Source organism: Kitasatospora sp. NPDC057223 (assembly GCF_042669755.1).
Lineage (GTDB): Bacteria > Actinomycetota > Actinomycetes > Streptomycetales > Streptomycetaceae > Kitasatospora.
Map to the genome: position 1 here is coordinate 1 of NZ_JBHUWW010000063.1, position 48,171 is coordinate 48,171.

41 protein-coding genes and 2 pseudogenes are annotated in these 48,171 nt (G+C 70.5%); 16 read left to right on the top strand and 27 right to left on the bottom strand.

The features are described from left to right. The 16 genes from ACFUK0_RS22025 to ACFUK0_RS22100 form a co-directional block, all read right to left on the bottom strand. A partial coding sequence (locus ACFUK0_RS22025; RefSeq protein ID WP_380252729.1) for a biotin carboxylase N-terminal domain-containing protein occupies nucleotides 1–413 on the bottom strand: 413 nt, incomplete at its 3' end. Between the two features lie 39 nt (nucleotides 414–452). Then, nucleotides 453–986, bottom strand: coding sequence for a flavin reductase family protein (locus tag ACFUK0_RS22030; protein WP_380252731.1), 534 nt, complete (start codon nucleotides 984–986; stop codon nucleotides 453–455). Between the two features lie 168 nt (nucleotides 987–1,154). After that, nucleotides 1,155–2,504 carry a cation:proton antiporter gene (locus tag ACFUK0_RS22035; RefSeq protein ID WP_380252733.1) on the bottom strand — a complete coding sequence of 450 codons (1,350 nt, stop codon included), beginning with the start codon at nucleotides 2,502–2,504 and terminating at the stop codon, nucleotides 1,155–1,157. 84 nt (nucleotides 2,505–2,588) lie between these two features. Beyond that, nucleotides 2,589–4,280 (bottom strand): NAD(P)/FAD-dependent oxidoreductase, encoded by a 1,692-nt coding sequence (locus ACFUK0_RS22040; RefSeq protein WP_380252735.1) that lies wholly within the window; start codon nucleotides 4,278–4,280, stop codon nucleotides 2,589–2,591. Nucleotides 4,281–4,931: 651 nt separating this feature from the next. Continuing rightward, on the bottom strand, nucleotides 4,932–5,849 hold the full coding sequence (locus tag ACFUK0_RS22045) for a MarR family winged helix-turn-helix transcriptional regulator (RefSeq protein WP_380252737.1): 918 nt from the start codon (nucleotides 5,847–5,849) through the stop codon (nucleotides 4,932–4,934). Between the two features lie 206 nt (nucleotides 5,850–6,055). After that, nucleotides 6,056–7,525, bottom strand: a complete 1,470-nt coding sequence (locus tag ACFUK0_RS22050) for an MFS transporter (RefSeq protein ID WP_380252739.1) — start codon at nucleotides 7,523–7,525, stop codon at nucleotides 6,056–6,058. A gap of 57 nt (nucleotides 7,526–7,582) precedes the next feature. Beyond that, the gene (locus tag ACFUK0_RS22055; protein WP_380252741.1) at nucleotides 7,583–8,242 is read right to left on the bottom strand and encodes a hemerythrin domain-containing protein; all 660 of its coding nucleotides are present in this window, start codon (nucleotides 8,240–8,242) and stop codon (nucleotides 7,583–7,585) included. 152 nt (nucleotides 8,243–8,394) lie between these two features. Then, complete coding sequence (locus tag ACFUK0_RS22060; protein WP_380252743.1) at nucleotides 8,395–8,970, bottom strand: NADPH-dependent FMN reductase; 576 nt, start codon at nucleotides 8,968–8,970, stop codon at nucleotides 8,395–8,397. Nucleotides 8,971–9,044: 74 nt separating this feature from the next. Further along, entirely contained in the window at nucleotides 9,045–9,461 is a 417-nt protein-coding gene (locus ACFUK0_RS22065; RefSeq protein WP_380252745.1) for a nitroreductase family deazaflavin-dependent oxidoreductase, read from the bottom strand. Nucleotides 9,462–9,573: 112 nt separating this feature from the next. Further along, the gene (locus tag ACFUK0_RS22070; RefSeq protein WP_380252747.1) at nucleotides 9,574–9,993 is read right to left on the bottom strand and encodes an ester cyclase; all 420 of its coding nucleotides are present in this window, start codon (nucleotides 9,991–9,993) and stop codon (nucleotides 9,574–9,576) included. Beyond that, the gene (locus tag ACFUK0_RS22075) at nucleotides 9,990–10,592 is read right to left on the bottom strand and encodes a nuclear transport factor 2 family protein (protein WP_380252749.1); all 603 of its coding nucleotides are present in this window, start codon (nucleotides 10,590–10,592) and stop codon (nucleotides 9,990–9,992) included. The genes ACFUK0_RS22070 and ACFUK0_RS22075 overlap by 4 nt, the downstream gene beginning before the upstream one ends. Before the next feature lie 4 nt (nucleotides 10,593–10,596). Then, nucleotides 10,597–10,995: a dehydrogenase gene (locus tag ACFUK0_RS22080; protein WP_380252751.1), complete on the bottom strand. Its 399-nt coding sequence runs from the start codon at nucleotides 10,993–10,995 to the stop codon at nucleotides 10,597–10,599. 654 nt (nucleotides 10,996–11,649) lie between these two features. Continuing rightward, nucleotides 11,650–13,590, bottom strand: coding sequence for a helix-turn-helix domain-containing protein (locus ACFUK0_RS22085; RefSeq protein WP_380252753.1), 1,941 nt, complete (start codon nucleotides 13,588–13,590; stop codon nucleotides 11,650–11,652). Between the two features lie 612 nt (nucleotides 13,591–14,202). Next, the gene (locus ACFUK0_RS22090; RefSeq protein WP_380252756.1) at nucleotides 14,203–15,270 is read right to left on the bottom strand and encodes an MASE1 domain-containing protein; all 1,068 of its coding nucleotides are present in this window, start codon (nucleotides 15,268–15,270) and stop codon (nucleotides 14,203–14,205) included. A gap of 55 nt (nucleotides 15,271–15,325) precedes the next feature. Next, nucleotides 15,326–16,195, bottom strand: a complete 870-nt coding sequence (locus ACFUK0_RS22095) for a PP2C family protein-serine/threonine phosphatase (protein ID WP_380252758.1) — start codon at nucleotides 16,193–16,195, stop codon at nucleotides 15,326–15,328. Between the two features lie 183 nt (nucleotides 16,196–16,378). Beyond that, the gene (locus ACFUK0_RS22100) at nucleotides 16,379–17,575 is read right to left on the bottom strand and encodes a trans-sulfuration enzyme family protein (RefSeq protein ID WP_380252760.1); all 1,197 of its coding nucleotides are present in this window, start codon (nucleotides 17,573–17,575) and stop codon (nucleotides 16,379–16,381) included. Between the two features lie 162 nt (nucleotides 17,576–17,737). On the opposite strand from ACFUK0_RS22100, the gene ACFUK0_RS22105 reads away from it, so the two are divergent. After that, a complete protein-coding gene (locus tag ACFUK0_RS22105) occupies nucleotides 17,738–18,628 on the top strand; it encodes an oxidoreductase (protein ID WP_380252762.1) in 891 nt (296 codons plus the stop codon). A gap of 6 nt (nucleotides 18,629–18,634) precedes the next feature. On the opposite strand, the gene ACFUK0_RS22110 is transcribed toward ACFUK0_RS22105, so the two are convergent. Next, nucleotides 18,635–19,735: a C4-dicarboxylate ABC transporter gene (locus ACFUK0_RS22110; RefSeq protein ID WP_380252764.1), complete on the bottom strand. Its 1,101-nt coding sequence runs from the start codon at nucleotides 19,733–19,735 to the stop codon at nucleotides 18,635–18,637. 70 nt (nucleotides 19,736–19,805) lie between these two features. Between ACFUK0_RS22110 and ACFUK0_RS22115 the strand changes: the two genes are divergently transcribed. Then, nucleotides 19,806–20,714 carry a LysR family transcriptional regulator gene (locus tag ACFUK0_RS22115; RefSeq protein WP_380252766.1) on the top strand — a complete coding sequence of 303 codons (909 nt, stop codon included), beginning with the start codon at nucleotides 19,806–19,808 and terminating at the stop codon, nucleotides 20,712–20,714. A 115-nt stretch (nucleotides 20,715–20,829) separates the two neighbouring features. Next, nucleotides 20,830–23,436: an ATP-dependent chaperone ClpB gene (gene clpB / locus ACFUK0_RS22120; RefSeq protein WP_380252768.1), complete on the top strand. Its 2,607-nt coding sequence runs from the start codon at nucleotides 20,830–20,832 to the stop codon at nucleotides 23,434–23,436. Nucleotides 23,437–23,491: 55 nt separating this feature from the next. Here clpB and ACFUK0_RS22125 read toward each other — a convergent pair whose 3' ends face one another. Both ACFUK0_RS22125 and ACFUK0_RS22130 read right to left on the bottom strand, forming a co-directional pair. Then, entirely contained in the window at nucleotides 23,492–24,382 is an 891-nt protein-coding gene (locus ACFUK0_RS22125) for a hypothetical protein (RefSeq protein ID WP_380252770.1), read from the bottom strand. Further along, nucleotides 24,379–24,663, bottom strand: coding sequence for a helix-turn-helix domain-containing protein (locus tag ACFUK0_RS22130; RefSeq protein WP_380252772.1), 285 nt, complete (start codon nucleotides 24,661–24,663; stop codon nucleotides 24,379–24,381). The genes ACFUK0_RS22125 and ACFUK0_RS22130 overlap by 4 nt, the downstream gene beginning before the upstream one ends. Nucleotides 24,664–24,939: 276 nt before the next feature. Here ACFUK0_RS22130 and ACFUK0_RS22135 point away from each other — a divergent pair, with 276 nt between their 5' ends. The 3 genes and pseudogenes from ACFUK0_RS22135 to ACFUK0_RS22145 form a co-directional block, all read left to right on the top strand. After that, complete coding sequence (locus ACFUK0_RS22135) at nucleotides 24,940–25,296, top strand: beta/gamma crystallin domain-containing protein (protein ID WP_380252774.1); 357 nt, start codon at nucleotides 24,940–24,942, stop codon at nucleotides 25,294–25,296. A gap of 168 nt (nucleotides 25,297–25,464) precedes the next feature. Continuing rightward, a complete protein-coding gene (locus ACFUK0_RS22140) occupies nucleotides 25,465–26,043 on the top strand; it encodes a YbjN domain-containing protein (protein WP_380252776.1) in 579 nt (192 codons plus the stop codon). Nucleotides 26,044–26,198: 155 nt separating this feature from the next. Next, nucleotides 26,199–26,954: pseudogene (locus ACFUK0_RS22145) on the top strand (aminotransferase class I/II-fold pyridoxal phosphate-dependent enzyme); the annotation flags it as partial. 114 nt (nucleotides 26,955–27,068) lie between these two features. Here the strand turns inward: ACFUK0_RS22145 and ACFUK0_RS22150 are convergent. From ACFUK0_RS22150 to ACFUK0_RS22160, 3 genes are all read right to left on the bottom strand, one after another. Next, a complete protein-coding gene (locus tag ACFUK0_RS22150; protein ID WP_380252778.1) occupies nucleotides 27,069–29,351 on the bottom strand; it encodes a hypothetical protein in 2,283 nt (760 codons plus the stop codon). Between the two features lie 117 nt (nucleotides 29,352–29,468). Then, nucleotides 29,469–30,206: a hypothetical protein gene (locus ACFUK0_RS22155; protein ID WP_380252780.1), complete on the bottom strand. Its 738-nt coding sequence runs from the start codon at nucleotides 30,204–30,206 to the stop codon at nucleotides 29,469–29,471. A gap of 186 nt (nucleotides 30,207–30,392) precedes the next feature. Beyond that, a complete protein-coding gene (locus ACFUK0_RS22160; RefSeq protein ID WP_380252782.1) occupies nucleotides 30,393–30,731 on the bottom strand; it encodes a hypothetical protein in 339 nt (112 codons plus the stop codon). A gap of 374 nt (nucleotides 30,732–31,105) precedes the next feature. Between ACFUK0_RS22160 and ACFUK0_RS22165 the strand changes: the two are divergent. From ACFUK0_RS22165 to ACFUK0_RS22185, 5 genes and pseudogenes are all read left to right on the top strand, one after another. Beyond that, nucleotides 31,106–31,834 (top strand): annotated as a pseudogene (locus ACFUK0_RS22165) (aminotransferase class I/II-fold pyridoxal phosphate-dependent enzyme); the annotation flags it as partial. A gap of 1,617 nt (nucleotides 31,835–33,451) precedes the next feature. Continuing rightward, nucleotides 33,452–35,575 (top strand): ATP-binding protein, encoded by a 2,124-nt coding sequence (locus ACFUK0_RS22170; protein WP_380252784.1) that lies wholly within the window; start codon nucleotides 33,452–33,454, stop codon nucleotides 35,573–35,575. Beyond that, the gene (locus tag ACFUK0_RS22175; RefSeq protein WP_380252785.1) at nucleotides 35,572–36,342 is read left to right on the top strand and encodes a hypothetical protein; all 771 of its coding nucleotides are present in this window, start codon (nucleotides 35,572–35,574) and stop codon (nucleotides 36,340–36,342) included. Before ACFUK0_RS22170 ends, ACFUK0_RS22175 begins: the two co-directional genes overlap by 4 nt. Further along, complete coding sequence (locus tag ACFUK0_RS22180; protein WP_380252787.1) at nucleotides 36,339–37,454, top strand: ComEC/Rec2 family competence protein; 1,116 nt, start codon at nucleotides 36,339–36,341, stop codon at nucleotides 37,452–37,454. Before ACFUK0_RS22175 ends, ACFUK0_RS22180 begins: the two co-directional genes overlap by 4 nt. Nucleotides 37,455–37,603: 149 nt before the next feature. After that, nucleotides 37,604–38,764 carry a pyridoxal phosphate-dependent aminotransferase gene (locus tag ACFUK0_RS22185; protein ID WP_380252789.1) on the top strand — a complete coding sequence of 387 codons (1,161 nt, stop codon included), beginning with the start codon at nucleotides 37,604–37,606 and terminating at the stop codon, nucleotides 38,762–38,764. Nucleotides 38,765–38,766: 2 nt separating this feature from the next. On the opposite strand, the gene ACFUK0_RS22190 is transcribed toward ACFUK0_RS22185, so the two are convergent. The 4 genes from ACFUK0_RS22190 to ACFUK0_RS22205 are packed head-to-tail and all read right to left on the bottom strand — an operon-like array spanning nucleotide 38,767 to nucleotide 41,459. Continuing rightward, on the bottom strand, nucleotides 38,767–39,471 hold the full coding sequence (locus ACFUK0_RS22190; protein ID WP_380252791.1) for a hypothetical protein: 705 nt from the start codon (nucleotides 39,469–39,471) through the stop codon (nucleotides 38,767–38,769). Between the two features lie 30 nt (nucleotides 39,472–39,501). After that, nucleotides 39,502–39,816, bottom strand: coding sequence for a hypothetical protein (locus ACFUK0_RS22195; protein WP_380252793.1), 315 nt, complete (start codon nucleotides 39,814–39,816; stop codon nucleotides 39,502–39,504). A gap of 45 nt (nucleotides 39,817–39,861) precedes the next feature. Further along, nucleotides 39,862–40,869: a hypothetical protein gene (locus tag ACFUK0_RS22200; RefSeq protein ID WP_380252795.1), complete on the bottom strand. Its 1,008-nt coding sequence runs from the start codon at nucleotides 40,867–40,869 to the stop codon at nucleotides 39,862–39,864. Then, the gene (locus tag ACFUK0_RS22205; RefSeq protein ID WP_380252797.1) at nucleotides 40,866–41,459 is read right to left on the bottom strand and encodes a hypothetical protein; all 594 of its coding nucleotides are present in this window, start codon (nucleotides 41,457–41,459) and stop codon (nucleotides 40,866–40,868) included. Before ACFUK0_RS22205 ends, ACFUK0_RS22200 begins: the two co-directional genes overlap by 4 nt. A gap of 459 nt (nucleotides 41,460–41,918) precedes the next feature. Between ACFUK0_RS22205 and ACFUK0_RS22210 the strand changes: the two genes are divergently transcribed. The 4 genes from ACFUK0_RS22210 to pyrE all read left to right on the top strand — a co-directional run bounded on the left by ACFUK0_RS22210 (nucleotide 41,919) and on the right by pyrE (nucleotide 45,917). Beyond that, entirely contained in the window at nucleotides 41,919–42,449 is a 531-nt protein-coding gene (locus ACFUK0_RS22210) for a DUF2617 family protein (protein ID WP_380252799.1), read from the top strand. 220 nt (nucleotides 42,450–42,669) lie between these two features. After that, entirely contained in the window at nucleotides 42,670–44,244 is a 1,575-nt protein-coding gene (locus tag ACFUK0_RS22215; RefSeq protein WP_380252809.1) for a polyamine aminopropyltransferase, read from the top strand. 79 nt (nucleotides 44,245–44,323) lie between these two features. Further along, nucleotides 44,324–45,319, top strand: coding sequence for a hypothetical protein (locus ACFUK0_RS22220; RefSeq protein ID WP_380252801.1), 996 nt, complete (start codon nucleotides 44,324–44,326; stop codon nucleotides 45,317–45,319). A 46-nt stretch (nucleotides 45,320–45,365) separates the two neighbouring features. Next, entirely contained in the window at nucleotides 45,366–45,917 is a 552-nt protein-coding gene (gene pyrE, locus ACFUK0_RS22225; protein WP_380252803.1) for an orotate phosphoribosyltransferase, read from the top strand. A gap of 120 nt (nucleotides 45,918–46,037) precedes the next feature. Here the strand turns inward: pyrE and ACFUK0_RS22230 are convergent, their stop codons facing one another. Then, complete coding sequence (locus ACFUK0_RS22230; protein WP_380252805.1) at nucleotides 46,038–46,769, bottom strand: DedA family protein; 732 nt, start codon at nucleotides 46,767–46,769, stop codon at nucleotides 46,038–46,040. 326 nt (nucleotides 46,770–47,095) lie between these two features. On the opposite strand from ACFUK0_RS22230, the gene fbaA reads away from it, so the two are divergent. Further along, the gene (gene fbaA / locus ACFUK0_RS22235; protein ID WP_380252807.1) at nucleotides 47,096–48,118 is read left to right on the top strand and encodes a class II fructose-bisphosphate aldolase; all 1,023 of its coding nucleotides are present in this window, start codon (nucleotides 47,096–47,098) and stop codon (nucleotides 48,116–48,118) included. The last annotated feature ends 53 nt before the right edge of the window (nucleotides 48,119–48,171 follow it).

The following is a 48,171-nucleotide window of genomic DNA, read 5'->3' on the forward strand; positions in this document are numbered from 1 at the left end:
GCGACGGGCTCGGGGGTGCCGGCGACCAGGGGGGCGCCGGCGCGTTGGGCGACGTGGCGGGCGGTGACCTTGTCGCCGAGGTCGCGGATGGCCTGCGGCGGGGGGCCGATCCAGGTCAGGCCGGCGTCGAGGACGGCCTGGGCGAAGTCGGCGTTCTCGGAGAGGAAGCCGTAGCCGGGGTGGACGGCGTCCGCGCCGGAGTCGGCGGCGGCCTTGAGGACCTTGGTGATGTCCAGGTAGCTGGTGCCGGGGGTGTCGCCGCCGAGCGCGTACGCCTCGTCGGCCGCGCGGACGTGCAGCGCATCCCGGTCGGGCTCGGCGTAGACGGCGACGCTGGCGATACCGGCATCCGAGCAGGCCCGGGCGACGCGGACGGCGATTTCTCCGCGATTGGCGATAAGCACCTTGCGCATCGGTTCTTCCTCAACTCCAAAGGACGGGACCAGGGTTGATCAGCGGACCGGCTGCCCGCCGGGGAGGGTGCCCAAGGTGCCCTCGAAGAAGATCAGCGGGTCCTGCCGCGGCTCCGGAATGCCGATCCCGACCACCTCGCCGAGGATGATGGTGTGGTCGCCGCCGGGGTACTCGTCGACCGTGCGGCAGGTCAGGTGCGCCAGCGCCTCACTGAGCACCGGCACGCCGTCCGCACCGCGGTGGTGGGCCACCCCGTCGAAGGCGGCGGCGCGCTTGCCGGCGAACGAGCGGGCCAGCGGCTCCTGCTGTGCGGCGAGGAAGTTGACGGCGAAGCCGCCGGTCTCGCGGAGCGACTCGTGCAGCCGGGACTGCTTGTGCAGACAGAACAGGACCAGCGGCGGATCCAGCGAGACGGAGGTGAAGGAGTTGACCGTGGTGCCGACCTCGCGGCCCTCGGTCCCGGTCGTTATCACGGTCACGCCGGTCACGAAGAGGCCGCAGACACGGCGTAGTTGACCTGGTTCTATCGGTTCGGTCGGGCGCTGGTGCGTCAGCGTGAGCGGCGAGGACATGTGGATCCCTTTCGTTGCCGTTGTCGATCGGGCGACCGGCCGGTGCTGGTGCTGGGCGGTGGATGGGACGGATGGCCACCGCCGGGCCCCGCGCAGACGACGGCGGGGCCCGGCGGTGGTGATGGGGAGGCCCGACCGGGTTGCTGGTCGGGGTTTCTGGCGGGGTTCTTACCGGGGGCCGTTGGCGACCGGCTCGCGCCGGCTGCCGGCGTCGCCCTGCAACTCCAGCACCCGGGTCTCGCGCAGGGCCTCCTCGGCCGTGTGCGCCACCCGGTTCATGGCGAAGCGGAGCAACGGCGGCGCCATCACGGAGGTGAGCACCGCGACCAGCACGATGATGGAGTACATCTCCACCGTCAGCAGGCCGAGGCGGACGCCGATCATGGCGATGATCACTTCGATCACGCCGCGGGCGTTCATCCCCGCGCCCAGCGCCAGCGACTCCCAGCGGTTCATGCCGCTGAGCCGGCCGCCGAGGAAGGCGCCCAGGAACTTCCCGACCACCGCGATGGCGAACACCGCCAGGCCCCACAGGGCGACCTTCGGGGTGGCCAGCGCGGTCAGGTCGATCCGCAGGCCCGCGGTGGCGAAGAACAGCGGGGCCAGCACGGTGCCGACCGTGGTGTTCAGCGGCTCCAGCTCCTTGGGGTCCGTCTCCCGGCACTGCGAGATGAGGATGCCGCAGAGGAACGCCCCGAAGACCGCCTCCAGCTGCATCGCCTGGCTGCCGGCCGCCGACAGGATGAGCAGCACGACCGCGGTGACCACGGGCAGGCCGCGCACCCCGGAGCGGGTGGCCGCGCGCATCGCGGCGCGGACGACGAGCCGGCCGACGGTCATCGCGAGGACGAGGACGATGGCCAGGCGGGCGAGCGCGGCCACCACCTCGCCGGAGTGCAGGCCGGTGGTGGCCATCGCGGTGATCAGCGAGACCAGCACCCAGCCGACCGCGTCGTCCACGGTGCCGGCGACCAGGATCATCTGGCCGATGTCCCGGTGGATGAGCTTCATGTCGGTCAGCGTCCTGGCGATCACCGGGATCGCGCTGACGCACATGGCGACGCCGATGTAGATGGCGAAGACCGTCGCGTCCGAGCCCGGGGCGCGCAGTTGGCCCGGCAGCTGGAAGCCGAGCCAGATGCCCAGGGCGAGCGGCAGGATCAGCCCGGCCGCGCTGACGCCGGCCGCCCGGCTGCCCTGCCTGCGGACCAGCTTGAGGTCGAGGTGCATGCCGGTGAGCCCGACCAGCAGGATCACGCCGAACTGCCCGATCGAGTCGAGCAGGTGCATCTGGGCCGTGGTGTGCGGGAAGAGCCAGCTGCCCAGGTCCGGGGCGACGTGGGCGAGCAGCGAGGGCCCGAGCAGGACCCCCGCCGACAGCTCGCCGACGATGGCCGGCATGCGCAGGCGCTGGGCCAGCTGGCCCAGCAGCAGCGCCGTCAGCAGCAGCAGGCCGACCTGGAGGAGCAGGACGAGCAACGAGTGCGCCGGGATCGGGGCAACCGTGGTGGTTACCATGACAGAGGAACTCCTTCACCCTGAGGGATTCGAGTGTTGGTCGGTTCCCGGGTGTCCCGGCCCGGCCGGACCCGGGAGAGCGGGTCAGAGCAGCTTCCGGACCTTCGACCCGGCCTTGAGGATGCCCTTCAGGAACTCCCGGCCGAGGTGGCGCATCTCCGGCGGGCCCTGGACCGAGGCCCAGTACATGAACCGCGCCATGGTGAAGGTGCTGGGCGAGACGAACCGGCGGTTCGGGTCCTTCCAGCCGAAGGTCGGGTTGACGATGTCGGAGTCCTGGACGTGCTTGAGGACGATGTCCGCGGCCTCGTCGCCGGTCAGCACGCCGGCCTCGAACTTCTCGCAGGTCTCGGCGGTCGCTTCGAGCAGGTTCTTGAACTTGTCGCTCTCCGGCCACCACAGGCCGGGGTACTTGGCGTCCTCCAGCTCCTTGAAGTGCTTGGGGTCGCCGTCCCGGACGTAGAGCAGCCGGGCCCGGGTCAGTCGCATCACGCCGGGGCTGATGAAGGCGCCCCAGACGCGGAACACCGCGTTCCACAGCTTGAAGTGCGAGAAGGCGTTGAAGGAGGCGTTGACGATCTCGTCGTTGTACTTCAGCAGGCCCTGCTCCAGCTCCTCGACGTAGGCGAAGCGCTCGGCGGAGAAGTCGCCGTCCTTGAGGGCGTCGAGCAGGCGCGAGGTGAGGGCGTCGACGACCTCGAAGGTGTTGGAGAGGCCGCGCGAGAACAGCGGGTCGATGAAGCCGGCCGCGTGCGACATCAGGCACCAGCGGTCACCGATGGTCTGCTTCGAGGAGTACTGCAGGCGGTCCGTCGAGACCCACTCGCGGACCCGGGTGGCGCCCTCGAACTGGCGCTTCACCGCCGGGTACTGGTCGAGGTAGTACTCGAACTCCTCGTCCGGCGTCATGCCGGGCTGCTTCGGGTAGAGCCGCTCGTCGAAGGTGAGGCCGACGCTGCAGAGCTTGTTCTTGGAGTCGGGGTGGTTGTCGAACGGGATGATCCAGAACCAGCCGCGGTCGATCAGGTGGTGCATCGTGCCGTTGTGCCAGTCCACCGGCGGGCGCAGGTCCTTGGGGTGACCGCTGACGTCGTCGAACCGCTTCACGCCTATGTAGTGCGTGAACATCGAGCGCGAGTGGTGCTTGAACCGGGCCGGCTGCTCGCGCAGGCCGAACTTCTCGGCCAGCGGGGAGCGGACGCCGCTCGCGTCGATCAGGTACTTGGCGCGGAACTTCTCGCCGTTCTGGCCCGTGACGGTGACGCCGTCGTCGTCGAAGTCGACGTCGCTCGCACGCCAGTTCTGGCGCGCGGTCACGCCGTACTTGCAGGCGACGTGGAACATGAACGAGTCGCTCTCCTGGCGGAACAGGTGGCTGTTCTGCGAGAAGATCTTCGGCAGGGCGAGCTGGGTCGCCTCGCGCGGGTCGGGCTCGTTGCCGGGAGTGTGCCGCATGAAGCCGAAGTGGCCCTTGGTGCCGAACAGCGGGCTGATGTCCCGGTTGCTGGCGTTGACGCTGGCCAGGCTCTTGATCTCGGGCACGTCGTAGCGTTCGGCGAGGATGTGCAGCCACTCCACCAGCTGCGGCGTCATGGACTCGCCGACCGCGAAGCGCGGGTGCGCGGCCGCGTCGATGAGCACCACCTTGGCGCCGTTGCGGGCCAGGATCGAGGCGGTCACCGATCCGGCGAGTCCGGAGCCCAGGATGATGACATCGTGCATGCCTTTGCCCTTGGTGCTGTCGTCCTTCGCGCCGGCGGTCGTCTTCACGGCCATGGAAAATCTCCTGTCGGTCAGGTTGGGGATTCGGGCGAACGGTTGGGGCGGGCCGCCCCGCAGCGAAGCCCCGGCCGGGATGTCCGGCCTGGATCGAGGAGGTGACTGCCGCGCGGCCGTCTGGGCTCGTGGAGCCGGCAGCGGCGGGGTGTCCAGCGGGTGGTGCGGGGGCGGTTCGGGGTGGTGCACGGACGCACCGGGCGGTGGGGTACCCGCGCCGGGCCGATCTCGTGGAGTGGGCGCCCTGGCAACAGGTCACGGGGGCCACCGGGTGATCTCCCGGCACCCGGCGGCGGTGCCGGGCGCGACAGGAGGGGAAGGAGCGCGCAGCGGACGGGCGCTGCGGAGGAGCCGGAATGCGGACGAGCCGCCCGGACGGTGCGCGGGCGGCTCGTGCGGTGCTTCGGTCAGGGGGTGCGGCGGGCTCTGCGGCCGGGCCTCTCGGGCGCCTCGGAAGGCGTTCTGGGCCGGGGCACGGCGGAGCCGCCACAGACAGCGTGACATCCGGCGGAGGCCGAGTCAACGCCTTCTTTCGACCAATTCCCCTGCTGTGCCAGGGAATTGCCGTGGTGGGGAGTCACGGCCACCGGTAGCGGCGGCCGGCCACGGGCGTCGAAGGGCCGAGGTCGAGCGGGGGGCGGGCACGGCGGGTCAGGCCGGGAGATCCGTCTCCAGGACCTTCAGGAGCAGGGCGTGCAGCTCCGCGTCGCCGCCGGGGCCGAGCATGGCGGCGATGTCCGACTGGAGCTCGTCGACGGCCTTGTGCAGCATCAGCAGCTGCTGACGCCCCGCGTCGGTGATCTCCAGGGCGTAGCGGCGGCGGTCGTGCGGGTCGCGCCCGCGGCCGACCAGGCCGGCCTTGACCAGCTCCTCGACCAGCGGGGAGGCGGCCGGTTCGGTGATGGCGAGGTGCTCCGCCAACTGCTGCTGGGCGAGCGGGCCGGAGCCGTCGAGCACCGCGAGCGGGCCGAAGTGGCGCACCCGCAGGCCGGTGCCGGTGAGCTTGTCGTCTCCGACCTTGCGCAGCCGGTAGTGCGCCTGGGTGACGAGGTACTCGGTGCTGGGGACGGCGGGCTGCTGCTCGTGCGCGGGCAGCAGCCGGCCCAGCAGTTCGTCCAGGCGGGCCCGTTCGGTGTCGGTCAGGGCCTCGGTGAGCTGCCGGTCGCGCTCCGCGACGGCGCGGCGGGCGGCGGCGAGGGCGGTCCGGCCCTCGTCGGTGAGGGACAGGACGTAGGAGCGGCGGTTGTCGGGGTTGCGGGTGCGGACGACGTGGCCGGACTGCTCCAGGCGGTCGATCACCGCCACCATCACGGTGCGGTTGATGCCGAGCCGTTCGGCGAGTTCGACCTGGGAGAGCCAGTCGCGGGCGGCCAGCGCGTCCAGCACGACGAAGTCGCGCAGGTCCGCCTCACCGCCGCCGGCGGTGGCACTGAACTGCGCGAAGACGCGGCGCAGCAGGTAGCCGATGAAGCTGGTCAGGGCATCCGGCAGAGCGGCACCGGGTACCTCGGCCGCTTCCTCCATCGGACCCGCCACGGGCTTCTGGACGTCATCGTGTTCGCGCCGCAAGACAGCACCTCCCTCCCGAGCATACGTGAGCGGTGCGGGGCGGCCGGGGGCTGCGGGTCACCGGCCGTACGCGGGCGGGGCGGGCGGTGGCCCGTCCGGAAGGAGGGGCGGGGCCGGCAGCCGCTGCTGCCCGCCCCGCCTGGTGTCCTTCTGTTCTTCGGTGTCCGGGTCGCGCCGGACGATCCGGGGTGGCCCCGGGGCGGGGCTCAGATGGCGACGGCCACCGGCGCCGACTCGTCGGCCGGCTTCGGGGCCTCGGAGCTGATCGTCACCAGGGCGACGACCAGGGCGACCAGGTACAGCGCACCGCCGCCGAGGAAGGCGGCCGAGTAGCCGCTGCTCAGGGCGTCGGGCAGGGCGTGACCGGGCAGGGCGCCCTTGGTGGCGGCGGCGGCGATGGCGGCCAGGGCCGCCAGGCCGATGGCGCCACCGGCCTGCTGGCTGGTGTTGACCAGGGCGGACGCGATGCCGGTGTCCTGCGGGTCGACACCGCGGACGCTGATGATGGTGATGGTGACGAAGGCCAGGCCGAGGCCGAGGCCGGAGAGCAGCTGCGCGGGCAGCAGCGTCACGAACGGGTTCATGCCCGGGGAGAGGGTGCTGAACCAGGCCATGCCGATCGCGCCGATGACCAGGCCGAGCGAGATGACGTTGCGCTCCGAGGTGCGGGCCAGCAGCTGCGGGCCGATGCCGCCGGCCGCGAGGCCGATGCCGATCGCGAAGGGCAGGTAGGCGAGGCCGGTCTCCATCGGGGCGTAGCCCTTGACCACCTGCATGTAGAGGGTGAGGAAGTAGAACGTGGCGAACATGCCGGCGCCCATCAGGGCCATGATCAGGTTCGCGCCGATCCGGCTGCGGCTCTTGAGAACCTTCGGCGGCATCATCGGGGCCGCGCTGCTGCGCTGGATGAGGACGAAGGCGATCAGCAGGACGGCCGCCGCGCCGAGGAAGGACAGCGTCAGGGCGTCGGTCCAGCCCTCCTGGCTGCCGCGGTTGATCGCGTAGACCAGCGAGCCGAGGCCGCCGGTGGCGGTGATGGCGCCGGGCAGGTCGATCCTGCCGCGGTCGCGCTCGCCCTCGACCAGCACGCCGGAGCCGAGCAGGACGGCGACGGCGATCGGGATGTTGACGAACATGACCCAGCGCCAGTCCAGGTACTCGGTCAGGGCGCCGCCGAGCAGCAGGCCGATGACGGAGCCGAGGCCGCCCATGGCGCCGTACACGCCGAGGGCCTTGTTGCGCGCCGGGCCGGCCGGGAAGGTGGTGGCGAGCAGCGAGAGCGCGGTGGGTGCGGCGATCGCGGCGCCCACGCCCTGCAGGACTCGGGCGGTGATGAGCAGGGTGCCGGTGCCGGCGAGGCCGCCGAGCAGGGAGGCCCCGGCGAACAGGATCAGGCCGATGCGGAAGACCCGCCGGCGGCCGAACAGGTCACCGGCGCGGCCGCCGACGAGCAGCAGCCCGCCGAAGGCCAGCGCGTACGCGGTGATCAGCCAGTTCAGGTCGGACGCGGCCAGGTGCAGCCCGCTCTGCATGCTCGGCAGGGCGACGGCGACGATGGTGTTGTCCAGTACGAGCATGAGCTGCGCGGCGGCGATGACCAGCAGGGCCAGGCCGAGCTTGGGGGCCGGCGGCGCAGCGGCCGCCGGACTGGTGTCGATGCGGTCTTTTAGCGACATGGGATTCTCCGTCGGTCTTCTGGTGTGACCTGTTGATGTGATCCGGTGGGCCCGCGGTCAGCGGGCGGCCTCGACGCCCCCGGGGCCCCAGAGGTTCAGCGCCTGGTAGGCGCGGCGCCACTCGTTCTCGTACGCGGCCTGGAGGTTCTCGGGCATCCGGCCGACGATCAGCGAGAAGTTCTCCTCGCTGGCCTCGTCCAGCAGCCACGGCATGAAGCGGGGGGCGTTGTCGCCGATCCGGCCGCGGTGTTCGGCGCTGAAGTTCTTCCACTGCTCTTCGCTCAGGGTCGCGTCGATGAGCCGCAGTGCGTCGCTCTCCTCGTGCTTGAGGTGGGTGGTGAGCGTGGTGACGAGTGCGTCGCTGAGGTCGCCGAGGCGGGCCGCACCCGACTCGTGGTCGGCGAGCGCCGCGTCGATGGCGGTGAGCAGGGGGTCGATGGCGGCGTGCTCGGCCTCCATCGCGTCGAGGAGTTCCAGGTCGTCCGGCCGGCCGGCCAGGGCCTGCTGCATCACCGGCCAGATCATCACGTCCTCGGCGGTGTGGTGCACCGTCAGGAAGGTCTTGAACATCTCCCAGCCGACGGCGGTGGTCAGGACGCTCCGGGGGTCGCCGTCCACCCGTGCGGTGACCCGTGCCATGCGCTCCAGCTCACGCCGGAGTGCGTCGTGCATGGCGAACATCATCGTCATGTCGAGCTTGAAGTCCTTGCTTCCCATGGCCTGTCCTCACTTCCGTCGGCTTCTGACGGCAGACTATCCGTCCATCCGCCAACTATCAACTTCCCAACTAACAACTTGCCCAACCATCATTCCCGAATGTTTCTTCGGGGCGGCCCGGACGGACGACGCCGCCCGGGGGACGGGTCGGATCAGGTGCCGTAGGGGTGCTTGGCCTTCGCCTCGCGCAGGGCCAGGGCCCACCAGCCCAGCTGGTCGAGCATGGTCTTGGCCGCCGCGTCGCAGCCGTCGGAGTTCGCCGGGAAGTTGCCCTCCGCGTCGAAGTGCTCCAGGACCCGCGGGAAGATCACGACGTCCTTCATCCCGACGGCGTGGAACTCGGCGAAGATCTGCCGCAGGTGCTCCACCGCGCGGACGCCGCCGGCCATGCTCAGTCCGTAGCTGACGAAGGCGACCGGCTTGGCCTCCCACTCCGCCTGGAAGCAGTCGATCGCGGTCTTCAGGGGCCCCGGAATGCTCCGGTTGTACTCCGGCACGACCAGCACGAACGCGTCGGCCTCGGCCAGCCGCGGGCGCAGCGCGCGGACGGCCGGCACGTTCGGGTCGAGGCTGTCGGGCAGCGGGTCGTCGAGCAGGTCGACGACGTCCGTGACCATGTCGTCGCGCTGCCCGATCTGGCCCTCGAACCACTTCGCCACGGACGGCGCGAGCCGCCCGTCCCGGGTGCTGCCGACGATGACGGTGACCCGGATCGGGTTGGGGGACACTACACACCTCTCACTCTCGGATCTCGCTGCTCGGGCCGGAGCCGTTCCGCCGCGCCCTGCTCCGCGAGGACGGCCTACTTCGCCGCGCGCAGGTGCGTCGCGGCCGACGCGGACACCACGGGGGTGAGCGCGAGGAAGTTCTTGGCGTCGATCCGCGCCAGCACCATCCGGGTGACCGCCGGGATCTTCGTGGTCCCGTCGTCGACGAACAGCGTCGGCCGGGTGAGCTGGATGCGGCGCCCACGGGTCGTCAGCTCGCAGCCGCCGGCGGCGAGGACGTTCTTGACCCAGTCCGAGCCCGGACCGTAGGGCAGCGTGACGATGTAGTCCTGGCCGCGCCGGAACAGCTTGACCGGCGTGCGGAACTCGCGCCCCGACTTGCGGCCCTTGTGGTGGATCGAGCCGAATCCGGGCATCCGGATCAGCACGGGGCCGATGAAGTGATTCGCGACCAGACGATTGAAACGGGCGACCCGCCGGTTCAGCGGCATGAGCCGACTCCCCTCTCTGTGAGCGGTTCTCAGCGATGTGGGATCGGGGGAACCGGACGCCGGCGGGGGCCGGCGTCCGGTTTCGGTCCGACTACCGGGATGTCCGGCGGGACTACTTCGGCGGGCCCTGGAGGAAGCGCTGCAGCGCGAAGTTGTCGACGACGCCCCAGCGCTCGGCGATCTTGTCGCCCTCGAACCGGAAGAAGATCGCCGCGTGGTGCTCGACCGAGCGGCCGGTGGCCGGGATGCCGATGAACGGACCGGTGTGGGTGCCGTACATGATCCAGCGGATCGCGGCGCGGTCGCCGTCCGAGATGAAGTCGACGATCTCGTACTTGATGTCGGTGAACGCGCTGCGCTGGATGCGGATCGTGTGCTTGAAGGCCTCCGGGCCGACCATCGAGTCGTCGTGGCTGCCGTGGTTGCGGAAGTCCGCGGTCAGGTAGCGGTCGGCGGCCGAGAGGTCCCCGTTGGTGAGGCCCTCGGTGAAGACCGCGTTGACTATTTCCTTCTGCTTCTCGGCGTTGCTCATCGTGCGTGGTCCTTCCTGTCGTCGGTGTGGTGCGTGGCGTGGCGGTCCTGAAGTCCGGGCACGTCGTACGTGTCCGGGGCGATCGGCGGGATGTCGCCGGGAACCGGGCCGGTGGTCCAGGTGATCCGGAGCCCGAGGCGCTCGAAGCGCCAGCCCTGCGGCGTACGGCGGGCGACCCCGTCGAAGCGGCCGCCGAGCTGGAAGTAGCTGACCGATCCCGGCGGCGGGGGCGAGCCGGGGTGCACGTGGGAGGCGATGATGCTCCAGGCGAGCTCCACCCGGTCGCCGCCGTGCTCGATCACGTAGTGCGAACCGTGGTGGTGCGTCTGCGCCCAGCGGTACATGATTTCGCGGGTGAAGCCGGTCACCCCGCTGATGCCCCGATGGGCGCCGACCGGGAAGGTGAGCTCGATGTCCTCGGTGAACAAGGACTCGGCCCACTTCTCGTCGAAGACGCCCTCGTCGAGGGTGAGCAGGTAGCGGTCGATGAGTTCGCCCAGGTCGGCCCGGTCGGACAGCCTGCGCACCTCCTCGGCCAGCCGGGCGACCTGCTCCAGCGCGCTGTGCTCCGCCGGCCCTGCGGCCGGCGGCGTGGGCACCGCGTCAGGAGACAACCTGTGCCTCCTGGCTCGCCGGCACCCTCTGCGCCGTGGTCTCGGCGCCGGTCGAGTAGATGACGGAGTCGTCCGGGCCGTGCACGACGGCCTTGCCGGTGCCGGTGTACGTCGACCCGGTGCGCTGGGCATCGATGTCGATCTGGATGTACGCGGCCTGCTTGCCGTTCGGGCTGTGCTGGCCGACCTCGGGGTTGAAGACCTCGCGGATGGTGAACCGGAAGGTGTCCTCACCGGTCGCCGACCAGTCGCCGGTGCCCTTGCTCTTCGCCGTGACGATCGAGACCGAACCGTCCTCGGCGAAGCTGACCGTGTAGTCGTCCACCTCGCCGTCGTGGGTGACCTGACCGGACCATTGCCCGACGGGCGTGTCCACAGAAACAGACATCGATCACACTCCTGGGTTGAGTTCGCGGTGCGGATCCGCTCCGAGCCGGCCCGGACGGCCTTCCCCGGGCGCGCGTCGAGCCCGCCGGGTGGCAGTCCGCGATCGTGGCGGCTGCATCGGGTGCGGCTTGGGTGACGTGGGCGCCGGGAGCGTCGCTCGTGAGCGGTCATCGAGGTCCCGCACGGGTGGGTGCGGGCACGAAAAAAGCCATTCCCGGCGGGAATGGCTTTCGGTCGATCAGGGGGGCGGTGCGGGATGCCGGCTGCGCGTCCTTCGCGCCCGGCCCCTGCGCAGCTCGGCCGGAGGGAGGTGGGACGCCCTCAGGTCATGGCTGTCGCCTGGCAAAAGTGTGACACCCAGTGCCGCGCGACGTCAACAGGTAAGCCGGACAGGCCGGTTACTCGTCCGATCGGGCGCTGTGAACTGCGACAATGCCCCGGCCCCGGCCCCGGGGGTGGGTGTCCCACCACACCCGACGGGCCCGCCCCGGCCCCGATCGGGGCGTCTGCGGCACTCCGATGGTGGCCGGGCAGCGCTGGAAGAGGTTCTCCGCCGAGCAGAGGGCCGGGGAGATTCGCCCCGCACGCGAGGGTCGCGCGACGCGCACGGCAGCCGGCGGCGGTGCGGGCGGCGGCCGGCGGCGGTGCGGCCGGGTCAGGCGCCCGGGCCGCCCTCGACCGGGGAGGCGCGGCGATCCAGCAGCAGCCGCCGGATCCGGGCCAGCCGCAGCGCGAGCTGCACTTCGAGCGAACGCTCCGGCTGCTGCCAGGCCGGGCCGAGCAGTTCGGTGATCCGCTCCAGCCGGCGGGCGACGGTGTTCGGGTGCACGTGCAGTCTCTGCGCCGCGTGGGTCGGGCTGCTGCCGGACTCGAAGTAGGCGTCCAGGGTGCGGGTCAGTTCGGTGAACCGCTGCCGGTCGTGGTCGAGCACGGGCCCTATCGCGGCCTCGACGAAGCCCTCGACGTCGTGGGTGTCCGAGAGGAGCACGCCGAAGAAGCCGAGCTCCCGCGCGGAGGCGGAGCGCCCGGTCGCGCCGAGCGCGGTCATCGCGTCCAGGCAGCGCACGGCCTCCTGGTAGCAGTGGAAGACCGAGGCCGGGTCGGACACGGGACCGGCCGCGCTGACCGTCACCGGCCTGCCCAGCAGTGGCGTCAGCTCGTCCGAGACAGCCTGGGCGGTGGCGCCCGGGTCGGTCCCCGGCAGCAGCAGCACGGCGGAGCCGTTGCGGACGCACTTCAGCCCGCCGCTGCGGTGGGCGTGCAGGGTGGCCCAGGTGGCGATCTTGCCCTCGGCCTCGCCCTCGGGGCGGGCCAGGATGACGAGGTGCGGTCCGCTCAGGTCGATGCCGAGCCGCCGGGCCCGCTTCTCCAGCTGCTGCGGGGGCAGTTGAGGAGAGGTCAGCAGGTCGTCGAGGAGTTCGTCGTGGCCCTGCCCCTGGCTCTGCCCGTGCGCGGGACCACCGGACCGGAGGAGCATCAGGACGGCTGCGGCCTGCGCGACCAGACCGAGCAGTTCGCGGTTGCGGTCGGTCAGCGGGGTCTCGGTCCTGAGCAGCAGGGTGCCCAGGGTCGCGTCGCCGGCCCGGATCGGCGCCGCCCAGAGCCCGCCCGCCAGTCGGACCGGCGCGCGGGCCGCGTGCGCCTCCATGGAGGCCGCGGACTCGGTGCTCCGGTCGCCGTCCGGCATCTCACCGGCGGTGGTCAGGACCGTCCCGTCGGCGCGGTGGATCCGCACGGCGCCGCCGAGCTGCCGGGCGGCCGAGGCGGCGAGCGCGTACGGGTCGTCGCCGTTCAGCACGAGTTCGATCAGCCGGTTGTGGATGTCGCTCAGTTCCCGGACCGCGCGCAGGCCGGCCTCGGCCTGCGCGTTGCACTCGTCCAGGCCCGAGACCGCGGAGTTCGCCCGGTCCAGGATGCGGGCCTTCTCGATGGCCACACCGGCGAGGTCGCCGAGGGAGCCGATCAGGGAGACCTCCTCCCGGCTGAAGTGCCGCACGCTCCGGTCCGCGACGTGGAGCGTGCCGAACGGCCGGGAGCCGCAGGTCAGCGGCACCGCCATGATCGCGCGCAGCCCCTCGGCCCGGACGACCTTGTCGATGGTGTCGTGGTGGATCCGCTCGTCCGCCAGGTAGTCGGGCGTCCAGAACGGGGCCTGGCCGGCCGGCCCGGCGCCGTCGGGGCCCTGGAGGCCGAGGTCGAACGCCGGGACGTGCCCGTCCGAGGTGCGGACGTGGGTGGCGCCGCCGCTGTCGTCGCGAAAGCTGATCCAGGACATGTCGACGCCGAGCAGCAGCCGGGCCCGGCGGGTGACGACCCGCAGCAGGGTGTCCAGGTCGTAGGGGACGGCGAGGTCGCGGGCGGTGTCGACGAGGGCGGCGAGGCCGGCCTCGTGCTGCCGGCAGCGCTCCAGCCGGGAGCAGATGTCCAGGCCGAGTTCGGTGGCACGCTCCAGGGCCGTCAGGTCGGGGCCGCTCGGATCAGCCGGCCGGGCCTCGGCGGACCATGCCCGGATCCGGGCCGCAGGAGCCTCGCCCGACAGCAGTTCCAGTACGGCCAACGCGTCGAACCCGGCCACCCGGGCGCCTTCCTCCGGCACGATGCTCCCCGTGTCCCCGTCCCGTGACGCGCGGTGGCGGGCCACGGGTGTAGCCAACGTGAAGCTACGCAGCGGGATCCCATAAGTCAACCGTAATTGATCTTGCGTCAGTTCCTTTGTGACCGGCGGAACACCACTGCGGTGGCCCTCCCGGTGCATTCCGTTGCGCGGAGAACTCGACGCACGGGGAATCGGGATGCTGGAGGCTCGGAACCACCCGCGTTCACCGGAACTGCCCGGTCCGGCCGGCCCCGGACGGACCGGTCCTCCCGCATTTCAGTGCCCGCGGCGGCCTGTTCTCACCCTTCCGGATCGCCGGAGAGTACCGGCGGCCCCGCGAGTTCTGCCCAGTGGGTTTTCCGGAGGGCGGAACCGAAGTCGGGCACCTGCTGATCGCGGTGACCGCGGCCCGTTCCTGGTCCGCGCCGAGTAACACGCCGTGGCACCGAGCCGGGCCGGCACCACGGCAAAGCATTGGGCAAGGGTTGGGCAAGGCACCTGAAAACGGCTTCGGGGTACCGGGATCCGGCGAATCGAGGACCGGGGAACTCCGCGGCGGCGGTGCGGTTGCGCGAACGGTGGGCGCCGCCGGGCCCGAGAGCGGCCGGGGCGTCAGTGGTCCGGGGGCAGGTCCGTCAGGTCGTCCCTCCCCGGCCGGCCGGGAGAGGCCGGGCCGTCGACGGCGGGCGGCGGGCCGGGTGTGCCGGGTGTGCCGGGTGTGCCGGTGCCCGGGGCGAGGCGGGCGACCACCTCGGCCAGGCCGATGCAGGCCTGCTCGATCTTCAGATACGTGCTCTGGCGCTCGGCGACGACCGCCGACAGCAGCAGCGCGGTGAGGGCCGCCGACCCGTTGAGGGCCTGCAGCGTGACCATGGTCGCGAAGAGTTCGTGCGCCTCGAACGGCCCGACCTGGTCGCGCGCCGCGACGACCGAGATCACCGACACCAACAGCACGCAGGGGGTGGCACCGGCCAGCTGGAAGCGCAGGGCGGCCCACATGAGCAGCGGGAACACCAGGAACAGCAGGTGCAGGGTGCTCCGGGTGCCGAGCAGGGTCACCGCGGCGACGCCGGCCAGCAGGGCGACCGGTTCGGCCCACCGGTAGAGCGGCACGTCGTGGGGCGGGCGGAACCTGCGGGCGGCGAGCAGCAGCGGCGTGACCACGAGCACGCCCATCGCGTCGCCCGTCCACCAGGCCAGCCAGGTGACCCAGAAGTCCTCGGCGGGCAGCGAGCCGGCCAGCACGAGGGCGACGGTGGCCACCGTCGCACTGATCAGCATCCCGGTGAGCGCACCGAGGAACACCAGGGACACCCCGTCCTTCAGCCGGTCGAGCTCGGTCCGGAACCCGGCCCGGCGCAGCAGCAGGACGGAGCACACCGGCGCGAGGGTGTTCCCGGCGGCGATCGCGAAGGACGCGGGGGTGAGCGGGCTGATCGCCGCGATGACCAGCAGGGTGCCCAGTGCGATGCCGGGCCAGACCCGCAGCCCCATCAGCAGCAGGCAGGTCAGGGCGATGCCGGTGGGCGGCCAGCAGGCGGTGACCTGCACCCCGCCGACCGTGACCTGCTCCAGCAGTCCGATCCGGCCGCCCACGAAGTAGGCGGCGGCGACGGCGAGGATCCGAAGGCCCGCCGCGGTGGATCGCCGGATGTTCGCGTCTCGCAGCACACCAGCCATCAGACAACGCCCTCGTCCGGCGTCCGCCGTGACACGCTCGGCCGGGGCCCTGCTGTCACCCGCCGCCCGCCTGCCCCGGCGGCCGGCCGGCCGGCGCCCGGGCGTCGTGGCAGAGCACCAGGACGGCCGCGTCGTCGGTGTGGCCGGTGAGGTCGGCCACCTTGATGATCTCGGTGGCCAGCGCGGCGGGCTCGGCGCACGCTCCGCCGAGCACGCCGGCCCGGACCACCTGCCGTACCCGCTCCAGCCCGGCCTCGATCGGGAAGGACGGCCCCTCGACCACGCCGTCCGTCAGCAGGGCGAGCGCTCCCGCCACCGGCTGCGGGGAGTGCGTCACCGGGTACACCTCGCCGGGCAGGATGCCCAGCGGCAGGCCCCCCGGGTGCTCGACGGTTCCCGACCGGCCGTCCACGGTGGCCCAGACGGCCGGGACGTGGCCGGCCCGGGCGGTGGCCAGCTCCCGGGTCACCGGGTCGAAGCGGACGAAGGTGCAGGTGGCGAACAGCGTGCAGTCCATCGACAGCAGCAGGTCGTTCGCCCTGCTCAGCACCTCGCCGGGGTCGGCGGCGGACGCGGCCACGGCCCGCAGGCCGACCCGGACCTGGCCCATGAAGGCGGCCGCCTCCACGTCGTGCCCCTGGACGTCGCCGATCGAGAAGCCGAGCGCGCCGTCGGGCAGCCGGAACCCGTCGTACCAGTCGCCGCCGATGTCCAGGCCGTGCCTGGCGGGCGCATACCGGGCGGCGCTCCGTAATCCGGGCAGGCCCGGCAGCGCGGCCGGGAGCAGTTCGCGCTGGAGCGCCTCGGCCAGCTCCACCCGGGCCTTCTGCAGCTCGGCCTGCTCCAGCGCCTGGGCGGTGAGCCGCCCGAGTTCGGTCAGCAGGTCGTCGGCGCTCGCGGGCCGATCGGGGCGGCGTCGGGTCATCGACCCTCCGAGGTGCGGCCGGGGTGCGGGCCGCTGCGGGGCGGGTGCCGGCCCGGCGGGCCGGCGGGCGGCCTCCCCGGCTGGGTGGTCTCCCTGGGTGAATTTCCACCCCCATCGTATTTGTGGCGCGGGCCCGCCGCTTGCCGGCGGCCGCGGCCGCCGGCGGGGCCCGGGCGGGCCCGGTCAGCCGGCCTTGCGCAGGGCCTGGTCGAGGTCCGCCCACAGGTCGTCGGGGTGCTCGATGCCGACGCTGATCCGGATCGTCCCGGCGCCGATGCCCGCCGCCCGCAGCTGCTCGTCGGTGAGCCTGCGGTGCGAGGTGCTCGCCGGGTGCAGGACGAGGGTCTGGACGCCGCCGAGCGAGGGGGCGAGCGAGGCCAGCCGGACGGCCGAGGCGAAGGCGTGGCCCGCCTCCCGTCCGCCGGCGAGGTCGAAGGCGAGCACGCCGCCGTGGCCGCCGGCCAGCAGCCGGCCGGCGAGTTCATGGTCGGGGTGCTGCGGCAGGCCCGGGTAGTGCACGGCGGCGACCGCCGGGTGGGCGGCCAGCCGGGTGGCCAGGGCGAGCGCGTTCTCGCAGTGCCGGCGTACCCGCAGGGGGAGGGTCTGCAGGCCGCGCAGGGTGAGCCAGGCGGTGAACGGGTCGACGGTGGCGCCCAGCTCCGAGGCGTGCTCCCAGACGGTGTGCTGGAGCTCGGCGGAGCGGAAGACCGCCACCCCGGCGAGCACGTCGCCGTGGCCGCCGAGGTACTTGGTGGCCGAGTGGACGACGATGTCGGCGCCGTGGTCGAGCGGCCGGCAGAGCAGCGGGGTGGCGAAGGTGTTGTCGACCACGCCGACCACGCCGGAGTACCGGACGGCGGCGAGCAGCCCGGGCAGGTCGGCGACCCTGGTGGTCGGGTTGGAGATCGTCTCCAGGTAGAGCAGCCTGGTGTTCGGGCGCAGCGCCGCCCGGACCTCCGCCGCGCTGTCGCCGGCGACGTACGTCACCTCGACGCCCCAGCGCTCGGCGAGGTCGCCCAGCACGGCCATCGTGCCGCCGTACAGGCTGCGCTGGGCGATCACGTGGTCGCCGGAGCGCAGCAGCGCGAACAGCACGGCGTTGATCGCGCCCATGCCGGAGGCGGTGGCCAGCGCGCCGGCGCCGCCCTCCAGCTCGGCGACCGCCTGCTCCAGGGTCCGGACGGTGGGGTTGCCGAGCCGGCCGTAGGCGAACGCGGCGGCGGGGCCGGCGAAGGCGTCGGCCAGGGCGTCCGGGTCCTCGAAGGAGAACACGTGGCCCTGGTGGATCGGCACGCCGAGCGGCCGGCTGCCGCTGACGTCGGCGACGGGCGGGTGGACGGCCTTGCTCTCGGCGTGCCACGCCCGGGGGTCTGAGGTCATGGCGTCCAGTGTCGGAAGGGCGGCCACCGCCGGTCCAGGGCCAATCCGGGGCCGGTGGACCGCAAGCACCGGCCCGATCGGCCGGCGGCGCGGGTCGCACTGGACGATCAAGGGCCGCTGCTGGCTGAATGAAGGCCTCAACTACTGACACGGGAGCCGGACATGACGACATCTCACCTTTCTGACGGCGCGGCCGGCGGTACGGCCGCCGGCCGGATATGGCTGATCACCGGTGCCTCCTCGGGCTTCGGCCTGGCGCTGACCGAGGCCGCGCTCGCGGCCGGTGACACGGTGGTGGCGGCCGTCCGCCGGCCCGAGGTGCTCAAGGATCTGGCCGCCGCCCACCCCGGCCGGGTGGTCCCCGTCGCCCTGGACGTCACGGACTCCGCGCGGATCACCGCCGTGGTCGACGAGGTGCTGCTGAGCCACGGTCGGATCGACGTCCTGGTCAACAACGCCGGGCGCGGCCTGGTCGGCGCCGTCGAGGAGACCACCGACGCCGAACTGCGCGACCTGATGGACCTGCACTTCTTCGGCCCCGCCGCCCTCACCCGGGCCGTCCTGCCGCAGATGCGCGGCCGGGGCTCCGGCGCCGTGGTGCAGATGAGCAGCATGGGCGGCCGGTTCTCGTTCGCCGGCGTGAGCGCCTACTCAGCCACCAAGTTCGCGCTGGAGGGCCTGTCGGAGGCGCTGGCCGTGGAGGTCGCCCCGTTCGGGGTGAAGGTGCTGATCGTCGAGCCCGGCTCGTTCCGGACGGGCTTCGCGGGCGGCGGTGCGCTCCAGCAGTCCGCGGCGATCGACGCGTACGCGGCGACGGTGGGCCCGGTCCGCGAGATCCTGCCGAGCAGTGACGGCAAGCAGCCCGGCGACCCGGCGAAGGCGGCGGCGGCGATCCTGGCCGCCCTGGACGACGAGCGGACCCCGCTGCGGCTGGCGCTGGGCACCGACGCCGTCGAGGCGATCCTCGGCAACCTGGACGCGGCCCGGGCCGAGGCGCTGGCCTGGGAGTCCGTCGGCCGGGGCACCGACTTCCAGGACGGGCAGCAGGACTGACGGCTGTCAGGCCCGCAGCAGCCGGCCGCCGGCCAGCCCGCTCACCGTACCGGCGGCCGCCACCGCCCAGCCCGCGAGCAGCAGCGCGAACAGCGCCGCCGCCAGGGCGGTCAGGCCCGTCGAACCGGTGTGCCGGGCGAGGCCGGCGGCGCCGGTGACACAGGTTCCGACCGGGAAGGTGAAGGCCCACCAGGTCATCGCGAACGGCATCCCGGCCCGCCAGGCCCGCAGGTTCGCCGTCGCCGCCACCAGCAGCCACAGCATCGCGGCGCCCAGCACCATGACGCCGTACAGCTCGGACAGGGCCAGGGCGGCCGGCGCGAGCCCGGGGGCGACGGGGCGGGCGGCGTCGGCGAGCTGTCCGGTCGCGGTGACGGACTGCCCGAGCGGGCCGAGCACCAGGAAAAGCGAGGGGGTCAGCGCCCTGGTGGCCAGTCCGCCGTGCAGCAGCCCGGTCAGCACGACGGGCAGCATCGCGAGGGTGCCGAGCAGGCCCGCCCCGAGCAGCGCGCAGCAGAGGTGGAGCATCGCCGTCCGCGCGGCGCCGTCCGGCAGGTGCGGGACGAGGGCCGGACCGGAGGCGGCGGCGACCACCGGGGCGACCACCGGCAGCAGCCAGGTGGGGTTCGCCGTGCGGGCGGCGGCGCGGTGCCGGGTGGCCAGCAGGTACGGGATGCCGGCGGCGACGGTGAGCGCGTACAGCGTGCCCGCCGTCCAGAGCACGGCGTCGACGGCGACGGCCGGGCCGGTGCCGGTGACTCGCGGGCCGACGGCCAGGGTGGCGTTGCCGACCGCGATCAGCGCCATCGGCGGGCAGCCGTAGAACACGGCGGTCGCGGGGTTGTCGAGGAGCTGCGCGCGGGCGGCGGCCCGGTGCCGCAGGAGGTGCACGGCCCGCGCGCCGGCCAGCAGGAGCAGCGCGGCGGCGGACAGGGCCCAGGCCAGTTCGCCGAAGCCGATCAGCCCCGGGAGCCGGACGGGCAGTGCGGCGGCGCCGCCCGCCAGGATGGCGGTGCCCATCACGGCGGCGTACCAGTTGGGGCCGAGTGCGGCGAGGTCGAGGCGGGGCCGGGCCGCCGACGGGCGGGCGGTGCTGAGGGTGGCCATGGGTCCACCGTGCCGGGGGAGCCGCGGAGCCGGTAGCGCCCCCGGTCCTATGAGCGCATAGCCTGCCTCTATGCCTCTCTCACCGCACGTCCCCGAGCTCGGCGCCCTGGAGCTGCTGCTCGCGGTCGCGCGCCTCGGCAGCGTCGGGCGGGCGGCGGCCGAGCTGGGCGTCAGCCAGCCCACCGCGAGCGCCCGGATCAAGGGCATGGAACGGCAGATCGGGGTGGCCCTGCTGGACCGCTCGCCGCGCGGCTCGAAGCCGACCGAGGCGGGCCGGCTGGTGGTCGAGTGGGCCCGGAACGTGGTCGAGGCGGCCCAGGCACTCGACGCCGGGATCGACGCGCTGCGCGAGAACCGGGACGCCCGGCTGCGGGTGGTGGCGAGCCTGACCGTCGCCGAGTACCTGATGCCGGGATGGCTGATGGCGCTGCACGAGGCCAGCCCCAGGACCTCGGTGACGCTGCGGACCGCGAACTCGGCGGACGTCGCCGGACATGTGCTGGCCGGCGACGCCGACCTCGGCTTCGTCGAGGGCCCGACCACCGCCGCCGGGCTGTCCGGCACCGTGGTGGCCGCCGACCGGCTGGTCGTGGTGGTCGGCCCCGACCACCCGTGGGCCCGCCGCCGGGCGCCGCTGACCGGCCCGGAGCTGGCCGGGGCCGCACTGGTGCTGCGCGAACCGGGGTCGGGCACCCGGGAGGTGCTGGAGATGGCACTGGAGCCGTACGGCGGCGCGGCGCGCCCGCTGATGGAGCTGGCCTCCTCGACGGCGCTGAAGGCGGCGGCGATGACCGGCGCCGGGCCGGTCTGCCTGAGCGAGCTGGCCGTGGTGGAGGAGCTGGCGACCCGGCGGCTGGTCGCGGTGCCGCTGGCGCCGGGCCTGGACCTGCGGCGCCCGCTGCGCGCGGTGTGGCCGGCCGGGCAGCGGCCGTCGGGCCCGGCCCGGGAGCTGCTCGGGCTCACCCGGCGCAGGGGCTGAGGCAGGCCGTTGCGCCGTCTGCCGTTCACTCGAAAGTTGAGCGGAATAGACTCAACTTAGTGCATGCTGTAATCAGCAAGAAGCAGTAGTCGAGACAGAGGAGGACGACCCAGCAGTGGACGCCAGCAAGTTCACCACCAAGACGCAGGACGCCCTGTCCGCCGCGATCCGGCAGGCGGGCGCAGCGGGGAACCCGGACGTCAAGCCGGTGCACATCCTGCTCGCCCTGCTGGAACAGCCCGAGGGCATCGCCAAACCGCTGCTGGAGGCCGTCGGCGCGGACGCCGGCCAGGTCACCGCCGAGGCGAGGCGCCTTCTCGCGGCGCTGCCCAAGGCCAGCGGCTCCACCGTCGCGGCGCCCCAGCTGGCCCGCGACACCCTCGCCGTGCTGACCGAGGCCGGAAAGCGCGCCGACGACCTGGACGACCAGTACCTCTCCACCGAGCACCTGCTCGTCGGCCTCGCCGCCGAGGGCGGCGCCGTCGCCGACCTGCTCGCCCGGCACGGCGCCGGCGCCAAGGCGCTGCTCGCCGCTTTCAAGGACGTCCGCGGCAGCGGCCGGGTCACCTCGCAGGACCCGGAGGCCACCTACAAGGCCCTGGAGAAGTACGGGACGGACCTCACCCAGGCCGCCCGGGACGGCAAGCTCGACCCGGTGATCGGCCGCGACCAGGAGATCCGCCGGGTCATCCAGGTGCTCTCCCGCCGCACCAAGAACAACCCGGTGCTGATCGGCGAGCCCGGCGTCGGCAAGACCGCCGTCGTCGAGGGCCTGGCCCAGCGCATCGTCGCGGGCGACGTGCCCGTCTCGCTGCGCGGCAAGCGGCTGGTCTCGCTCGACCTGAGCGCGATGGTCGCCGGCGCCAAGTACCGCGGCGAGTTCGAGGAGCGGCTGAAGGCCGTCCTGAACGACATCAAGCAGAGCGACGGGCAGGTCGTCACCTTCATCGACGAGCTGCACACCATGGTCGGCGCGGGCGCCGGCGGCGACTCCGCGATGGACGCGGGCAACATGCTCAAGCCGATGCTGGCCCGCGGCGAGCTGCGGATGGTCGGCGCCACCACCCTCGACGAGTACCGCGAGCGGATCGAGAAGGACCCGGCCCTGGAGCGCCGCTTCCAGCAGGTGCTGGTCGGCGAACCCTCGGTCGAGGACTCCATCGCGATCCTGCGCGGCCTCAAGGGCCGGTACGAGGCGCACCACAAGGTGCAGATCTCGGACGCCGCCCTGGTCGCCGCCGCCACCCTCTCCAACCGGTACATCACCTCGCGCTTCCTCCCCGACAAGGCCATCGACCTGGTCGACGAGGCCGCCTCCCGGCTCCGGATGGAGATCGACTCCTCCCCGGTCGAGATCGACGAACTCCAGCGCGCGGTCGACCGGTTGCGGATGGAGGAACTCGCCCTGGAGAAGGAGTCCGACCCGGCCTCGGTCGACCGCCTGGCCCGGCTGCGCCGCGATCTCGCCGACAAGAACGAGCAGTTGAGCGTTCTCACCGCCCGCTGGGAGCAGGAGAAGAAGAGCCTCAACCGGGTCGGCGAGCTCAAGGAGCGGCTGGACGACCTGCACGGTCTGCTCGAACGCGCCCAGCGCGACGGCGACTTCGAGCGTGCGTCCAAGCTGATGTACGCCGAGATCCCGGCCGCCGAGCACGAGCTCATCGAGGCCCAGGAGCGTGCCGCGGACGAAGACGCGAGCCAGTCCATGGTCAAGGAGGAGGTCGGACCGGACGACGTCGCCGACGTGGTCTCCTCCTGGACGGGCATCCCGGCCGGCCGGCTGCTGGAGGGCGAGAGCGCCAAGCTGCTCCGGATGGAGGACGAGCTCGGCCGGCGCCTGATCGGCCAGCGCGAGGCCGTCCAGGCCGTCTCGGACGCGGTGCGCCGCACCCGCTCGGGCATCGCCGACCCGGACCGCCCGACCGGCTCGTTCCTCTTCCTCGGTCCGACCGGCGTCGGCAAGACCGAACTGGCCAAGGCCCTGGCGGACTTCCTGTTCGACGACGAGCGGGCGATGGTCCGGATCGACATGAGCGAGTACGGCGAGAAGCACTCCGTCTCGCGGCTGGTCGGCGCCCCGCCCGGCTACGTCGGCTACGAGGAGGGCGGCCAGCTCACCGAGGCCGTCCGCCGCCGCCCGTACAGCGTCGTCCTGCTGGACGAGGTGGAGAAGGCCCACCCCGAGGTCTTCGACGTGCTGCTCCAGGTGCTGGACGACGGGCGGCTCACCGACGGCCAGGGCCGGACGGTGGACTTCCGCAACGCCATCCTGATCCTGACCTCCAACCTCGGTTCGCAGTACCTGGTGGACCCGAACACCCCGGAGGAGAGCAAGAAGGGCCTCGTCCTGGACACCGTCCGGGCCACCTTCAAGCCGGAGTTCCTCAACCGGCTGGACGACATCGTGGTCTTCGAGCCGCTCGGCACCGCCGAACTCACCCGCATCGTCGACCTCCAGGTCGGCCTGCTCGCGGACCGGCTGCGCGAGCGCCGGCTCACCCTGGAGGTCACCCCGGCCGCGCGCGACTGGCTGGCCCTCACCGGCTACGACCCGGCGTACGGCGCCCGGCCGCTGCGGCGCCTGGTGCAGTCCGCGATCGGGGACCAGCTGGCCAAGGCCATCCTGTCCGGCCAGGTCCACGACGGCGACACCGTGGTGGTCGAGCGCGACGAGGACGCCGACCGGCTGACCGTCCGCGCCCGGGGGCCGCTGGAGAAGTGACACCGCCACGCCGGAGGGCGGGCCACCCCCTGGGGGCGGCCCGCCCTCCGGCGTGTCAGGACTCGGCGACGATCCCGGCGATCTTCGCCGAGAAGTCCTTGAGTTTGGCCTGATACGTCGTCAGCTTCTCCTGGTTCGCGGCGATCTGCTGCTTCTGGTAGCCGGCCAGTACGTCGAACCAGATGCCCGCCAGGTTGGCGCTGCCGGTGCAGGCCGCGTCCGCCCTGGCCGCGGCCAGTTCCTCCGGCGCCGGGGCGGGCGCGGCGGCGGCCGTGCGGCGGTAGGTGTCCACCAGCCCGGCAGGGGTCACCCCGGCGAAGCCGGCCGTGCTCATGCAGTCGCCCCACGCCTTGGTGGCGGCCACCACCCGGGCGTCCTTGTCCACCGCCGCCGTCGACTCGCCGAAGAGCCGGCCAACCAGCTCCGCACCGGCCTGGTCCGGGTCCTCCACCTGCGGGAAGGCCTTCCTGCCGCACTCCAGCGAGGCGTTCTCCTCGGCGGGCGCCAGCACCCGGCGGGGCTTGGGCGCGGCCGCCGCCCGGGCGCCGTGGAACCCCTGGGTGGCGGCCACACTCTCCGGGAGGTAGCCGAAGGCCCCGGCCGGCAACGCCGAGCTGTTGTCCGTCCGGCCCCCGGCCGCCCCCTCGTCGACGGCGTCCTCGCGGGTGTAGGCGGAGTAGCCGGCCTCGTGCATGCACCTGGTGATCAGGGCGCGGACGGCCAGCAGCCTGTTCGCCTGCGCCTCGTCGCCGGATCCGTAGGCGGAGAGCGGCAGTTGCAGCATCCCGTCGCGTCCGGACGGCGGCGCGACGGCCGCCCCGAGCGGCGGCGGGGTCAGCTCCGGCGAGGCACCGGACGCCCCCTCGGCGGACGAACAGCCCGACAGCGCGACGGCCACCCCGACGCCGGCCAGCGACAACGCCGCGGCCCGCACCTTCCACTTCACAGAAATGCTCCGGTTCTCAGGTTCCTGCCCGTGCGGTCCCGCGCGGCGCGGGCCAGCCGGTGCAGTTCGGCCCCTTGGGCCTCGGACAGGCTCCAGGTCTGGACGAGCAGTCGCAGCGTGGAGACCCGCGGGCAGGAGACGCCTCGTTCCAGGTCGCGGATCGACCGCACGCTCATGCCGGACGCCTCGCCCAGCGCCTCCTGAGTCATCCCCCGGTCGAGCCGGATGCTCCGGAGCAGTGCCCCCAGGCCGTTTCCCGCCCCCACGACAGGACCCCCCACAACTGACTCCCCCGAACCACGAAACCTCAACTGGACGTCCGACAGCGGACATTGTCCGGCCGGGAGGGTTAAACCGCACGCTAACCGCTACCGGCGCGGGCGGCAACGGATTCCGGACACCCCATGCGTGACATAGGTCACTTCCTGTGCACGTTTGATTACAGCACCCGGCAGTTCCGCCGCCGAACCTCCGGCGAACCTCCTGTTCACCCCTTCAGCCCCTTGCGAGGATCCGAGCGCTCCACGCCGAACCGCCATCGAAAACGAAGGAGAACCATGAACTCCCGCTGGAAGAAGGCCGCCCTCACCTCGGTGGCCGCCGCCACCGTCGCCCTCGCCTTTCCCGCGACGGACGCCAGTGCCATCGGCAGGGTGAACTGCGCCGGCCGGTGGGATTTCGTCAACGTCCTCACCAACAGCGGCACGCTCTGCTTCGCCGGCCGCGGGTACACCGACGTGACCATCTACGGCGTCGGCGACGTCTATTCCGGCAACAACGACCTCTACTACTACAACGGCGTCTCCTCCCCCTCGGGCAGCGGAACCCGGCACCTCCTGCCGTGGAGCTGGCAGAGCGACAACTACTACGACGCCGGGAACCTGGGCACGGTGCGGTGGCTCCAGTCCTTCTAGCCCGGATCGGTCCGGATCAGGAGCCTTTCGCCCTGTTCCGCCCACGGCGCACCCCCTCCCCGGCCGCCGGGCAGCTCTGTGTCTCGCGCCCGGGATGAGGCAGGATGGGACGTGGAAGGGCGGCCTCTCATTGCCGACCACCCTTGTGCACTGAGAAGAGGACCTCCCATGAGCATCGACCCGTCGTCCATCCCTTCGTTCGGCCTGCCGCAGGGCCCGCAGGGCGGCCAGCCCGGCCAGGGGCAGCCGTCCGGCCCGCCGCCGGTCGTGGTGCCGGACCAGGCGCTGGTCACCCAGCTGCTCGACCAGATGCAGCTGAAGCACGTGGTGGACGAGGAGGGCGACCTCACGGCCCCGTGGGACGGCTTCCGGGTCTACTACATGTTCCGCGGTGACCAGAAGGAGCTCTTCGCGGTCCGGGCCTTCTACGACCGCTCGTACCCGCTGGAGGACAAGGGCGAGATCCTCGACCTCATCGACGAGTGGAACCGCGAGACCCTCTGGCCGAAGGTCTACACCCACACGCACGAGGACGGCGTGGTCCGCCTGATCGGCGAGTCCCAGATGATCGTCGGCACCGGCGTCAACCTCGAGTACTTCGTGACCACCACGGCGAACTGGACCCAGGCCGCCGTCGGCTTCGAGCAGTGGATCGTCGAGCGGCTCGGCCTGCAGAAGGACATCGAGGGCCAGGAGGAGGCCGACGGCGGCGACGAGGACGGCACGGACGCCCCCGAGGAGTCCTGACCCGCGGCGCACCGCCCGCCCGCACCACCCGCACCACCCGCACGGCCCGCCCCCGCCCGCACCGGCCGGGGGCGGGCCGTCGGCGCACCCGGGACTTGTCCCGGGTGCCCCCGTGCCCGGAGGATGGCCCCCGACGACAAGCCAGAGGAGTCGGTATGGGTACGAGGCCGTTGCTGAACCGCCGACTGGACGGGCTGGGCACGACGATCTTCGCCGAGATGTCCGCCCTCGCCACCGCGACCGGCTCGATCAACCTCGGCCAGGGCTTCCCCGACACCGACGGCCCGGCCGAGATCGCCCGGGCCGCCGCCGACGCCGTGCTCAGCGGCAGGGGCAACCAGTACCCGCCCGGCCCCGGCATCCCCGAGCTCCGCACCGCGATCGCCGAGCACCAGCAGCGCTTCTACGGCCTCGGCTACGACCCCGACACCGAGGTGCTGGTCACCGCCGGCGCCACCGAGGCCATCGCCGCCGCCCTGCTCGCCCTGCTGGAGCCCGGCGACGAGGTGATCGCCTTCGAGCCGTTCTACGACTCCTACGCCGCCTGCATCGCCATGGCCGGCGCCGTCCGCGTCCCGCTCACCCTGCGCACCCCGGACTTCCGCCCCGACCTGGACGAGCTGCGCTCCCTGGTCACCCCGCGCACCCGCCTGCTGCTGCTGAACACCCCGCACAACCCCACCGGCACCGTCCTCACCCCCGCCGAGCTGACCGCCGTCGCCGCCCTCGCCGTCGAGCACGACCTGCTGGTCGTCACCGACGAGGTCTACGAGCACCTGGTGTTCTCCGGCGCCCACTACCCGATCGCGGCCCTGCCGGGCATGCGCGAGCGCACCGTCTCGATCTCCTCGGCCGGCAAGACCTTCTCCTTCACCGGCTGGAAGGTCGGCTGGGTCAAGCCTTGTTCGCCTACCTATTTGCTAGCGAGCTGAGCACGTGCCAGGCTCGATGTCACCCGAGTGGACCTGGCTGGGTGAGAGCCCACTTGATTGAGCAGCCTCTTCTCAGCCTTGGCACGTATGTAATCAGTCCTCGTCCTCCTCGGTGTTCCAGGCCGACTGCTCGTCGCCCTGGATGTTGCGACGCAGGTTTTCCATGTCGGTCTGCAGGCCGACAAGCGACTGGCCGAGGTCGTCGAAGTCGTCAGGCTCCATCACGGGGGGCCAGCTCCCAGCGGTGCGGTCGACCTCCAACAGATCATTGAGGGCCAATCGCGCACTGTCGAGACCGGCGCGCAGGGCGCGGCGGAGGTCGGCGGCGCGTCGCCCCGGGGGCACCTCGGGGCCGGGGGCGTTGAAGGACACGTCGTCGGGCTTCGGCTCCTCCGGGGGCTCAGGCGCCGACTCCGGTTCCGACTCGTTCGCGGCGCCACCGGGGTTCTCGTGGTTGCTGCCGGAGGCGGCGGCCGGTTGCGGCATGCGGCCGAACGTACGCGCGAAGTGCTCCTTGACGGCAGCCTCCGCCCGTGCCGAGTCGTGCGCCGACACCACGTCCCACTCGAACATTTGGACGGGAACGCTGTGACCGTCGCGGGCGATCCGGTCCGGCTGGCCCAGATCCACCTTCAGGTGTACGTACGGAGCCTGCGACCCGTCGGGCGTGAGACGCACCAGTTGCCGCACGGACTGGGCGTTCTCCGGAAGCCCGTCCGCGCGGAACCGGTTCGCGGCCAGTGCGAGGGTCCACAGCCCCAACACGTTCTCCGCGGCGGACAACCCCTCGACGACTGCGTTGACGTCGGCCCGCAGCGGCACGCCGCCCTTCTCGCGAGACGCCATCAGGGACGAGCCGACATTGCGGGTAAGCAGCTTGTCGGCTATCAGGGCAATTCCGCCGGCAACGGCGAGAGTGCAACGGGCGTGGGCGTTCCCAGCCAGTGCGGGCTCGACGAGGGTGGTGAAGTCGTCCGTGACGACGGGATCCCACTCACCGAGAACGTCACGCGTGAGCACGCCGCCGTTGGCCCAGGCGTTGCGCGCCTGCTTGGCGACGGCCTTCTTCGCGCTGCGCCACGGCAGGTCGACGATCGGGCCGAGAAGTTCCGCGAAGCCCTTAGCGCTCATGCGGGAGCCGCCCTTGATCGCCTTGGCCTGGTCCTTGAGCTGGTTGTAGAGCTCGGGCCTGGTCAGGGCATGGACGAGCTGGATGCCGCGCCACAACGCCGTACCGGGCAGACGGCTGTCGCCGTATCGCTGGGGCAACTCTTCCGGCCGGATCCGGCCCACGGCGAGGCCGTAGACAACCTTCAGGCCCTCCTCGTGGACGGCTGCGTCGCCCAGCTGGATGACGCGCTTGAGGGCGCGGGTGGCGACCTCGACGTTCTGAGCCGCCGAGTCCCACGCCTTGAACTCGACGTGCACACTGGCCAGCACGGAGCGCATGGCGTCGTCGAAGACGTCCTCGGGCGCGAGCAGATGGCCGGGGTGGCCCTCGGCGCCGACCGCGATCTGTGCGGGCACCACGAGGGTCTGCGCGACGTAGATGCCGCGGTCTTCCAGATCGTCGCCGACCTTGGCCTCAGAGAAGGTGTCGGCGAGCGTGGTCCGCCAGTCCCGGCGCACGGCCGCGAGGCGCGGGCCGTTCGCGACGGATGCCGCAGGCACCTTGCCGAAGAGCCGCTGCACCATCAGGTCCGCGGTGTCGGCAGCCTCGGCATCGGGGCCCGCCAGCACCGCCCAGGCGCTTGCCAGACGCGTGATGCCGTCTCGCACGACGAGCGTGGTGAACGAGTCCGCGCCGTCCTCGAAGGCGAACTCGACCGGATGAACGATCAAGGGCCGGGTCACCTTGCGGGCCAGGATGGAGGGCGCGTAGCTGTTGATGGCGAGCGTGCTGTGGATGGTCTGCCAGACGTGATCCTGGAGGTGCTGGAGGTCGCGGTAGCGGTAACGCACGACGGCGCACGGCTCGCCGTCTTCGGTCGTGCCCGAGACCTGCGGGTCCGCAATGTCCATCACCTCCATCCCGGTGCGGGGTTGGATGCCTGGCAGCAGTTCGCTCAGCCAGACGCGGGTGTTGAGGTTGCGCAGGGTCGCGCCCTCGACGTGCTCCTCCAGCAGCAGGCCGGTGGGCTCCTGCGCGGTCGGCCGCAGCATGACGGCCACCGCCTCCGGGTTGATCACAGCGCCGGCCACCGCCTCCCAGGCGGATTCCGGGAGATGGGCGAGCGGATTGGCCATCCCGGCGGCAACGACCTCGGCTTGGGATGCCTTCGAGGGTTCGACCGGGAAGCTCAACTCGACGCTGGAGACGATGACTTGCTCTCGCTTCCAGGGGATCGTCTTGGAGAGGTGGTCGGCGGCGGACATGAATCCTCCAATGTGAAGGGGCGGATTGTGTGGAAGACTGTCTCCTGCGGTCCTGGCCCGACGATTCGGACCACCAGGTCCGCCCCGGGCCCCGGCTGATCGCCGGGGCCCGGCCTTTTACCGAAGCCGACCGAGATCCACAAGCGCGTCGGCCTGCGGGAATGCCTCACGGAACCAGCCCCACATGAACTCGCGCCTCGGGTGACGCACGACCGACTGGAACGCGGCGTGAGCGACGAAGTCGGCTGCCTGGAGCAGAGGAATGAGCCTGGCAGGCACGAGCATCGGATCCCCGACGACATGACGGCGGGCAGGGGGCAGCTGACGGTGCGCGGCCTTGAGTAGCTTCTCGGTCCCATTGCCGTCCATCACGACTTGGCATGTACTGCCAGCCGCTGCGTGGCGCTCGTTGAGCAGTTCGACGAGCGCCACGTAGGTGGCTTCACGGCTAGCCCGGCGACTGCAAAGGGCGCTGACCCCGATGTCGGGCTCGTCAGCCAGCGCCTGCAACCCGCGCCGGACGACGCCTGCTGCTTCCGTTCGCTGGAGCTTGGTGGGGGCGATCCCAGGGGTGTGATGCAGCAGACCTCCCCGACCGGCGACGAGGTCGACCGCGTGCAGGGCGGCGCCGGGCTGGAAGCCGAGGTGCCGATTTCCGGCGAGCTCCGCGAGGAATCGAGTCCACGCGGCATCAGCTGTCAGCCATCCGTCGACCTGCGGGACGCGGACCAGTCCGAACAGCGTTGTTTCCGGATTGATGGACTCGTCGATGAAGTAGATGCTGTCCGGCAGGGACGGTGCAGACATGGGAAGCCCAGGGAAGACGCCCTCCTTCACGGTCATGACGACTGACATCCAGTCAACTCCATTGCGCCGTAGGTTTCAAGAGAGATGAAGCCTGACGGCATTCACCGGGATTGGCCGCACCGACGGCGGGCCGTTGGGCGTGCGACGACTCTAGTGGCCACCCGAGTCACGCTCATAACATCATGCGCCTACTGACCGCAGTTGGCCGAAAGTAAGCTACATCTGACCTATTTTCTAAGTAAGTTGACGCCGGGCTTGAGGGAACAAGTCAAACACGTTCGGGATGGCCGGGGTTCCCATCTTCTCCATCATCGCGACGGACGAAGCGATCAGCACCGCCTCGCCGATGGGGCTCTGCTTCTGGATGATGAAGACGTAATCGTTCTCCGACGTCGGCAGGCGTCGTGGCACGGTGATCAAGTCCAGCTCCTCCAGGGCTGCCGAGATCCTCTCGCACAGCTCCACACTGAGCCGGGCTCGCTCCGGAGCGGCATAGCGCTTGATGAATCGCATGGAGAGACGCTTGATCCCATGGTCGACCTCGACAGCGTGGGCGATAACGGTGAAGTCCATAATTAAGTAGTTAACTCAATTATGCCGTACTCGTCAACGCATCGGAGCCGAAGACTGGTCGCCTGACAGCGCTCCTGCCACAGCCGCTGCGGCGGCAGTTTGACTGAACGTCATATGAAAACTGCGGCAGGGCCATCGCCGAGCACCCGCATGGCCAGTGTCACCCGGGTCTCACTGACGCTGCGTCGGTCCAGAAGAACCTTCGCCTTGACGGGTCGGAAGATTGGGTGAGGCGGGTGACCAGCCCTTCTTCGCCACGACGGTCTCCACCGCACACGCGCTCCCACGCTGACACCGACTGCTCGTGGCGGGGCTTGGCGTCGGCCACCAGACCCTGAAGGATGACCCTGACTACGAGCCGCGAGGAGCCGCTGATGAGTACGGGGCCGCTGTTGAACCGCCGCTTGGCCGGCGTGGGCACGACGATCTTCGCGGAGATGTCCGCCCTCGCCACCGCCACCGGTTCGATCAACCTCGGGCAGGGATTCCCCGACACCGACGGCCCGCGCGAGATCGCCGAGGCGGCGGCGCGCGCCGTGCTGGACGGCCGGGGCAACCAGTACCCGCCCGGCCCCGGCATCCCCGAGCTCCGCACCGCGATCGCCGAGCACCAGCAGCGCTTCCACGGCCTCGGCTGCGACCCCGACACCGAGGCCATCGCCGCCGCCCTGCTCGCCCTGCTGGAGCCCAGCGACGAGGTGATCGCCTTCGAGCCGTTCTACGACTCCTACGCCGCCTGCATCGCGATGGCCGGCGCCGTCCGCGTGCCGCTCACCCTCCGGGCACCGTCGTTCCGGCCCGACCTGGACGAGCTGCGCGCGCTGATCACCCCGCGCACCCGCCTGCTGCTGGTCAACACCCCGCACAACCCGACCGGCATCGTCCTCACCCCGGACGAGCTGGCCGCCATCGCCGCACTCGCCGTCGAGCACGACCTGCTGGTCGTCACCGACGAGGTCTACGAGCACCTGGTCTTCAGCGGCCGCCACCACCCGATCGCCGCCCTCCCCGGCATGCGCGAGCGGACCGTCCCGATCTCCTCGGCCGGCAAGACCTTCTCCTTCACCGGCTGGAAGGTCGGCTGGGTCAAGCCCTGTTCGCCTACCTATTTGCTGGTGGCCTGATAACGAAGGCATCGCTCCTCAGGTGGGGCACCCGTGAGCCGTTTGGGCCTTCCCGTTACAGCACACAAGGGCATCACTCTCGACGCGAGTCCGGGGCCGCGGCTAGTCACGTCGACTCGCTGAGTGATTCAGCCTTCAGATCCAGGCCATGGGATCGCCCGCACGACTCCCACGGTCAGGTGTCGGCACCGGATCCGCTCATCGAGCCACTTGTCGACCTCTGGAGAATCGAGCACACGCAGTAGCCGCTCGCACTTCTCCTCGGTCCCATCTAGCGGGCGGATAGTGATCACATGGTTATCGACAGCGACTGCACGATTGCCTCGCACCAAGACCCCAGCAGCTCGCGTGCGCCCACCAACGCCCGGTCCGGGTCGAGAGGTCCGGCGGAGCGCGACGAAGGGCGGCTCGACGGTACTGCCACCAAAAAGTCGGGAGCGTGACGGACTCGACATCTCGCTAGTTGCTGGCAGGTCATACGCCGTCAGGTACGGCCGCAAGCGACCCTCATGGGGGTCTCGGTTGTCGACCACGGCCCCTACACGGACTATGAAGGCATCCTCAACCCGCTGCTCGGCATCCAGCTCCGGCCACCACTCCACCGAGCCAGGGGATCTTTGCCCCCGACGCTTGCGACTTCCTTGGAGCACAAACACATCGATGTCTGTGTGCTCATCGAACTGGCCGTACGGCGCAACATGACCTACGTCAAGCATGGCTTCTAGATGGGATCGCCAAGCAGCGTAGCGACTACCACTACGAAGCACATCCGGCAGGATGGCCGTGATGGTCGAACCGATCCTCAGGGATCGGACCGCTGCCTCGGTGAAGACCGCAGCCTGGGTAACCATGCCTGACGACCACGGGCACTCCTTCCCGGCCAGCACAGGTCCGAAGGGCGGGTTTAGCAGCAGATGCCCCTGCCAGCTTCTAGTCCTGGCCAGTCCAGCCAGGCCATCGCCCACCACAACACGGGGGAACAACTGTGCAGGTGGAGTCTCCAGCCGCGCCAAAGACCGCCTTGCCGACTCATCAACCGCGCACCTGGCAGCCGCTGCAAGGACTAGTCGTAGCCTGGCACTCTCTACGAAGGGCGCCTCCAAGTCAGTCCCGATGAGCTTGCTACCCCAGGAGGCGACAGTCTCGTCAAGAGTGCTCTGGACCGGCAGCAACTCCGAAGCAGCAATGAGCAGGTCACCAGCGCCGCAGGTTGGATCCCAGAACGGCACGCCGCGCGAGGGCGCGCCAGCGACCACGCCGGCGAAGGCGCCCCGCAGGGTCCCGCTGGTGAAGAACGCTCCGGCCTGCCGCCGTGCTGCACGTGGAACCAGCCGACGCAACTCGCCTGATGCCTGCCCGTTGAGAGCGTGACGGACGTCATCCGTAACCCGCTGCCAGTTCCCTCGGGCCACGTCGGCCACCAGCAGGTGAAGATCACGGACATAGCGCGCGTAGGACGATGCGAGCATTGGTCCCCAATCATCATGTCACGGAGCAAGGTTGACCATACGTAGGGTCATCAGTCCTGCTATTCTGCAGCAGCTTGATCTAGATAGCGACCCATTCAAGCAGTCCTGTTGCTGAGGGGAGCAGCCGGTGGGGCACAGCTTGCGGTTTTCACCAGGGATCCTGGCTCGTCTTGGCGAGGAGCTGGTCCCGTACCCCGACCTGGGGATCCTCGAACTAGTGCGCAACTCATACGACGCCGACGCCTCGAGGTGTGCCATCACGTTGCGGGACGCGACGGTGCCGGGTGGCTCCCTCGTCGTCGAGGACGACGGTGACGGCATGACCGCGGGTGAGATCGCGGAGAACTTCCTCCTGGTGGGTCGCTCCTCAAAGCCAGGCAACCCGACGACCCAGAGGCTTCGTGCGAAGGTTGGCGAGAAGGGACTGGGCCGCCTCGCATCGTTGCGCCTCGGACGCGTCGTTCACCTTGTCACCCGGCCTCGGGAAGAACCAGGCCGAGAGTATCGGCTATCCATCGACTGGCAGCGCTACGAACAGGTGTCATCCGTAGACGAGGTCGACCTGGAGATCCGGACCGCCGACACGGACCAGCCACCCGGCACAACTGTGACGATCGACAGACTGCGCACTAAGTTCTCCAAAGAGGATATGGCGAGACTATCCAGGAATCTTCTCCTACTGACAGGAGTATTCCCGGACTCTCCCACTGGATTCCAGGCGCATGTCGACGCCCCAGAGTTTCAAGCGATTTCAACTACCCTGCAGTCCGGGTATAGGTTCTTTGATGAATGCGAGTTCAAGCTCGTCGCTCACCTGGACTCAAACGGTAAAGCCACAGCCCGCCTATATGACTGGCGAGGCGACCTGCTAATTGAAGAGGATCACGAGGAAGTCGCCCTGCGCCGATACGGTCGGGGCAAGAAAACTTCTCCGCTCCAGTTCATTGCGCCTGAGGCTACCTTTGAGCTCTGGATGTACGTCCTCGACAAGGAGTCCTTCGCACGACGGAACTCGAAGTTCCAAGTAGCCGATATCCGCCCTTGGCTCAAGGAAATCGGCGGAGTGCATCTGTACCACCGAGGAATTCGCGTCACTCCATACGGCGATCCGGGCCACGACTGGCTAGACCTGAACCTTCGCCGCGCCGCCAGCCCGGAGGTCCGCCCCTCGACCAATACCTCTGTCGGTCGCGTCTCCATCGAGGACGGCCCTTTTGCTCTGATCCCCAAGACTGACCGCATGGGATTTCAGGAAGACGCGCACTTTCAGCAACTCCGGGAATTCGCTAGGCGCTCCTCTGATTGGGCAGCTCATCACAGACTGAAGATCAGGGATAAGCAACGCTCCGAGCGGTCTCCTAAAGCGCGAGCCAAGAGAAACAAGCTAGAGCAAGAATTTCAGAAAGCTCTTGAGTCGCTTATTCCGGAGGATCGACGGCCGCTAATTCTCCAGAAATGGAAAGAAGTCAGCGAGTCCAATGCCGCTCTCACCAAGGCGCTAGAGGACGATCGCCTGCTTTATAGAACTCTCGGCACACTCGGAACCAGTACGGCAGTATTCGCACATGAGGCTCTTGCTCCCGCCGGCCACCTCATCGCGCTGCTGGGAAGTCTCGACACTCGGGCCCGCCAGCTGGTACCGGCTGATGACTTCGCCCAGAAGATCGAGCCGCCACTTTCTGATGCCGTGGAGATTGCCGAGAAGATGCAATCCTACACAGATCTCCCACTTGCCCTCTTGAACAAGAATAAGCGGCAAGTTCGCGTCGTCGACCTGAACCAGGCTTGCCGAAGCCTAGTTAAGCTATTTCATCAGCAGCTGGCCAGCAGGAACATCTTGGTCGATCTGGACCTATGGGACGACCCACTGCATCTGCACACAACAGTCGCCGATCTAGAGTCGCTTCTGGCTAATCTCCTAATCAATTCAGCGCATGCGATGCTGCGCCCGGAGGCGCCAGCTCAACGGACCATCAGGATCGCCACAGAGCGCCTAGGAAACCAGTTCGAGCTGACCGTTGCCGACTCTGGTCCAGGGATCATCAATATCAAAATCGATGACATTTGGATCCCAGGCGAGACCACTCGACCTAACGGAACTGGAATGGGCCTAACAATTGTTCGGGACATCGTTTCAGACCTCCTCGGTCAAGTGACCGTCACACCCCATGGGCGACTCGGCGGTGCGGAGTTTCGCGTAGTCGCACCGCTCCATACTGCCGAGGATGAGCCGCAAGGATCAGCCGAGTGATCGATGTGACTCGCGTGTTGGGAAGTCTTCAAGCCGATACCGAACCAGCCTCGATTTTTCAGCCCATTACCGCTGGCACCCGAGTGGGCATGATCGATGATGATCCGGTAGCCATGAGAGCACTCTCATACCAGCTACAGGATGTCGATATGACACCAGTCGAGATCTCACTGGCTGGGTCTCCGAGCCTCGACGACGTTCTTGCCAAGCTTCAGGACAATGGCTGTGCTGCGGCAGTCTGCGACCACCGACTCCGCGGAGGTGGGCACGCTCAATTCGATGGGGCTCAACTTGTCTGTCAGGCCAACTTGTCAGTGGGCCTGCCGTGCATCTTGCTCTCTTCCTGGACAGCGGAGGACGAGGCCACATCTATTCGCCGCTGGCGCCACGGCATCCCAAAGGTGCTGAGCAAACGCGGTCGATCTCCACAGGATCTTATCGATGCACTAACCGTCACGCGAATTGAGATGGCAGGGGAACGGCCATTGGAACGGCGCCCCTTCAGTACCGCTGTTGAGATCGCTGAGCTTAGCTACGAGGCCGAATGCCAGACAGCCCATGTTTACGTTCCTGCATGGGATCCGGATATCCCGGTGGTCGTACCACTCGATCTCTTTCCGATCGACGTTTCCCAAATGCCCTCGGAAGAAGTCCTGGGATCATTCTTTATAGGGAAGGTCAACTATTACGCCAGAGAGGCTGGCGAACTCTTCTTCCGTGACCTTCGCATTTCCACTCTTCCGCCGGCTGATTGGCTCCCAGCATGAGCACGACATCGATCCCTTCTCAAGGCCTTCCCGCGAAAGAGTGGGAAAGGCTTGAGGCTGTAATCCTCGATGTCGGACAGGGAAATTGCGCCATCGTGCGAGATGGTCGACGCTGCCTCGTGGTTGATGTTGCCAGCGAGATCGAGCTACTGGAAGAATTGCAAGGATCTGGCGTTAAGCGAATTGAGCACCTCATCATCTCGCACGCCGATGACGATCACGTGCGAGGCGCACTTAAGTTGCTCCCTCGTGACGAGATCTCAATCGGCACGCTGTGGTTCAATCCCGACGGATCGAAGAATACTCGAACGTGGCGCGCCTTCATCAACGTGGCCCATGATCTCTTCGAGTCAGGAAAAATTAACGTCTCTACGGCAATCAACGTGGCCGCCGCACAGTCTCTCTCATTTGCCAGAATTGGCGTTGAGGTTCTACATCCAGATATTCTATTTTCTGCCGCAGGCCCCGACACAAAGGATCGCAAAGAATCCAAGGGCGACGACAACAGTCCACGCATCACCTCGAACGGGATGTCAGTGACGCTGCGAATTCACTTTGCCGGGCAGCCAGCGCTACTTCTTCCGGGTGATCTAGACTCCGATGGCCTAGAGCGCATTATTCTTCGAGGGCGGCCCTTGGAGGCTCCAGTCCTGGTCTTCCCACATCACGGTGGAGGCTCTGGGGCCCTGTCGGCTCCTGAATTCACCAAGCGCCTATGCGATGCAGTGAAGCCCACAACAATCATCGCATCAATGGGCCGAGGCCACTATAGGCACCCGCTCCCCGAGGTTGTCTCGGCGATTCGAGAGGCACTACCTCAATCCTATTTCGCCTGCACTCAGATTTCTTCCCGCTGCCACGGGTCCACGGTGGCTGCCATACCAAAGCATCTCGTCGATAGGCCAGCCGCCGGCAGAGGCCTCGGCGCCTCTTGCGCCGGAACTATCGTCGTGGCAGCGTCCAGTGATGGATTAGTGATCAGTCCGGAAGCCCCCGCTCATGCAGAATTTGTTGGCACTCTTGACAACCCAATGTGTAACCGACCAGGAACCGTACTGCCAATTCCACGACAGGATCTGGGCAATGCAATGATCCCTGACGGGCTCAGTTGACACGGTTCTCCGGCGGACCGCATGCCCGTAGGTTGACAAGCTCTTGATTTGGCTATGTTCTGGCGCGGGTCTGAAATTGAGGTGGCGGACTTGTGTTCCTTCACCTCTCCATCGGAAGATGGCTCTATCACAAGCTGTGAGGAGCCATAATGGGTGCAAGGCCGCTGCTGAACCGCCGACTGGACGGGCTGGGCACGACGATCTTCGCCGAGATGTCCGCCCTCGCCACCGCGACCGGCTCGATCAACCTCGGCCAGGGCTTCCCCGACACCGACGGCCCGGCCGAGATCGCCCGGGCCGCCGCCGACGCCGTGCTCAGCGGCAGGGGCAACCAGTACCCGCCCGGCCCCGGCATCCCCGAGCTCCGCACCGCGATCGCCGAGCACCAGCAGCGCTTCTACGGCCTCGGCTACGACCCCGACACCGAGGTGCTGGTCACCGCCGGCGCCACCGAGGCCATCGCCGCCGCCCTGCTCGCCCTGCTGGAGCCCGGCGACGAGGTGATCGCCTTCGAGCCGTTCTACGACTCCTACGCCGCCTGCATCGCCATGGCCGGCGCCGTCCGCGTCCCGCTCACCCTGCGCACCCCGGACTTCCGCCCCGACCTGGACGAGCTGCGCTCCCTGGTCACCCCGCGCACCCGCCTGCTGCTGCTGAACACCCCGCACAACCCCACCGGCACCGTCCTCACCCCCGCCGAGCTGACCGCCGTCGCCGCCCTCGCCGTCGAGCACGACCTGCTGGTCGTCACCGACGAGGTCTACGAGCACCTGGTGTTCTCCGGCGCCCACTACCCGATCGCGGCCCTGCCGGGCATGCGCGAGCGCACCGTCTCGATCTCCTCGGCCGGCAAGACCTTCTCCTTCACCGGCTGGAAGGTCGGCTGGGTGACCGCCTCCGCGCCGCTGGTCGCCGCCGTCCGCACCGCCAAGCAGTACCTCACCTACGTCAGCGCCGGCCCGTTCCAGTACGCGGTGGCCGACGCCCTGCGGCTGCCCGACGAGTACTTCGGCGGCCTGCGCACCGACCTCCGGCGCAAGCGCGACCTGCTCGCCGACGGCCTCACCGCCGCCGGCTTCGAGGTGTTCCAGCCCCAGGGCACGTACTTCGTCACCACCGACATCACCCCTCTGGGCGAGAAGGACGGCCTGGAGTTCTGCCGCTCCCTCCCCGGACGCTGCGGCGTCGTCGCCATCCCCAACGTCGTCTTCTACGACAACACCGAGGCCGGCCGGAGCCTGGTGCGCTTCACCTTCTGCAAGCAGGACGAGGTCCTGCTGGAGGCGGTGCGGCGGCTCCAGCGGCTCTGAGGTCAGGGCGCGAGCGGCATCGCCTCGAAGCCGTCGAAGAGGTAGGCGTACACCTGGGCGAGGAAGGCCGTGAGCTCCTGCCGGTCGGGGAAGCGCACGTAGGTGAGCGCGTACCACTGGTCGACGTTGAGCGGCCGGTTCACCACCAGGTGCAGCAGGCCCGCCCGGACGGTCTCGCGGTAGTCGGGCCAGGCCCGGTCGAAGGTCTCCCGGAGCATGCCGAGGTCGTCGACGGCCTCCACGCCCAGGATCGCGGCACAGAAGTGCACGAACCGCCGGTCCACCCCGGGCACGTCGAACCCGAGGGTGGCCAGCGGGACGGCCGTCGGGTCCACCAGACCGCCCGGGTACGGGTACAGCGTGGTGTTCCGCAGCTGGTCCTCGTCGGCCGGGCCGCCCGGGCCGACACCCTCGGCCGGCCGGTAGACGCCGTAGAGCAGGCCGAGGGTGAGGAAGTCCCCGTAGACGTAGTTGAGCTCGCCGTCGGGCCCGTACGGCTCCTCCGGGTCGATCGCGATCGCGGTGGCCCTGCCAGCGCAGTTCAGCCAGGGGCCGTAGACGGCCTCGAACGGCAGGATCGGCGCCAGGTCGTGCTCCTTGAGCGCGGCGGCGCGCAGCGCGTCCTCCGCGCGGACCAGGGCGTCCTCGGTGTCGAAGCGGCTGGCCCAGGGGCCGGTGCGCGGCGGCAGTTCGTCTCTGGTGGGCATGTGTACGGAACTCCAGGCAGGGTCGGCAGGTCAGGGGGCGATCGGCATGTCGGAGCGGTCCCCGTAGAAGAATTCATAAACTTCGCCCAGGTACCGGTAGAGCTCGTCCTCCGATTCGAAGGAATACCGGGTGAGGCTCGACCACGCCTTGACCGAGGCCGGTCGCTGCTCCAGCAGGTACTCCAGGCTCGCCCGCAGGCGCCTGGCGTGGTCAGTGTCCCTCGTCGCCGATGCCTTGAACATGTCGATATCGTTGATCAGCTCCGGATGGAACGCGTTCTTGTAGAAGTCCCGGAGTTTTTGGTCGTCGTGCCAGCCGGGAATCTCCCATGCTGTCCAGCCCATCAGGGGTCACCACCGTCCAGCTCGGCCATCGGAGTCGGCACACCATCATAGACCTTGGTGCCGCGTGCGGTTGTGCTTGAGAACCGGCTCCGGATACATGGTGTGAAGATTGAATCCACCCTTTCCGTCGGGGTGGTATATGGCCTTTATGGTGGCATTCTTGAAATTGACGTCCTTGTAGTTCACCGAACCGTCGTGGTTGAGCGGGTTGTCGGGATCGATGTAGAAGCCCCGGAACCGCCCGGTATGGCCTCCCGGCCCCCAGGCATCGCTCGGGGAGAACTCCAGGACCTGGGGGTCCGGGTCGTGGGGGTCGAGCAGGGTACGGGCGTGCTGGTCCGCGTAGACCAGTGACTCCTGGTCCTTGAAGGCCGTCGAGTGACTGCCGCACTTGTGCTTGTGCGGGGCGCCGCGGTCGCCGTCGAAGTAGAGGTCGGGCGGGCTGAGCCTGCTGCGGGCATCCGGCCCGTGCAGCGGGTCGATCTTCTCGGTGGAGATCACGTACCCGGTCGCCGGGTCCTTCGCCACGGTCCGGTTGTGAGCCGGCCCCTGCATGGCGGGGTTGCCGAGCCGGTCCTTGAGCTGCTGGTCCGTCACGTTCAGGTGGCGCCCGACGCCGTGGCCCTGCTTGTCCAGCTCGCCGACCCGCTCGTCGATCCGGCGGTGGTAGAGCTCGCGCAGCGGCTTGCGGCCGGGCACGGACTGGCCCTGGTCGAGCTTCACGCCCTGCTTGCCGAGCGAGGTGGCGTTGTTCTGCAGGCCCTTCTGCACCGCCCGCTCGGCGTCGTCGAGGTTCTTGGTGGTGATCTCCAGCCCGCGTCCGATCGAGCGGTGGCCGCCGGCCATCGCCTTGGACATGTCGCCGATCATCGAGTCGATCACCGGACGCACCGCGTTCTGGATCACCTGGCCGAACTTGCCCTTGCCCAGCACCTTGCCGCGGGTGCGCGAGTCCAGGTCGCGGGAGTGCCGCTCGATCCGCTCGGCGTGCTCGTGCGCCCGTTTGGCCGCCTGCTTCAACGCTTCCGGGTCTGCCTTGAATCCGTCGCTCACGCGCTGCTCCCCACGCCCAGTGCCGCTTCGACCCCGTGGAAGACCAGCCCGGAGACCGCCTCCTGGATGGCCGCCTGGAAGGGCTCGACTGCCATCGAGACCAGCTGGCCGATGATCATGTCCTCGATCTCCTGGATGATCGCGCTGACGATCCGTTTGCCGGCCTCGATGATCGCCGCCTCGGCCGCGGCCGCGATCCCCAGGGTGGCCACCGCGGCGGCGGCCGCCGCCGCCATCTCGACCGCCATGGCGACCAGTTGTGCGATGACCGCACCCTTGGCCACCACCACCGCGTCCGCCGCGAGCTCCAGCGCCGTCCCCAACACGTCGCAGCAGTCGATGAGTACGGTCATGTGGCCGTCGGACGCCTGGCCCCAGCGTTCGAGCAGCGCCTCGTACCCGGCACCCTCGTACGCTCCGCCGAGGCCCTTCAGCAGCACGTCGGTGTCGTCGTGGGACTCCGCCATCCCCTTGCCGAACTCCTTGACGTGCACGGCCCATTCGCGCAGTTCGTCCTCGTCGATGTCGGGCCAGTTGAGGCCCATCAGATCCATGATCCAGACGACTTCCGACGGCAGGTCGATCGACAAGCCCAGCCACCCCCCTTGAGCTACCACCCCGCCCGATGCCGTACGGATGGACGCAGACGCGCCTCCGCATGGTTCCAGACGGCCCGCGAGCATGCCAAGGCACCCCGGCGACCGGAGGTGCGCCGGCGGACTCCCGGGCGCCCGCCGAACCGGGCCGGGCGCACGCCCGGCATGCACGGCGCGCACTCCGGCGAAAGGGGCGCGCGCCGGACAGAGTCGCACACCGGAGTGATCTGACTCGGGAAGCGCCCGTGCCCGAAACGGTGAATGCTTGACAAAGTTGGGTAAATCACCGGCGGACCCGGCGTATTCATGCTTCTCTGCTGCTGAATCTCCAGCCGGAATCCTTCCTTCCACGGTCGGCCGCGTCCTGGACCGCACAGCCTCGAACAGCCTCGCCAACGGCCGAGTCGGACGCTGCACGGCAGGCGCGCACGGAGCTGAAACGCGGAGCCGAGCATGCTCACCACACTGCAGACCTCCTACACCGACACCCGAGCCGGTGACCTGGCCTGGTGCCTGGGCGGCGAACCGCTGCCCGCGCTCGCCGTCCGTGACCTGAGACTCGGCGGCCTCGGCCGGCCAGGGCCGGCCGGGACGCTGCAACTGCGCCTGCTCGGTGCCTCCCACCAGGTGGTCATCGCGGCCGGACCGGGCGAATGCCTGGAGACGGTCGCCTGCCTGCCGGGCCGGCGCACCCCGCTGCCCGCCCGGGTCGCCAAGCAGGTCGCGGGCTGGGAGTACGAGTTCGCGGCCAGGATCGAGGCGATGCCACCGCACGACTTCGCCGCCCGCGCCCAGGAGCTGCTGGCCCTGGTCGAGGGGCACCCCCGCGGCCTGGCAGGGGTCTTCCCCGGCGACCCGAGCGCCTTCACGGCCCTGATGACCCAGGGCGACGCGAACCGGCTGCTGTGGCGCACCTGGCACGCCTACCCGCAGGAGGGGCGGCTGGTGTGCACCAGGTCCTCGCTGGTGGTCCGGACCCGATGACGGCGGGTACCTGTCATTCGTACGCAGGAACGATCCGTCAACCCGGCAGACCGCCCTGTCCATCGAATGGACGCAGCCATCCGCTGCGCCTGTCGCCTAGCGTTTGTTCGTGATCAACCATCCGGCGGGTTCACCCGCTCAGCCGGTACTCGACCGCGGCCCCGACGACGGTACGGACGGCGGCGCCGCCGCTCCGCGCCCCGGCCGGCCGCACACCCGGCTGGCCACCCGGCGGCGATCCAGACCCCGGGCCCGGCCGAGCGTCGCCCGGCCGTCCGTGCTGCTCGCCGCCTTCGTCTGCGCGGCCTGCGGCCTCGTCTACGAGCTGGAGCTGGTCGCGCTCGGCAGCCACCTGATCGGGGACTCGGTCACCCAGACCTCCGTCGTGCTCTCGGTCATGGTGTTCGCGATGGGCCTCGGCTCGCTGCTCGCCAAGCGCTTCACCCGCCGCCCGGCGACCGCGTTCGCCCTGGTCGAGTGCGCGCTCGCGCTGGTCGGCGGGCTGTCGGTGCTGACGCTGTACGCCTGCTGGGCCTGGCTGGGCGGCTACCAGGCCGCGCTCGTCGGCCTCACCGGCGTGATCGGCGTGCTGATCGGTGCCGAGATCCCGCTGCTGATGACGCTGATCCAGCGCATCCGCCGGGAGGACGCCGGGCGGGCCGTGGCCGACCTGTTCGCCGCCGACTACGTGGGCGCCCTGGTCGGCGGCCTCGCCTTCCCCTTCCTCATCCTGCCCGCCTTCGGGCAGGCCACGGGCGCCCTGGTCACCGGCGCCGTCAACGCCGTCGCCGGCGCCGGCGTCGTGCTCTGGCTGTTCCGCGACGAACCCGCCCCGCGCCTGCGCGTCCTGCTCTGGGCCGCCTGCGGGCTCGTCCTGGTCGCCCTGGGGGCCGCGGCGGCCTTCTCCGGCGCGATCGAGCGGGCCGCCCGGCACGCCCTGTACGGCGCGCAGATCCGGTTCGCCGCGCAGAGCCGGTACCAGGAGATCGTGCTGACCGGCCCGGACGACGGCGCCGCCACCGACGCGCGCCAACCCCTGCGGCTGTTCCTGGACGGCCGCGGCACGGTCTGCGGCCCCGACCAGTACCGGGCCGACGAGGCGCTCGTCCACCCCGCGATGGCCGGGCCGGACGCCCGGGTACTGCTCCTCGGCGGCGGCGACGGGCTCGCCCTGCGCGAGGTACTGCGCCACTCGGGTGTGCGCAGCGTCCGGCTGGTCGAGCTGGATCCGGCGCTGACCGCGCTCGCCCGCAGCGACCCGGCGCTCGCCGCCCTGGGCGGGCACTCGCTCGACGACCCCCGGGTCCGGATCACGCACGCGGACGCCCTGGAGTGGCTGCGCGAGAGGGCGGCCGGGCGGCCGGGCGGCCCCGACGACGGCCCGTTCGACGTGGTCATCTCCGGGCTGCCCGCGCCGCCGGAGGCCGGCACCGGCACGTTCCAGTCCGAGGAGTTCTTCGGCCTGGCCCGGCGGGTGCTCGCCCCCGGCGGCCGGATCGCGGTGCGGGCCGGCGCCGCCGGGTCCGGACTCTGGCCGGTCGAGGCGGGCCTGCGCGCGGCCGCGCTGCAGACCCTCCCCTACGGTCTCCCCGCCGGCCCCGCCACTGTCTGCGGCCCGGCCCGCCCGCAGAGCTTCGTCCTCGCCGCCGCCGCGCGGCCCCGGCCGGCCCTGGCCGACGACGCCCCGCCCCCGCGTGCCCTCACCGCCGAGGGCCTGCGCGACTCGGCCGACCGGCTGGCCGCCGCCCGGCCGGCCCACTACCCGGCCGCGCTGACCCTGCTGGGGCCCCGCTGACCGGCGCGCGGGCAGCCACCAGCCCGACAAGCGCCCCGAACGCCGCCGATCGCCCCGGGCGGTCGGTACGCTCGCAGGCATGGAGCATGAGGTAGTCGTCCCGATGCCGGCCGAACTCGTCAGGCTGGCCCTGCAGGATCCGGCCCGGCTGGCCCGCTGCGTCCCCGGGCTGAGCACCGAGCCCGCGGCGGCCGGCAGCGGGCAGGCCGAGGAGATCAGCGGACGGCTGCGGCTGCGGATCGGCACCTCGACGATCACGTACCGCGGCGTGCTGTCGTTGATCGAGGGCCGGGAGGGCGTGCTGACCGCGTTCGCCGAGGGCCAGGAGGCCCGGGGCAGCGGCGAGGCCAGCGCGACCGTCCGGATCGCGGTCGGCGAGGCCGGCCCGGCCGCCGGCGCCGCGGCCGTCCGCTTCACCGCCGACCTGAGCGCGACCGGCCGGCTGACCGAGTTCGACGGGGAGACCCTGGCCGCCGCCGGGCGCCGCCTGCTGGACCGCTTCGCCGCCGCACTCGCCTCCGAGGGCGCCGACCCCGCCGAGGAGGACGAGGAGACGGACGACTCCGCGCCCGGCCCCGACGCCACCGTGCTGTTCCTGGAGGACCGCACCCCCGGTGCGGAGGACGACGGCGGCGCGGCCTTCGAGGAGGAGTTCGGCGACGGCTCGCTCGACGACGACCTCTCCGACCTGATCGCCTTCTCCGACGACGACGCCGAGCGCTTCGGACTGCCCACCGGCGCCGAGCCGGACGCCGAGCCGGCCCCGGCCGCCGCCTCCTCCGAACTGCCGTACGACTACGACCGGGATCCGGTGCTCAGCGGCCCCGTCCGCCGCAGCATCGTCGGGCGCTCGGCCGAGGAGGTCGACCACGCCCCGCCGCGCGGCCGGTACGCGCCGGCGCTGCCCGCCCGCAGCGCGCGGGCCCGGGCCGCGACCCGCTGGGGCGGCGAGGGCGGATCGTCGGCGCTCGGGGCGGTCGCGCACGGCCGGGCGGCCGTGCCGTGGATGATCGGCGGCGGGGTGGCCCTGATCGGCGGCGCCGTGGTGCTGGTCCGCGTGCTGCGCCGGCGCTGAACCGCTGCGCGGCCGGGCCGCCGCCGCGGCTCTAGACTGGCTGTCCATGAGCACCGACCTGAGCAACGACCGCGACGCCCTGCTGGCACAGATCAAGGACAAGGCCGTCGTGCACGGCAAGGTCACCCTTTCCTCCGGGCTGGAGGCCGACTACTACGTGGACCTGCGCCGCATCACGCTGGACGCGCAGGCCGCCCCGCTGGTCGGCCGGGTGATGCTGGACCTCACCGACGGCCTGGAGTACGACGCCGTGGGCGGTCTGACCCTGGGTGCCGACCCGGTGGCCACCTCGATGCTGCACGCCGCCGCCGCCCGCGGCCGCGAGCTGGACGCGTTCGTGGTCCGCAAGGCGGGCAAGGCCCACGGCCTGCAGCGCCGGATCGAGGGCCCGGACGTGAAGGGCCGCCGGGTGCTGGCCGTGGAGGACACCTCGACCACCGGCGGCTCGGTGCTGACGGCCGTCGAGGCGCTGCGCGAGGCGGGCGCCGAGGTGGTCGGCGTCGCGGTGATCGTGGAGCGCGGCGGCGAGGAGGCCGTGAAGGCCACCGGCCTGCCCTACTACACCGCGTACCAGCTGGCCGACCTCGACCTCGGCTGAGCCGGATCACACAAGCGGGAAGCCCCGCACTGTTTCACGTGAAACAGTGCGGGGCTTCTCGCGCACCGGCTTCTCCCGCGCACCGGGCTCTTCTCGCGTACCGGGCCTACCGCAGGGTGGTCAGCCCCGGCGGTGCCGGCCGCCGGCCTGCAGGGCGGCCTCGCGCTCGGCGGCCTCGGCGCTCTCCGCGCCGCCGCCGGCCCGCTTCTTGCGCCGCTCGCGGACCACCTCGACGAGGATCGGCGAGACCGAGAGCAGCACGATCAGCAGCACGGCCGGGATCAGGTACTTGTCGATCACCGGCGCCAGCGCGTCACCGAAGAAGTAGCCGATCAGCAGCATCGACTCGGTCCACAGGACGCCGCCGATGACGTTCCACAGCAGGAAGGTCTTGGCCGGCATCTTCAGGGTGCCGGCGACCGGGTTGAGGAACGTCCGGACGATCGGCATGAAGCGCGCGAGCACCACCGCCTTGCCCGGCCCGAACTTCTCGAAGTACTCCTCGGCCTTGAGCACGTACTCGCGGCGGAAGATCTTCGACTCCGGCTTGTCGAACAGCCGGGGGCCGACCCGGACCCCGATCAGGTGGCCGAGCTGCGCCCCGGCCACGGCGGCGATCGGCGCCCCGATCAACAGCGCCGCGATCGGCAGCCGGGCCCCCTCGCCGAGCACCGAGGAAGCGGCGCTGGAGGAGGCCACGCCGGCCAGGATCAGCAGGGAGTCACCGGGGAAGAAGAAGCCGACCAGCAGGCCGGTCTCCGCGAAGATGATCGCGATCAGCCCGATCGCACCGAGCGACGAGATCAGCGACTTGGCGTCAAGCAGATTGACGGCTAGCTGGTTGTAGTCCACGGCCGCAGGATAGCGGGCCCGTCTTACCGGAGTCCTCCGCCTCCGGGTGCAGCGGCGGGTCATCCGTTCGTAGCATGCGGGGCCCGCCGTCCCGACTGGCGGGCCCTTGGTGGACGCGGAGCCCGAGTCTGGGAAGATGGCACCGGCGTCCGGTCCGTGGTCGCGAACACCCTCTTTGTGACTCCGCGGGCAGCGCCCCGAAGCCCGGTACCCGAAAGCCGCACCGCAGAGCCGCGTCGGCCCCCGGTACCTCAGGTCGTACCGAAGGCGTACACAGCGTCGGACATCACCGTCCGTACGCCGCAACCCGACAGGAGCGGATTCGCATGCCCATCGCAACTCCCGAGGTCTACAACGAGATGCTGGACCGGGCCAAGGCGGGCAAGTTCGCCTACCCGGCCATCAACGTCACCTCGACGCAGACCCTGCACGCGGCCCTGCGCGGCTTCGCCGAGGCGGAGAGCGACGGCATCATCCAGATCTCCACCGGTGGTGCGGAGTTCCTGGGTGGCCAGCACAACAAGGACATGGTGACGGGCGCCGTCGCGCTCGCCGAGTTCGCGCACATCGTCGCGGCCAAGTACGACATCACCGTCGCGCTGCACACCGACCACTGCCCCAAGGACAAGCTGGACGGCTACGTCCGCCCGCTGCTCGCGATCTCCGCCGAGCGCGTCGCCAAGGGCCAGAACCCGCTGTTCCAGTCGCACATGTGGGACGGCTCGGCCGAGACCCTCGCCGACAACCTGGCCATCGCGCAGGAGCTGCTGGCCCAGGCCGCCGCCGCCAAGATCATCCTTGAGGTCGAGATCACCCCGACCGGCGGCGAGGAGGACGGTGTCTCGCACGAGATCAACGACGAGCTGTACACCACGGTCAACGACGCCGTCCGCACCGCCGAGGCCCTCGGCCTGGGCGAGAAGGGCCGCTACCTGCTGGCCGCGTCCTTCGGCAACGTGCACGGCGTCTACAAGCCGGGCAACGTCGTCCTGAAGCCGGAGCTGCTGCGCGAGCTGCAGGACGCCCTCGGCGCCCAGTACGGCAAGAACGACCCGTTCGACTTCGTCTTCCACGGCGGCTCGGGCTCCACCGCCGAGGAGATCGCCACCGCGCTGGAGAACGGCGTCGTGAAGATGAACCTCGACACCGACACCCAGTACGCCTTCACCCGCCCGATCGTGGACCACGTGTTCCGCAACTACAACGGCGTGCTGAAGGTCGACGGCGAGGTCGGCACCAAGAACACCTACGACCCGCGCACCTGGGGCAAGCTCGCCGAGGCCGGCATGGCCGCCCGCATCGTCGAGGCCACCCAGAGCCTGCGCTCGGCCGGCACCCGCCTGAAGTAAGCGGGCAGCCCGCACCGAGCGGTGAACGCGTCGAGCCCCCCGGCCTGCCGGGG

Bases quoted from the DNA above. Each gene is read 5' to 3' on its own strand.
- ACFUK0_RS22030 (WP_380252731.1), bottom strand. From the start codon at position 986: ATGTCCTCGCCGCTCACGCTGACGCACCAGCGCCCGACCGAACCGATA.
- ACFUK0_RS22035 (WP_380252733.1), bottom strand. From the start codon at position 2,504: ATGGTAACCACCACGGTTGCCCCGATCCCGGCGCACTCGTTGCTCGTC.
- ACFUK0_RS22040 (WP_380252735.1), bottom strand. From the start codon at position 4,280: ATGGCCGTGAAGACGACCGCCGGCGCGAAGGACGACAGCACCAAGGGC.
- ACFUK0_RS22050 (WP_380252739.1), bottom strand. From the start codon at position 7,525: ATGTCGCTAAAAGACCGCATCGACACCAGTCCGGCGGCCGCTGCGCCG.
- ACFUK0_RS22055 (WP_380252741.1), bottom strand. From the start codon at position 8,242: ATGGGAAGCAAGGACTTCAAGCTCGACATGACGATGATGTTCGCCATG.
- ACFUK0_RS22065 (WP_380252745.1), bottom strand. From the start codon at position 9,461: ATGCCGCTGAACCGGCGGGTCGCCCGTTTCAATCGTCTGGTCGCGAAT.
- ACFUK0_RS22070 (WP_380252747.1), bottom strand. From the start codon at position 9,993: ATGAGCAACGCCGAGAAGCAGAAGGAAATAGTCAACGCGGTCTTCACC.
- ACFUK0_RS22080 (WP_380252751.1), bottom strand. From the start codon at position 10,995: ATGTCTGTTTCTGTGGACACGCCCGTCGGGCAATGGTCCGGTCAGGTC.
- ACFUK0_RS22090 (WP_380252756.1), bottom strand. From the start codon at position 15,270: ATGGCTGGTGTGCTGCGAGACGCGAACATCCGGCGATCCACCGCGGCG.
- ACFUK0_RS22095 (WP_380252758.1), bottom strand. From the start codon at position 16,195: ATGACCCGACGCCGCCCCGATCGGCCCGCGAGCGCCGACGACCTGCTG.
- ACFUK0_RS22100 (WP_380252760.1), bottom strand. From the start codon at position 17,575: ATGACCTCAGACCCCCGGGCGTGGCACGCCGAGAGCAAGGCCGTCCAC.
- ACFUK0_RS22105 (WP_380252762.1), top strand. From the start codon at position 17,738: ATGACGACATCTCACCTTTCTGACGGCGCGGCCGGCGGTACGGCCGCC.
- ACFUK0_RS22110 (WP_380252764.1), bottom strand. From the start codon at position 19,735: ATGGCCACCCTCAGCACCGCCCGCCCGTCGGCGGCCCGGCCCCGCCTC.
- ACFUK0_RS22115 (WP_380252766.1), top strand. From the start codon at position 19,806: ATGCCTCTCTCACCGCACGTCCCCGAGCTCGGCGCCCTGGAGCTGCTG.
- ACFUK0_RS22135 (WP_380252774.1), top strand. From the start codon at position 24,940: ATGAACTCCCGCTGGAAGAAGGCCGCCCTCACCTCGGTGGCCGCCGCC.
- ACFUK0_RS22140 (WP_380252776.1), top strand. From the start codon at position 25,465: ATGAGCATCGACCCGTCGTCCATCCCTTCGTTCGGCCTGCCGCAGGGC.
- ACFUK0_RS22150 (WP_380252778.1), bottom strand. From the start codon at position 29,351: ATGTCCGCCGCCGACCACCTCTCCAAGACGATCCCCTGGAAGCGAGAG.
- ACFUK0_RS22155 (WP_380252780.1), bottom strand. From the start codon at position 30,206: ATGTCAGTCGTCATGACCGTGAAGGAGGGCGTCTTCCCTGGGCTTCCC.
- ACFUK0_RS22160 (WP_380252782.1), bottom strand. From the start codon at position 30,731: ATGGACTTCACCGTTATCGCCCACGCTGTCGAGGTCGACCATGGGATC.
- ACFUK0_RS22180 (WP_380252787.1), top strand. From the start codon at position 36,339: ATGAGCACGACATCGATCCCTTCTCAAGGCCTTCCCGCGAAAGAGTGG.
- ACFUK0_RS22185 (WP_380252789.1), top strand. From the start codon at position 37,604: ATGGGTGCAAGGCCGCTGCTGAACCGCCGACTGGACGGGCTGGGCACG.
- ACFUK0_RS22190 (WP_380252791.1), bottom strand. From the start codon at position 39,471: ATGCCCACCAGAGACGAACTGCCGCCGCGCACCGGCCCCTGGGCCAGC.
- ACFUK0_RS22195 (WP_380252793.1), bottom strand. From the start codon at position 39,816: ATGGGCTGGACAGCATGGGAGATTCCCGGCTGGCACGACGACCAAAAA.
- ACFUK0_RS22210 (WP_380252799.1), top strand. From the start codon at position 41,919: ATGCTCACCACACTGCAGACCTCCTACACCGACACCCGAGCCGGTGAC.
- ACFUK0_RS22220 (WP_380252801.1), top strand. From the start codon at position 44,324: ATGGAGCATGAGGTAGTCGTCCCGATGCCGGCCGAACTCGTCAGGCTG.
- pyrE (WP_380252803.1), top strand. From the start codon at position 45,366: ATGAGCACCGACCTGAGCAACGACCGCGACGCCCTGCTGGCACAGATC.
- fbaA (WP_380252807.1), top strand. From the start codon at position 47,096: ATGCCCATCGCAACTCCCGAGGTCTACAACGAGATGCTGGACCGGGCC.